This is a genomic window from Martinezella lusitana (genome assembly GCF_010668395.1).
GTDB lineage: Bacteria > Pseudomonadota > Alphaproteobacteria > Rhizobiales > Rhizobiaceae > Rhizobium > Rhizobium lusitanum_A.
Genome location: NZ_WUEY01000009.1, coordinates 173,015 through 229,463, shown reverse-complemented (window position 1 = coordinate 229,463; position 56,449 = coordinate 173,015). Strand labels below are relative to the sequence as shown.

Sequence of the window (56,449 nt, the reverse complement as noted above, 5' to 3'; positions counted from 1 at the left end):
GGTTATATCCCATGCGGCCGGTGATGCCGTGCATGATGATGCCGATCGGCCTTGTCGCCATGAGTTCTTCCTCCCGTAAATAACTATATAGTTACATAACTGACATGGCTGAGCAACGCTGTCAACGAGCAGGACGACACCCTGCATGCTGAATCCCGATCAACGTTTTTGAGATCTTTCTCATATAGCCGCACCTCACCCCTGCTTTCCTTATCACCACTACTCTCGGCTGCATAGGCACTGTCGCGCCATCCGGCCTCGCCGCGAACAGGACGGCTGTCACACTACTTGACAGCTCGACGAGCCCTATGCATTCTAGTAACCGATCGGTTACAAGATTTACGAGTTTTGGTGATGCAGTTTCGGAGGAAGCTGCAAGTGCTGATTTGTGCTTTGGAGGAAGCGCGGGATGGAGAGGACTGCCAATACAGGCGCGCAAGGACAGACAGGCTTTCCGTTGCGCCTGGATATGCGAGAGATTTCAAAGCGTTTTGGCGCCGTCACGGTCCTTGACGGCATCTCGATGACCTGCCGTGCGGGCGAAGTTCTGGCGATTTGCGGAGAGAACGGCGCAGGCAAGTCCACGCTCATGAAAGTTCTCGCAGGCTTCTATCGACCGGATGGAGGGGATATCCGCATCGACGGACGTCCCGTGCATTTCAAGCGTCCGCTCGACAGCCAGCGCGAAGGCGTTGCCATCATTCACCAGGAATTGAGCCTCCTGCCCCATCGCACCGTGGCGCAGAACATATTTCTGGGGCGCGAACCGACGCGGTTTGGCATTGTCGATCACAAGCAGATGCGCGGGGCGGCGGCGCGTGTGCTTGCGCGCCTCCAGTCGACCATAGACCCCGATGTCCACGCCGGCACGTTGCCTATCGCCGACCAGCAGATCGTGGAGATCGCCAAGGCGTTGACGCTGAACGCCAGCATCCTGGTTTTCGACGAGCCGACGGCGGCTCTCGACACTGCCGAGGCGGCGAAACTATTCCAATTGATCGAGGAGCTGCGGCGCGAAGGCACCGCCATCCTCTATATTTCGCACAGGATGGCGGAAGTCTTCGCGCTGGCCGATCGCATTTGCGTCATCAAGGACGGGCGGCTCGTCGGCGATCTATCGCGAGGCGAAACCGACTCCGATGCGATCGTCCGCCTGATGGTCGGTCGCGAGATCGGGACCCTCTTTCCTCCGCGTTCGGATCGAGCTTTCGGTGACGAGATTTTCACCGTCGCTGGCGGAAGAAACCGCTATCTTCATGACATAACGCTGACCTTGAAAGCGGGAGAAATCGTCGGCGTCGCCGGACTTGAAGGATCGGGCAAGACGGCACTTGCACGCGCGATCGTCGGCGACGAGCCCTTCGATGCCGGGACCGTTCGTTACTGGGATGGCAAGGGCGCAGTCTCGAGCCCGCGCGAGGGTACGCGCCGAAAAATCGCTTACGTCCCGGACGACCGGAAAACGGAAGGGCTAGGCCTTCGTCAATCGCTGCGTGAGAACGCAGCCTTGACCAGGCGGGCTTTGTCACCGGCCCTATCGCTTGCGTCGAACGGTGGCTGTGCCGCACCCGCGCTCGATGCGCTGTTGCGCCAGCTTGACGTTCGGGCCGCCAACCACGCGATGCCCGTGGGCAGCCTCTCGGGCGGAAATCAGCAGAAGGTCGTCGTCGCACGATGGCTTGCCGTCAACCCTCGGCTCTGGGTTTTGTGCGAGCCCACGCGAGGGGTCGATGTCGGCGCCAGATCGACCATCTACTCAATCCTGCGGGTCTTTGCAGACGCCGGCGGCAGCGTTCTGGTCGTCAGCTCCGATCTTGCCGAGGTGATCGGCCTCAGCGACCGCATCGTGGTGATGAGCGAAGGCCGCATCGCCGCGGAAAGCCCCGCCGGAGCCAGTGAGGAAGACATCATGAAACACGCGGTCCTATCGCACCGGTCAGTGCCGGGCCGATCGAGAGAGACGGCATGACGGATATTCCTATCGAAAGCACAAGAGCAAGAAGGCCCGCAGCGCCAGGCTCAGCCCTGCCCTTCGTTCTCGTCATCGGTTCAGCCCTTGCCTATGGCATCGTCGCGTCCATGACCGGCCAGATCGCGCAATTGAGCTGGGACGGGATCATGGGGCTGCTTCAGCGCATGGTCGCGCTCGGGGTCGTGTCGATAGGCCAGACCTTCGTCATCATAGTCGGCTCCATCGATCTTTCGCTGGCGCATCTGATCAGTCTTGGCGCCATCGTCGCCGCCTTCGTCATGCAAGGGGATCCGTCGCTGATCTGGCTAGGCATCCTTGCCGCTATTCTGGTCGGCATCGTTGTCGGCTGCGTAAACGGCCTGCTTGTGACGCTTCTGAAGGTCAATCCGCTGATCGCAACGCTCGGCACGGGCCTTATCCTTCAGGGCATTCTGACGACAAGCTACGGAACGATGCAGGCGACGGCGCCGACGGACTACCGGGCGCTGGCCTACGACTCGATCGGCGGCGTGCCCTACGCCCTGCTGTTGCTGGCGGCCATCGGCATCATCGCCGCCTTCATCCTTCGCCGCACGGTCGCCGGTGCCCGCATCTACAGCGTCGGTGGCAACCCCATCAGCGCGCGCCTCGCCGGCATTCGTACCGACCGGGTGGTTCTGGCCGCGCATATCGTATCGGGAGCGTGTGCCGCCGCCACCGGCCTATATCTCGCGAGCCGCCTTGGAACAGCCACGCCATGGGTCGGCGCCAATGGCGGCTACGGTCTCGATTCCATCGCAGTCGTCGTTATCGGCGGCACGCTGCTTGCCGGCGGCAAGGGCGGCGTCAGCGGAACGCTTGCCGGCGTTTTTCTTTTTGCCACCATCGATGCCGTCTTCAACATGCTGCAGATCGATCCGTTCCTCGGGCAGGTGCTGCGCGGCGCCGTCGTCGTCCTCGCCGTCGCCTATCACAGCGTCCGCCAGAAGGGGCATATCGCATGATGTCGTCCCTCTCTGCCAGGCTCAACATTCCACAGGGACGATATCCCATGCTGGCCTCCATACGGCGGGTCAATCCCGCCCTGATCATGCTTCTGGTGCTGCTCGTGGGCATCGCGATCCTCAGCCCGCTCTACCGCACGCCGGCAGGCATGATGAGCCTGCTGCAGCGCGCCGCGCCGCTTGTCATTCTCACCTGCGGCCAGGCTTTCGTGCTAATATCCGGCGGCTTCGACCTCGCACAGGGCTCCCTCGTGACGCTCGTCGTCATTGCCTGCGCGCTGATTACCGGTGGTGATTCTGCGCTGACGACTGAGGCCATCGGGATTGCCTTCGGTCTCGGCCTTCTTGTCGGAGCGGTCAACGGCTTTGTCGTATCCTATCTTAAGGTTCCGTCCATCATCGCGACGCTCGGAGCGCTGCTCTCCGTCAAAGGCGCGGCGATGATGTGGTCCGGTGGCGCGCCGCAGGGCTATCTGCCGGACAATCTGCGCATGTTCGGGCGTATGGTCATTCGCCCGGTGCCCATCATCGGCGGCCTTCCTGTCGCGGTCATTGTCCTGCTTGCCGTCGTCGCCCTGCTCGCATTCCTGTTGCATTCGACGCAATACGGCAAATTGCTGACGATGATCGGTGACAACCCGCGCGCCGCCGAACTGTCCGGCGCGCCGGTGCGCATGATCCGTTTCGCCGCTTTCGTGATCTCGTCGCTGGCGGCCGTCGTGGCCGGTATCCTGCTTGGCGGTTTCTCGGGCGTTTCCGTCGACGTCGGCACCGGTCTCGAGCTGCAAGGGACGTCGGCAGCGGTTATCGGCGGCATTGTTCTGCTCGGCGGGCGCGGCAGCATCTTCGGGGCGGCCTGCGGCGCCCTGTCGCTTTACGCCCTGTTTACATTCCTCAATCTCATCGGCTTTCCCGAGCCGATGCGAGTAGCGGTGCAAGGCATCATTCTGATCGTTGCCGCCGCGATAACATCACGCAGACAAATGACGAATTGAAAATTGCGCTCCTTGGGAGAGGACGCCGTACCGGCCCATGCCGGTCCAACATTGGGAGGGAAACATGAAAGCAATTCACGCAAGGCAGCCTTTATCCATAGCCGTCAGCCTTTGCCTTCTTTCGGCATCGGTCGCTCTTTTCGCGCCGCCGGCGATGGCAGACGACGCCTTTACCGCCGAACAGGCGCTGTTGAAGGTGACGCCGACCGGACCCGCCGACAAGCCATGGGAGCAATATATCGGCGGCGGTCTCGTCGATACGTCCAAGTACAAGAAGGCCGGCCCGCATAAGCTGTGCTTCTCCAACGCAAGCGTCAGCAACCCGTGGCGCGTCGTCGGCTGGAAGGTCATGCAGGCGGAGGCAGATGCCGAAAAGAGCTCCATCGCCTCCCTGCAATATTCGGACGCCAAGGACAGCGACGACAAGCAGATCTCCGACATCAAGGCCTTCATCAATGGCGGCCAGTGCGACGCGTTGATCGTTTCGCCCACCACATCGGATGCGCTGACGCCTGTCGTTGAAGAAGCCTGCAAGAGCATGCCGGTGGTGGTGTTCGACCGCAGCGTCAATACGACCTGCCCGGTTACGTCCATCAGCAGCATTGGCGGCAATGCCTGGGGCATCGCCGGTGCGCGCTATATCGCCGAAAACCTGCCGAAGGGGGGCAAGGTGCTCTTGCTGCGCACGGCACCCGGCGTCGATCTGTTCGAAACCCGCTCCGATGCCGCCATGCGCATCTTCAAGGAGGCTGGCATCACGCCGGTCGGCAGCGAATTTACCGGCGGCGACAATGCCAAGACCAAGGCGGTCGTTTCCGATTATCTGAGCCGCTTCGGGCAGATCGATGCGGTATGGGTCGATCTCGGCGCCATGTCCGTCGCCGTTGCGGAAGCCTTCGAGGATGCAGGGCAGCCCTACCCGATCATCACCGGCGAAGACCAGGAAGACTATCTGCAGAAATGGAAGAACACGGGCTTCAAGGGCGTCGCCCCGACCTACCCGGCCTACCAGTGGCGCACGGCGCTGCAGGCGGCGGTGAAGATCCTAGACGGCAAGCAGGTTCCCGGACCGAAGTGGGTGCTGCCGCAACCTGTCATCACCAATGAGAACCTCGACCAGTACGTGAATTTGAAAATGCCGCCGCTGCATTACGCGCTTTGCGGCTGCGAAGACCTGCCGGGTTATCCGGAACGCTTCGGCGGCAAGCGCTGACTGTTGAAATACCCAAACGACCATTCATGCCGATAATCATAGGACGCATTTCATGATCGATTATCTCATTCTCGGTGGCGGCAGCGCAGGCTGCGTTCTGGCCGCCCGCCTTTCCGAAAATCCCGGCGTGCAGGTCGTTCTCGTCGAAGCCGGTCGCAATATTGCGGCCGGCAACCTTCCCGACAATATCCGCAGCCGCTATCCCGGACGCGCCTATATCGACGAAGGCAATATATGGGCGGACTTGAAGGCCTATATCGGCGCTCCCAAGGGTGAGACTGCCGGCCGGAGCCCCCGCCGCTATGAACAGGGCCGCGTGCTTGGCGGCGGTTCCGCCGTCAACGCCATGGTTGCCAACCGCGGCGCACCGGGCGACTACGACGAGTGGGGAGCAGAAGGCGCCAAGGGATGGTCCTGGGAAACTGCCCTGCCCTATTTCCGCAAGCTGGAGCACGATTTCGATTTCAATGACGACTATCACGGCCAGGACGGCCCGATCCCGATCCGTCGCATCACGCCGGCCAAGATGTCGCCCTTCGTCAAGAGCGTCATCGACACCATGGCCGCCCGCGGTCATCAACGCCGGCCCGATCAGAACGGCGAGTGGAAGGACGGGATCTATGTCGGCGCAATCGCCGTCAGCGACAAGGGCGAACGCGTGCCGACCTCCGTCGCCTACCTCTCTCCCGAGGTCAGGAAGCGTCCCAATCTGCGCATCCTGACCGACCGGTTCGCCGACAAACTCCTGCTGGACGGAAAGCGTGTGACCGGCGCCGTCATTTCCGATGCAAGGGACCGCTCGAAGACCGAGATCTTTCTTGCCAACGAGACCATCGTCAGCTGCGGCGCCATCCATACGCCTGCATTGCTGATGCGCAGCGGCATCGGACCAGGCGAACAGTTGACCAAGCTCGGTATCGCCGTCGCCGTCGAAAAGGCGGGCATCGGCAGCAATCTCATGGAACACCCCTCGACCGCCGTTTCGACATACCTGCCGCCGCAATCGCGGCTGCGGGATCTCGATGAGCACCATGATCACGCCATCCTTCGCTTTTCTTCGGGCCTGAAGGGCACGCCGGAAGGAGATATGCACGCCGCCATCATCGCCCGCTCCGGCTGGCATAGCGTCGGCCAGCGCGTCGGGACGCTGTTCATCTGGGTCAACAAGGCCTATTCGCGCGGGCATGTGCAATTGAAAAGCACCGATGCCCGCGAGGAGCCGCTGGTCGACTTTCGCATGCTGTCCGACGAACGCGATCTCGAACGGCTGAAATCGGCCTTCCGCCTTGGCGCCGAAACGCTGCTCGACAGCCATATGGACGGCCACCGTGGTACGGTATTTCCAACCAGCTATTCGCCGCGCGTGGCAAAGCTTGCCGGTCCGGGCATGGCCAACCAGATCCAGCGCGGGCTGTTCGGCGCCATGCTCGATCATTCCTACGCGCTGCGTCCCTGGCTCATCCATTCCGTGGTGACGCTTGGCATCAAGATGAAGGACCTGCTTGCCGACGACAAGGCGCTGACGGCATTCGTGAGCGGCGCCGTCGGCGGCGTCTGGCATGCCTCTGGGACCTGCAAGATGGGTGCGGAGGGGGATCCGCTTGCCGTAACGAGCGGTAGCGGCGAAGTCTATGGTATCGCCGGCTTGCGCATCTGCGATGCGTCATTGATGCCGACGATCCCGCGCGCCAACACGAATACGCCCGTCATCATGATGGCCGAGAAGATCGCTGACGATATCAAGGCCGCTCGCCAGGCGGCCGTAACGCAGGCGCGTGCATCCTCTCCTTCCGTATGAGCACGATATAATCCCTGGTCGCAGCAGATGCCTTCGCCACCCGGCCGTTACGCCGGATGGCGGCTTTCCGTTGCCTGCTGCAGAGCGAAGAGAATGACCAGAGCCAGGCCGAGCGCGCCGCCCGCCACGGCCGAAGCGGTCCATCCGCCCCATTGATAGGTCACGGTCCCGAGAAGGGAACCGAGCGCGCCCCCGATGAAGGTCACGGTCATGTAGAGCGCGTTGATGCGCCCGCGATTTTCCTGCCCGGCCGCTGAGAAGATGATACGCTGGCTGACGACCTGATTGCCCTGCACGCCGGCATCGATGAGGAATGCGAGGATTGCCAGGCCGACCACGGTCGGGATCGCAGCAGCCCAGCCGGTCGCCAGAAAGCCGACACCGACCAGCAGCATCGAGCCGAGCGTTACCATTCTGGAATGCCCCCGATCGGCAAGGCGTCCGGCCAGCGGCGCCGAAAGCGCGCCGCCTGCCCCTGCAAGCGCGAAAAATCCGATGGCACGCTGGCTGAGGCCGAGCTGCTCGCCAAGCATCAGCGGCGCTGCGGTCCAGAACATATTGAAGGCGGCAAACATCAGAAATTGGAAGGCAGCGCGCCAACGCAAAGCCGGTATCGTCATCCAAAGTCCCGCCATGGAGCTGAGGATCTTGCCGTAATGCATGCTGCCTTTGGCCGGATGCTTCGGCATCACCCGCACGAGCGCGATGAGGATCAGCACCATGAGCACGGCCGAGCACCAGAAGACGGCACGCCATCCGAAGCTTGCGGCGATGAAGAGCGAGGCGGGCCGCGCCAGCATGATGCCGGTCAGAAGCCCGGCCATGATATTGCCGACGGTGCGGCCACGCCGCTCCGCCGGAACCAGATGCGACACGAAGGGGATCAGCACCTGCGCGCCGGTGGAACAGACCCCGACGACGAAGGACGCGATGAGGAAGGGAACAGCGACCGTGGAAACAGCCGCAGCGACCAGCGCCACGATGGTGAGCGACAGCGTCGTCAGCACCAGCCGCCTGTTTTCCACGATGTCGGCGAGTGAAACGAGCAGGAAAAGGCCAGCGCCGTAGCCTATCTGCGTGATGCCGGTGATCGAACCTGCGAGACGGTCACTGATGCCAAGCTCCGAACCGATGGAGGCGACCAGGGGCTGCGCATAATAGAGGTTTGCGACAAGGGCGCCTGTGGCAATCGCCACCAGGGTGACAAAGGCAGGGGTCGGCTCCTGATCTATATTGTCGGCCGCAAGCGTTGCTTCATTTTGCATGATGATCTCCAAAGCTGCGACGACATGAGCACGACCTCGAGAAAATGCGAAGCGCTTTTCGCGCTGCCGCCCAGGCAATCGGAAAGCCAAAAGGAGATGCGTTGCACGAATATGACACGGATCAGGACGCGGCTCCCAAACAGAGCCCACCGGCCACGAGCAAGGTTGTCCCCGCCATAACTGCGACGTGCTTTTTCCACGGCAACACCGCCTCGGCCGACATCCACACGGTCAGGAACGCCATCCAGCCGAGGTTCATCGCGCCACCGGCAAACTGCAGGCAGATCATGCCGGCGCAGCAGCCGAAGCGAGAGCGGCCGTGTCGCAAGCCTTTGACGATCGCAACCGGATCACCATCGTCCCTGCCCGCCAAAATCCCGCAAAGCGGCTTCGACGTGCGTCTGAGGGGAGACAATTGATGAAGTCCGGCAGCCACGAGCAGAAGGCCGCTCGGCAGCGGGTCGGCCATCGTCGTCCAGCCGATCACCGTACCGGTGGACTCAAGCGCCCATTGCGCCAGCGCGGCGAGAAGGCCGCCGGTGAGCACGATCAGGAGATAGCCGGCTGCGAAGCATGTGGCAGTCGCATAGACCTTTCGGTCGCCGCGATGCTCCCAGGCCGCCTGCATGATTGCGAAGGCCGCGCCGGGAAGCATCATGGCCGGCGTCATGATGCCCCACATGGCGAGCAAGCCGGATGCCCGGCCGACACTCCAGGCGGGTATGGTCGACGCGATTCCATTGCTGTCGCAGATGAGAGTGCCTTCCATCGGCATCGTCGTCGCAAGCAGCCCCCAGCAAAGCGCACTTGCAAGAGCGATCCCGAGGAGGATCGCCTGCATCCGCGCATCGCGAAACATGGTCGTCGTGTGCATCACAAGCATCGCCCGCAACTTGATGTCAGGCACATGGCGGCTTCGACGCGCGAAGCCGCCATGTGAGCTGCTGCCTTATTTGAGGAGATCAGCAGCAGCATCCTTTCGAGCCGTCCGCGGCAAGGACGCTCGCATTGTTGACAGTATCGGGCAGATTGTTCGACGGGTTCATGTCGAAAAAGCCCACAGGCGCCAGCGAGAAGCCGCAGGATATGCAAGGCTGCACCGGAAAATCCTCCGGCCGGACGACGTGATGCAGGCCGAACGAATGCCAGAGCACGATATCGGTGTTCTCGACCGGACGATCCTGCTTGACGATTTCGGCGAGACCACCCGAACCATCCGAATTCGCGACGAACTCGCCGGCCGGATACCTCTCGTTCTCGTCGAAGGGCGTGACCCAGATGTGATTGCGGATGAAATTCGAGCGCACGCCCGAAGCGCCGTCCTCCTGGATCATGGGAGTGACGCAATTGGGCGCGTGCAGCTTGTATCCCACCGGCTTGCCGACATGGTTGAGCTTGTTGGGATTGACAACCTTCCAACCGCGATGGGTGGAAAGGTCCGCCCTGCGGGCAGCGCCAAGCTCGGTCTTCAGCACGGTATCCTCGGCATGAAAGGCATTGCCGTAAGGGTTCGTATCGCTTGTCGGCTCCATGAACGAATTGGTCTCGACGACGCTGTTGCCCGAGCCGTCGACGGCCATGTCGAGGCGAGCGCAGAAGATATGCTGGTGGATCGGCGCGCCGAGCCCCGGCTGGATCTCCGTCGAATATTTGTCGGGCTGGCCGGGATGGCAGGCATTGGTGTTGACGATGCCGGTCGCCTTCATCTCGAATTCGATCTCGCCGGCCAGATCCAGATACCAATATTGCGCATATTCGTAGTTGCCGACGGTGCAGATCGAGGAAATCACCAGCTTGCGGCCGCGCTTGAGCACGGTGCGGCCGGTGCGGAAATCCCAGTGCTTCCAGAGAATGCCCGCATCCTCTTCATGGATGCACACGGCCTTTTCGATGGTGACGGCCTCTCCTTTGATACCGTTCACCTCGGCGTCGAGATAGTGAATGGTGCCGAGGCAGTCGCAGCCGAGCTTCAGGGAATTGGTGAGCTTGCCGAAACCATATTCGCCGACATCGAAAATGTTCTGGCGCGCATGCCCGTAAAGCGGCGAACCGTAGGGCACGACGAGTTCGGTGATCGCCGCCCGGCGGACGACCGAGCGGCCATCATAGCGGATATCGTGCAGCACCAGCCCTTCGCGGGGCGTGAAGCCGATGGCAAGCGTCCATTTGTCCCAGGAAATGGCATGACCGTCCATGGTGAAGCTCACACCCTCCGGCTGCACGACATTGAGCGTCTTCAGCGGGGCTGCCGGAGCGGGCAGGAATTCCGGATCGTAGTCATAGCGGGTCATCGGGATCGGCGGATGATCGGGATAGTCGTCAACGCGCAAAACTTCACCGGTCTTGACATCGATGACCGCATTCAGGCCCTCGATCGGATGCGCATAGTAGTTTCCGAATTCATGAACGCGCAGCCAGGAAAAGGTATGCGAGATCAGCCGCCCTTCCTCGTCCTTGTGACCGAAATTGCCGCCGGACCAGGAATCGACGATGACACCGGTCATGTCGTCGATCCCGCGCTTGCGGCAGGCTTCGATGAAGCGCGGATCATTCTTGACGTTAACTTCGACGCTCAGCATCTGCTCGACCATGAAGCCGGCGCGCGCCGTCGGGAAATGCTTGCGGCTGACGATCGCCTTATCGGCGAGCGAGACGATCAGCTGCCAGACACCGGGCCGATCCAAATGATTGACGTTGACGCGCGCCTGGCGCGGCAGGGTCTTGCCCTCGACATGGGCGCGATATTCCGCCGGCGTCGGCTCGCGAAGATCGATATTCTCGAAAAGCGCGTCCGGACCGAGTTCCGGATCTGCCTTGATCACACCGGCAACCACACGGATTTCATCCGCTGTCAGCGGCGAAAGAGCCTGGAGGTAGGTTGGCGGCGGCGGTGCAGCAACGCCGGCTTTCGCCGTGGCGGGGTGAACGGTCTGGTTCATGGTACTCTGTTCCCTGTTCTTGTGCGGCGGCGCCCGGCTGAACGGCCATCCGTCGCGGTTCGTGTTCATCGACAGGCCGCAAGACGCGGCCTGTCGATGGGCTGTAATTACTGACGCAAGTCCGTCCAGATCCGGTCGTAGGCGCGTGTCGCCTTTTCCGGGCAGGACGGTGCAAAGACGATCTTGAGATCAGCGGGAGGGTTGAATTCCGGCGAGTTGCCGACGTCCGGCGGCAGAAATTTATTCGATCCGGTAACCGCGCTCTGGTAGCCGGTCGACTTCTGCTGCAGCGCGATGTTTTCCGGATCCATCAGGAAGTTCAGAAACTTCTTGGCGTTTTCGAGATCGGGCGCTCCCTTGGGAACAGCGACGTTGTCCATCCAGCCGATCGCCCCTTCTTTGGGGAAGACATATTTGATGGTCGATTTCTGCTGGCGCGCGGCAAGCGCCTTGCCGGACCATTGCTCATGCATGACCGTCTCGCCGGAGACCTGGCGTTCGGTCGTCCCGTCCGAGTTATAGACCTTGACGAAGGGCTTCTGTGCCTGCAGCAACGCATCCAGCTGCTTCAAGTCGGCCGGATTGGTGTTACATTGCTCCTTGCCCATGTAGAGCAGCGCCAGCGACATGACCTCGCTCGGCGAGCCGAACATGCCGATCTTGCCCTTCAGATCGTCGGAAGGCTCGAAGAGTGCTTTCAGGCTGTCGGTCGGCCCTTTGTAGATGGCCGTGTCCACAGAATAGGATGTCGTTCCCCACACCCACGGGACCGAATATTTGGCATCGACATCCCACGGGCGCTTCTGCCACTTGGGCGCCAGATTCTTGAAATTCGGCATGGAGGCCACGCCGACATCCTGCAACAGTCCCTGATTGACGAAAATCGGCACGAAATCGTTGCTGATGATCATCACGTCGTAGCCGGAAGCCCCGGAACTGATCTTCGCAAGCGCGGTCTCGTTGGAATCATAGGTGTCGATCGTGACCTTGATGCCGGTTTCGGCCTCGAATTTCTTGATCATCTCGTCAGACGTGTAATCCGTCCAATTGTAGATATGCAGCACGCCCGCATCGGCGAAGGCCGCATGCGGCATGGCGCAGGTGAGACTTGCCAGCAGCCCGGTGCTCAAGAGCATTTTCTTCAATTTGGTCATGGTTCCCTCTCTGTTGTTTTATGGAGATTATTGTTCTGCCGTCTGGCTTCGTCGCCCGAGCAGCAGCGACGCCGTCACGAAAACCAGCGAGACGACGAGCAGAATGGTCGAGATGGCATTGACCTCCGGCGTCACGCCGAGCCGCATCATGCCGTAGACATAGACGGGCAGCGTCGTGGAGCCGGCTCCGGACACCATCAGGCTGATCAGGAAATCGTCCAGCGACACGACGAACGCCATCAAGGCGCCTGCCGAGATCGCCGGCATCAGCAAGGGCAGCGTCACACGCCGGAACAGCTGCCATTCGCTGGCATAGAGGTCGCGCGCGGCCTCCTCGAGCGTGGCTCCCATGTCGCGCAGGCGCGCCTGCACGGGAAGCAGCGCAAACGGAATGCAGAAAACCGTATGGGCGATGATGAGGTTGACGAGACCGTTATGCATTCCGAGCATCGAGAAGAAGATCAAAGTCATGATCGCCACGATGATCTCCGGCACGATCAAGGGTAGCGCGATCATCGCCGTTACCGTCGCCCGGCCATGCCTCAGCTTGCCGCGTTCGAGCGCCAGCGCCCCAGCCGTCGCAATCAGGGTCGAGGCGATGGTCGCGGCAATGGCAATCACGATACTGTTGACCGCGGCGCGGCGAATATCGGCATTGGCGGAGACATCGACGAACCAATGGACGCTGAAACCACTCCAGACCGTCACCAACTGGTTGGCATTGAAGGAGTAGACCACCAGGATCAGCAATGGCGCGTAGAAGAACAGCATGACGATCGCCGTGAAGGCGGACAGCCCGGGCGTATGACGCCAGTCGAAAGATCTTGCGGTTCTCATGAGCGGCCTTCCTCCGGTACCTTGCGTGAACGGGCGAGGAAAATCAGCAGGACACCGGCCGTCACGACGATCGACAGCGCCGCTCCGAAGGGCCAGTTGCGCGACGTGGTGAATTGCATCTGCACGAGGCTGCCGATCAGCAGCTTCTTGCCGCCCCCGAGCAGATCGGGCGCGAGGAACGAACCGAGGGCCGGCGCGAAGACGATACTTGCGCCGACCAGCGCGCCAGGCTTGGCCAGCGGCCAGATCACCCGACGGAAGACCGCATATCGGTTGGCGTAGAGATCATAGGCGACCTCGATGAGCCGGGGGTCGATGCGCTCCAGCGTCGAATAGACGGGCAAGATCATGAAGGGCAGGAAAGTATAGACCAGGCCCAGAAGGATGGAGCCGTCGTTGTAGAGCAGCGGCAGCGGATCCGTAATGACGCCAAGGGATTTCAGGAAATTGTTTGCAAGCCCTTCGTCGCGCAGGATCAGCACCCAGCAATAGGTGCGGATCAGCGTGTTGATCCAGAAAGGCAACGTCACGAGGAAGAGCAGGATTCGCCGCCGCTCCGGCGACTGGCAGACGATAAACCAGGCAACGGGCAAGCCAAACACCAGGCAGAGGATGGTCGTTGCCGCCGCCAGGTAGATCGAGCGGATGATGATGATCACATAGCTCCACGAGAACATCAGACTGTCGTCGAAGTCACGCCGGAAGAGGAATTGCACATAAGCGTCGAAGGTCAGCGGCATGCTGACACCGCCATAGGGATTGGCGGTCATGAAGGAATAGACGACGGCGATACAGAGCGGCAGCACCATGAAGGTGCCGATGACCAGGAAGGCCGGGGCGATCAGAGCCAAACTGCGGTTTTCGTTCATGCGCCCGCTCCCTCAGTCAACCAGGTGGCGTTCGACGCCACTCGGCCAATCGACAACGACGGATTGGCCTGCGGTCAGGGGCGGCTCGATATCGCGGCAGCGGCTGCGCACTTTGCTGCCTCCGTCCAGCGCAACCTCGTAGAGCGTATCGAGGCCGAGGAAGGTGACCGAGGCTACGGTTCCCCGGGCGCGCCCCTTGCCTGCACCGGCGGCGGGCGAAACGACAATCCGCTCCGGGCGCACGGCAACCATGATGGCCGGATCCCGGCCGAGAACAGCGCCGGGGATGACATTGGACTCGCCGATGAAGTCCGCCACGAAACGGCTTTGCGGATTGTCATATATGCCCCTCGGCTCCCCGACCTGCAGAACGCTGCCCGCCGACATGACGGCGATGCGATCGGACATTGCCAGGGCCTCTTCCTGATCGTGCGTGACCAGAACGAAGGTAATGCCGGTCTCCCGCTGCAGGCGCTTCAATTCCGATTGCATTTCCTTGCGCAGCTTCAGATCCAGAGCGGAGAGCGGCTCGTCGAGCAGCAGCACCTTGGGGCGCGGAGCAAGCGCCCTTGCCAGCGCGACACGTTGCTGTTGGCCGCCGGAAAGCTGGCGCGGGCTGCGCGAGGCGTAATTGTTGAGCCGGACCATGCTCAGCGCTTCACGCACCCGCTGATCGATCTCCGCCTTCGGCACCCGGCGCATTTCCAGACCGAAGGCCACGTTCTCAGCGATCGTCATATGCGGGAAGAGAGCATAGCTCTGAAACACCGTGTTGACCGGCCGCTTTTGCGGAGGCAGCGAGGCGGCGTCGATGTCGTCGATCCGGATCTTTCCCGTGGTCGGCGCTTCAAATCCCCCGATAAGGCGCAGCAACGTCGTCTTCCCGCAGCCGGATGGGCCGAGCAGCGTGAAAAACTCATTGTCGCGGATCGAAAGGTTGATCGTGTTCAACGCGGTCACGAGACCGACGGCCCTTGTCGAGAAGGACTTTGATACATCCTCGATGTCGATCATAGACCGCATGCTTCATGCCCCTCATATTTTTTATAAATAACTATTTGGTGAATAGCTAACAGCGACAAAATTCGTCTGTCAAGCGGCGTATGGCCTCCTGCTTTCAAAAATAGATCACTGGATTTTTCAGCCTGTGCTTCAGCGGCTCCCGGCCCAGCCGCAAGCTGTCGCGCGAGCGAAGATATGGATATAAATTATTGATTTAGCGCGCAATTTTTATAAGGAAAACAGGGCAACGCCTCCAGCTGCAGCATCTCTGGGGAGGCTGCGGGAGTTCATGGCAATAGCGTTTCAACGACGATCGCAGCTCGCCGTCAAGCGACGGTGAACGCAGGTGCCGCGATCTTTATATAACTATTTCGTTACTTAATTTTCGAAGACATTGAAGCCGTCAGGATAGATCCACTTCGTCCAGGATTCGCTGTTGCTTGTTTTCTGTGCCCGGCGACGGCGAGCACCGGTCGTTCGCTCACAATCGCCGTGCGCCGCCGCCTGCCCGCCATCATGCACAGGAATACCCGCACATCATTTCGAGCATCGCCGGATGCCGCCAGACGCTCCTCTTGCAGGCATCCGCATACGCATTAACACAACACTTTTTAATTAAACGCTTTTTGAATATCTTGCAACAAAAGCTTTGACGAAAGACCATGCATGCTCAATTCAATGGACCGTGACGGCGCAATGCCCGGCACCAATCTCACACAGACCCGGGCGCTGAACCGTCGCGCGGTTTTCGACGCCATACGCCGCAGCGGTCCCATCACCCGCATGGAGCTGGCGCAAACGATCGGCCTGACCGTTCAGGCCATTTCCAACATAGCCTCGGAGCTCGAAGTCGCCGGCCTGATCCGGCAACAGGGCAAGCGTGTGGGGCAACGCGGGCAGCCAGCCGTCGAACTATCCCTCGATCCGGCCGGCGGCTACACGATCGGCCTGTCCCTTGCCTATCGGCGGCTCTCCGGCATGCTGGTCGATCTGACCGGTGAGGTCGTCGCCGGCGAGGATTGCGATCTTGTCGAACGCGAGCCGCATTTGATCGCCGAGGCCCTGGGCTCATTGGCGAATCGGCTGCTGAAAACCTCAGGCGTCGGGCGAGATAAAATCTGGGGCATCGGCTGCAGCGTGCCGGGCACGGTGGAAAACGGCACCTTCTGGTACGACAAGGTGCAGGAAGCGGACGAATGGACCAAGTTCCCACTGGTGGCAAAGCTGGAAGAGCTGACCGGCGTCAAAACCTTTGTCGAAAACGATGCGACCGTTTCGGCCATTGGCGAGAGCCTTTATGGCATCGGCCGCATCGCGCGCAGCTTCTTCTACCTGCATTTCAACCTCGGGATCGGCAGCGGCCTGATCATGGATGGCCACCCGTATCGTGGCGCGTTCGGCGGCGCCGGCGAAATCGGCCACATGATCGTCAAGCCCGGCGGACGACTTTGCCCCTGCGGCAGCCGCGGCTGCCTGGAGCAATATGTGTCGTTTTACGCTGCCGCGGAGACCATTTGCGGGCCAACCCGCACGCCGGACGAGGTCCCGGCGGAAGAACTGGTCGCCTGCCACCGCTCCGGCGACGCGCGGCTGCTCGCCTGGCAGCAGGAAGCGGGCCAATATCTGCGCATCGCCATCCGCAACGTCGAAGCCATGTTCGACCCCGATACCATCGTCATCGGGAGCGGCCTGCCCGGCGAACTCCTGGAAGGCCTCATCGCCGCAGCAACGCCGCTGCTCCCCTCCATGACCCATCGGCACGCGAGCAGCCTGCCACGCCTGATGCCCGCCGAACATGCCGCCGAAATGCCGGCACTCGGCGCGGCGGCATTGCCGATCGCAGTTGCCATGCTGCCCGGCTCCTCCAGCGCCTCATGGCGGGCGACCACGACCGATACGCCGATGGCGGCCAATCCCGCACTCGCCGCCCTTGGCTTTGATTCCGCCTGGCAGTGAGCGATTCGATTCGCGCCAATTATCAAAGAGCGTTTCAATATTGCTCGCCGGGAGTTTCCAGCCATACGGGGTGAATCCGATCAAGGCCAATGCCGAATGCGGATGCCGCCGCCCCGAAAGCTCGGAAAGCTCTCACGCTGGACCGCATGCAGCCCGCGGCGGGAAAATCGGGGCCACTCAATGCGTCAGCGGGCGACCGCCGGCATCGAAGAGGTGATATCGATCCCCCTTCGGCGAAAAGGAAAGGCGCTCCCCGGCTCGATAGTCCGACTTGCCCTCCTGACGGATGATGATCGGCTTTGTGCCCCCCATGTCGATATAGATGTAGGAGTCGGACCCGAGGTTTTCCGAATGCATGACGGTACCCGACCACGCGCCTCCCGAGCTGTCGATGGTGAGATGCTCCGGGCGCACGCCGACGGTCTCGGCCCTGTAGCCCCTGGCATCCTCGCCGGTCATGAAGTTCATTTCGGGCGAGCCGATGAACTTGGCGACGAAGAGGTTCTGCGGGTTCTCGTAAAGCTCCAGCGGCGAGCCGACCTGCTGCACCACGCCATCCCGCAACACGACGATCTTGTCCGCCATGGTCATGGCCTCGACCTGATCGTGGGTGACGTAGATCATGGCCGTATCGGAGAGGTTCTTGTTGAGCTGGGCGATCTCGATGCGCATCTGCACGCGCAGCGAAGCATCGAGATTGGACAAAGGTTCGTCGAACAGGAAGACCTTCGGATTGCGCACGATGGCCCGGCCGATGGCAACGCGCTGGCGCTGGCCGCCCGAAAGAGCCTTGGGCAACCGCTTCAGGTAGGGCACGAGCTGCAGCTTCTCCGCAGCCGCCATGACCATCCTGTCGATCTGGTCCTTCGGCAGTTTTTGCAGTTGCAGCGAATAGGCCATGTTGTCGTAGACCGTCTTGTGCGGATAGAGCGCATAGGACTGGAAGACCATGGCGATACCGCGCTGCGAAGGGCCGATATCGTTGACCACGCGACCGCCGATCTCCAGGGTTCCGTCGCTAATCGGCTCCAGGCCGGAGATGCAGCGCAGCAAGGTCGACTTGCCACAGCCTGAGGGGCCGACGAAGGCGACGAACTCGCCCGATCTGATCTCGAGATTGATGTTCTTCAGGACTTCGACTGCGCCATAGCGCTTGTAGAGACTGCTGATTTTGACGTCGGCCATGGGGTGCTCCATTCCGGAATTTTGTGAGGATGACGATACGGGATGCTACTTGCCGACACCCTGGCTCAGGCCCTTGATGAACTGCCGGGAAAAGATCACGTACAGGACGATCAAAGGCACGGCGCCCAGCGTCAGCGCCGCAAGCAGTGCCGGATAGTCGCTCAGAAACTGGCCGACGAATTGCTGCACGCCGAGCGTGACCGTTTGATTGTTCTTGCTCGGCGCGAGGACGAGCGGAAACCACAGGTCGTTCCAGACCGGCAGCATCGTCAGCGTCGCAACGGCGGCAAGGCCCGGCTTGACGACGGGAAGTGCTATCAGAAAGGTGCGGAATTCACCGGCGCCGTCGATGCGCGCTGCTTCCTTCAGCTCGGTCGGGACCGTGCGGAAATAGGCGACCATCAGCGTAACGGCGATCGGGATGCTCATCGCGGTATAGACGAGGATCAATGCCGCCAATGTATCGATGAGGTTCCAGGAAATCATGATCTCGAGGATCGGCACGGTGCCGAGCCTTATCGGCAGCATGATGCCGACGATGAACAACCCGCCGAGCACGGGTGCTAGCCGCACCTTGTATTCGACAAGACCATAGGCGGCCAGCGTTGCGGTGACGATTGTCAGCGCGATGGTGACGACGGTGACGATCAGGCTGTTCTGATAGTTCAGCAGGAAGTTGCCCCGCGTGAAAACGCGCAGATATCCATCGATGCCGAAGGTCTTGATCGTCGGCGGATCGAAGGGGCCGCCGAAGATCGCCGGCGTCGTCTTGAACGAGTTCATGATGACGAGCAGGATCGGGCCGATGGCAAGCAGGACAAAGAAAATCAGCAGCGCGTGCACGACGATCCGGTCTGCGGTCCATGCGCGCGCATCCTTGCTTTTGCGTGCGGTGCGGGCGGCGTTCTCATCGGATAATGTTATGGTCATGCCTGATCCTCCTCAGATCTGATGCGGCTTCAGGCGGCGCTGGACGAGCCAGAAATAGACAGCCGTCACGACAAGAATGATCAGGAAGATGACCGTCGCTACCGTTGCACCGAGGTCGATATCGGCGACCTGCCCGCTCGATCCGAAGAAGGTGCGATAAAACAGGGTTCCGAGAATATCCGTGCTGTAGTTCGGGCCGGGTGCTGCGCCGTTCAGTGCGAAGACGAGGTCGAAGCCGTTGAAGGTCCAGATGTAGGTCAGGATGACGATCAGCCCGAACTGCGGCGCGATCAGCGGAAACTTGATGCCCCAGAAGATGCGCCAGTTACTGGCACCGTCGATGCGGGCTGCCTCGACGATATCCTCGGGGACGGCCAGCAGGGCACTGTAGAGAAAGATCATCGGAATGCCGACATATTGCCAGACCGACATCAGCGAGATCGTCGGCAATGCCGTCATTTCATTGCCGAGCAGCGGAAAGTGCACGAGCCCCCAGAGCGGATTGATGATCAGCCGCCAGATGAAGCCGACAATGACGACGGACAGCGTGGCCGGAATGAAGAGGAGCGTGCGATAGACGCCTTCCGAACGGCGCAAAAGGCCTGATGTCAGGAGTGCCGCCATCAGCAGGCCGATCGGCACCTCGACGACCAGATGGATGGCGAAATATTCGATATTGTTCAGGAGCGCATTCCAGAACCGGGCGCTCGTGACGGGGTGCGTGAACAGATAGTAGTAATTCTGCAATCCGACAAAAACACGCCCCGTTGAGCTTTTGGTATCGAAAAAGCTCATCAGGATGGAAAGAGCCAGCGGCAACACGGCAAAGGCGACATAGATCGCCAGCGCCGGCAAAACGAACAGCGCCAAGCTGATGCGCGCGGTAATTGGGCGTATCACTCGGAAGGCCTCCCATTCCTGTATGAACGTCTTAGATACGAAAAGGGCCCGCACGCCGTCCCGCGAAGGACGACACGCGGGCCCAAGAGACTTAGTTCTGCGGCTTGTACCAGGAGTCGAGACCCTTCTGCAGCTCGCTGGTGGCGGTATCGGGCGTCAGCTTGTCGCTGGTCATCATAACCTGCAGCACGCGCCAGATCTCATCGTCGAGCGGCGGGTTGCCGGCACTCAGGCGATCGAGAGCAAGACGCGGCGTAAGCTCGGCTCCCTTCTTCAGGTCGGCAAATTTTTGCGCCAACTCATTCTTGTAGGTGACCGGCTTCGAGCCCATGGCGAAGAAGCCGGGAGCTTCGTTGACATAGAGCTCCTGGAATTCGGGGCTGGCAAGCCAGGTCAGGAATACCTTGGCGGCATCCTTGTGCTTGCCGGCGGCATTGATGCCGATCGCCATGTCGGGCATTTCCTGCAGATAGCGCTTGCCATCGGCTGTCGCTGTCGGCGGGCCGAAGACGCCGACATTGAGGCCGGTTGCCGTCACCTGATTGATGTTCCATGACCCGTCGGGCAGGATAGCCGCGCGGCCGATCGTGAACAACTGCGTCATGTCGGCGTATTGAAGGCTGGCCTGACCGTCCGGCATGAACGGCCGCCAGGCGGCGAAGGCCTTGAAGGCGGCGACAAAATCCGGATCCGTCAGCTTCTTCGTGCCGTTGATCAGACCCTGGCGGCCCTCCTCGCCTTTCCAATAGGAAGGACCGATATTGTAAAGGCCGTTATAGGCCAGCTGCCAGGATTCGGCCGAGCCGTAGGCAAGCGGCGTGTACTTGCCATTGTCCTTGATCTTCTGAAGAACTGCGATGAATTCGTCCGCCGTCTTCGGCGGCTCGAGGCCCAGTTCCTTGAAGATATCGACATTGTAGTAGAAGCCGGCAAGCACGGCTGCAATCGGCAGGCAGAAGGGCTCGCCCTTGCCGTCGGCCCAGGCGGCCTTCGACGTATCGCTGAAATCCTTGATCGGAGCGAAGTCCTTGAGCGGCTCGAAATAGCCGCGACGGATCCATTCCCGGTTGACGTCGAAGGGGCGGCAGGTCATCAGATCCGGACCGGCGCCAGCGTCGATCTGCGACTGGATGGCCGCATTGTATTCATTGGTATTGATCGGGGCGAATTCGACCTTGATCTCCGGATGTTCCTTTTCGAACGCCGGCAGCAGCTTGTCCTGCCAGACGGCGATGTCTTCCGTACGCCAGCTTCCCAGCTTGATCGTCACCGCATCAGCGGCAAGCGCACTGCCCGCCATGAGCGCAACGGCCAGCGACGTCACCACGCCCTGGATACACGCATGCTTCGAACGCATCTGAAATTCTCCCCTCTTTTTAAGCTTGGATTGCGCGACCTTGTCCGGTCCGCAACGAACGGATGGAAGATACATCTCAATACAATATGTGACAAGATGTTTTTTCTCTTTCAATTTTTGTCATACGTGGTATTCAATCATCTCATATGGTATTTCATGAACCGCGGATGCTGGGGGGATGATTTGATGATTGGTGTTGGCCTGCTGGGGTCCGGCTTCATCGGCGATTGTTATGCGGATTCATTGCTCGACGTGCGCAACGGCGAACTGGTCGCCTGCTATTCGCGCAACAGCGAACGCGCGGATGAATTTGCGAGGAAATGGGGGCCTGGCGTTACGGCTTACCAGGACATGGATGCCCTGTGTGCCGACCCTGCCGTGCAGCTTGTCGTCATCGCCCTGCCGAATGAAATTCATCTTGAAGCCGTCAGAACCGTTGCGCGTCACGGCAAGGGCGTCGTCTGCACCAAGCCTCTTGCGCGCACCGAAAAGGAAGCCGCGGAAATGCTGAAGGTCGTGCTCGATGCCGGCGTCTGGCACGGCTATGCCGAAAGCTCGGTCTTCTCGCCCAATATCGCCAAGGCCTATCAGATGGTGCAGGCCGGCGGCATTGGCGACCTCCTGACCATGCGGGCCCGCGAGGCGCATTCCGGGCCGCATGCCCCGCATTTCTGGGATGCGGAAACGGCCGGCGGCGGCGCATTGCTCGACATGGGCTGCCATACGGTCGAATCGGCCCGGCATTTCTTCGGCAAGGACAATCCCGTCGTCGAAGTGATGGCCTGGGGGGCTACCCTTGCTCACGCCGACAAGACGACCGGAGAAGATACCGCGATCGCGCTTTTGAAATTCGCCGGCGGCCAGCTCGCCACCATCGAATCCTCCTGGATCGAGAAGGGCGGCATGCAACTGCGCCATGAACTGGTCGGCTCGGCCGGCCGCATCGTGACCGACAGCTCCGTCGGGCCCGTATGGGGTTTCATCGAGAAGCCGGTCGGCTATCTTGTGGAAAAGGCGAATGCCGATACCGGTTGGGTCTATCCGGTGCCGGAAGAGACGCGCGCCTACGGGTTTTCGCAGCAGATGCGCCATTTTGTCGATTGCTTTGCCGCCGGAACTCGGCCACTGGAAACCTTCGAGGACGGCGTGGTGGTAAACCGTATCCTGGATGCCTGCTACCGTTCGATGCGGACCAAGGTATGGGAAAAGGTGACGATAAGCTGATGGTCAAGATGGACGGCGCGGTCGCCCCGCTTCAATCGGATTCTCCCGAGCCGCTGTGGCTGCAGGCTGCCAAAGCCATTTCCCGCGAAATCTCGGCAGGAAAGCTGGCGCCCGGCAGCCGCCTGCCGCCGGAACGCGACCTGATCGACCGTTTGGCGATCAGTCGCGTGACGCTGCGGCGCGCATTGCAGAGCCTGGTCAGCAGCGGCGTTCTGGTGTCCTCCCATGGTCGGGGCTGGTATGTGGCGATGGAGGCGCATCAGGAGTTTCCGCAAACGCTGGAGTCCTTCAGCGAAACCGCGGCCCGTCTCGGCCTGAAGGCATCCTCGGATGTTCTGAGAGCCGAAGAAGCATCGGCAACGCTCGACCAGGCGGAAGAACTTTCGATCGCACCCGGTTCGAAACTCTTTCACCTGGTGCGCATCCGCAAGCTCGACGGCGTGCCCGTTGCCATAGACAGCTCCTATTTTCCTGCCCTGAGCGAGCTGAAGCTGTCCACGGCCGATTTCACCACGGCCTCGCTCTTTCGGATCATGAGCGATGCCGGGATCGAGCTCAGCCGGGCGGAATCGACCATCGAGGCGCAGGGAGCCGATACGACAACTGCAAAACACCTGGGAATAGAGGCCGGGATGCCGATCCTCACCATGTATCAACTCATCGAGGATATTGCGGGCAGACCCCTGATATCGTCGACCATACGATATGCCGGTGATCGGTATCGCCTGAGGACCTCCTTCAGCCGCCTTTCCAAAGCGGGCGTCTGAGGCCCGGACAAGCAAGAACAAACCGCGGCAGGCAAGCCCTGCCCCTACGACAATCGACGATGGATTGCCGCTGGCGCTCGCGTGCCCGCGCGAGCCCCCGTTTATCCGCAAGCAAGGAGAAACCAGTTGCCCAAAGGATATATCCCTCTCGCAGACGCCCGTGCAACGCAGGCCGATGCCCTTTCCCATGCTGTGGCGGCGCTCGCAGAGGACATTCGCGTCCTGCAAGGCCGCAACTTCCTTCAAGGGCCAGGCCCGATCTTCCTCGGCATAGGCGCGAGCTTCGCTGCCAGTGCTTCAGCCGTCTGGACCCTGAGGAGCCGCGGCATTCACAGCTGGCGCCTCAATGCCGGCGAGCACCCGCTCCCCTTTCCGGTGACACCGCATCCGCTTGTCGGCGTGTCGCAGAGCGGAAAAAGCTCGGAGACCCTGGCAGCCCTGCAAACCGTCGACCAGCGCTTGCGTCTTTCGGTCGTCAACGCCCATAACTCGCCGATCGAGACAATATCTGCCGCCCATCTGTCGCTTGGCAATATTCCGGACAGCTATGCGTCGACCATCGGCTATACAGCCACGGTCGCAGCGCTCGGCATGCTGGCTGAGGCCTGGGACGCTGGCGAAATCGACAGCACATGGCTTCAATTGTCCGACGCCTTCCGCGTGGTGGAAAAAACGCTCGCAAGCAGGATCGGCGCGCTGATCGCCCCGCTTCAGGATGCGCATTACGTCGATTGCGTCGGATCTGCGGCGTCCGCCGGTTCCGCCGAGGTCGGCGCGCTATTGCTGCGCGAGATCGCCCGTATCCCGTCAACCGGCATGGCCACCCGCCAATATCTGCATGGCGCGATGGAATCCGCTGGCCGTGGGGTGCACATCATCTTCGGCGAGGAACGCGAGGTGCAGCTTGCCCAGAAACTCGCCCGCGCAGGTCACGACGTCATTCTCGCAAGCCCGCTCGACATTTGCGAGGAAAACCATCTCGCCCATGTCGCGGTCCCTTCCCTCTCGCCGGCGCAGCGGCCTATTGTCGAGGCACTGGTCATGCAGACCTTAGCAGTCGAAACGGCAATCGCGCGCGGGCTCGACCCCGATGCCTTCGTCTTCGAAAACAACGATACCAAAGTCGCCTGACGGGAATGAAGCTATGATGGACTGCCTGCTTGCTCTGGATATCGGCGGCACGAAGACGCATCTCGTCATCGAAGACAGACGGGGACGGCGCCTGCTGGACACGATCCTGCACAGCCGCGAATGGGATGCCGAGCCCGCCGATCTCGCTGCGCAATGGATCGTGGAGCGCATCAGGCCGCATATCCCTGACGGCGCGCGCGTTGCCGCCATGGCCTTCGGCGCCCAAGGCATCAACCGGCCGGAAACGGCGCATGAGCTACAGACGGCGCTTGCCGCCCACGACCTCAGCCCAATCATCGTCAACGATGCGGCACTGATCGCATTGGCCGGCGGCTTTCCCGACGGGATCGGCATCATTGCCGGAACCGGCGCAATCGGGGTCGGAACCGATTCCGCCGGCGCCCATCTGGCAACCGGCGGCTGGGGTTCCGTCATCGGCGACGAAGGCGGCGCGGCGGCCCTCGTGCGCGAGGCGACGCGCGCAGCATTGCGTGCCCTCGACGAAGGCAAGCCGGACGACGGGCTGCTCAAGGCCCTGATCCGCGATTTCGGCGTGGCCGATGCCGAACGGCTGACACGCAAGGTCAACGACGAGCCCACCGCGGACAACTGGGCACCCCATTGCCCGGCGGTTTTCGCTGCCGCTGCCGCAGGATCGGCACTCGCAGCGCAAGTGATCGATGAAGGCGCACAGTATCTGGCCGCACTGGTCGATCAGTTGTTGACGCGCGGCGCAGTCGCAACCGACATCGTGGTCGCCGGCAGCGTCATCGTCAACCAGCCGCCGCTTCTCGATGCCTTCAGGCGCCACGTATCAGCACGGCATCCGAATCTGCGGATCCATAAACTGACCATCCCGCCCGTTGAGGGCGCAGTCTTCCTCGCTCGCCGCGCACTGGAAACCATCTCGTAGAAGCGTCTGGCGGCGATGCATGCGGGATTGACCGCGGTTTCAGCCAGCTCGCTTTTGAAACGCCGACGGCATGACCGTTGCTGCAGAAATGGCGGTGGGCGCGGACAGCTTTGCGCTCCCCCATGCCGACGCTCACGATCCTTGAGAATTGCTTGACCGGCAGGAGCCGCGCCCGCGAGGCTCTCCCGCCTGTCAAGCGCGGCTGGCGCAATTCCAGCAAAAGCGGATAGCGGGTTTCCGTCTGGAGTTGCGTGAAAACAAAAGGATGGAGCGTTTGCGCAATTCAAAGAGAAGCGGAACGCACATCTAGCGCTTGGCACCTCGCCCCTTTTTCGCAGCCCCGACGCCGGAATTCTGGCGCGCCTTTGGGATTTCCGTTCACGCGCACCGAGTTCCCTTGATCGCTTTCAGGGCAGCTGCGCCATCCGAATCCCCGATAGTATTATCTTGCGCGGCACGCATCATTATGCTCTCATACCATGTATTTTTCTAGTTTATGGGGATTAATATTGGCGCAATCGGTGAAAATTGGAAAAGTGAGTGAAGACGACATAGAGGAATTTGCAAAACTTGGAACAACGTATGCTATTCTCCAGCTCAAGGTCTCGGCGATACTGAGTAATTACCTCAGCGAACTAACGATACATGACGAAAAACAGATATACGAGATCACAATGGCACAGAATGAGCTTCATTCGCGCCGGATGGCACTTATCCGATATCAGGCCGACTGACCGCGTATCGGCACCTTCATGAGGGAAATGCAATGAATTCAAAAGCCAAATGCCCGAACTGCAACCAACATGTCCAACAGTTGCATTATGAGCCCATTGATGCGGCAACCCCGTATGGAACGCAGGGCATCATCAAGGCTGTCACTCTGCAATGCCCCCACTGCTCCACAATTCTCGGGGCGGCGCTAAATCCGGTCGTTCGATCTCCGTCTGTTTTGGAACGCCTACACAATTAGAACGAAACCCGACCAGCAATTATGCCGATCGGGCTGCAACGCCCCGAACAATATCAGGGTTTGAAATCGCACCCTTCGGCGTGCAAAGCCATCGTCGAGCCGTATCAGCCAAGCGTTGAATCAGGAAAGGTCGTTGCCCCGAAGCCAGCCTTCGACTAACTGGCGGCCGCTCTTTCAACATAACGCAAGAGTCTGATGACCGTGGATCGGCTGACGCCGACCTCCCTCGCTATATCGTCGATCGATCTTCCGTCGGCCTTCATCCGCAGCATGACTTCGGATTTGTGCCTCGTCGCGTCGACGGACGGATGGTGTATGGAAATCAACCCCAGGGAAACCAGAGGCTCCCCGCCCGGCGTATCGAAAAGCTCCCCATGGACAGGCACGGTGACATCCTCCTCTTGATCGTTGTCCGGAGATCAGAATGCCGCAGGCCTCAGCTTGGGTAAATTCGCATATTAGCGGTACAGAAGCTAATCCAACTGAGCGAGCGGCCGACCGTAAGGAGCATGAAGCAACGCGACGGGTAACTTCGCGGGCGGCGCCGATCATGCTTGACGCCTTATCTGTTGAATGATTGTCTATTGCTAGCAATAGACAATCATTCAACCATACGGAAATCTCCATGTCCGCCGTTTCCCCCGTCATCCTGCTCAACCCCATCGACGACGTCGCGGTCGCCCGGGCGATGATCCGCGCCGGCAATGCGACCGGCATCGACGGTTTGATCGCCGCCGACCAGATCCCGCGCGGACACAAGGTCGCAGTGCGCGACATTCAGGCCGGCCAGGAGATCCGAAAGTTCGGCCAGCCGATCGGCGTTGCGACGCAATTCATTCCGGCGGGCGGGCATGTCCATCTGCAGAATCTGGCGGTCATCGAATCCGACCATCCCTATCAGTTCAGCGTCGAGATCGAAGAAGCAGGCATGTTGCTGCCCGAGGACTGTCGGACCTTCATGGGCTTCGACCGCGGCGCTGGCGGCGTTGGCACGCGCAATTTCATCGGCATCATCACCACGGTCAATTGCTCGGCGACGGTGTCGAAATACATCGCCGAACATTTCAATCGCACCGGCGGCCTCGAGGGCTTCGACAATGTCGATGGCGTGGTGGCCCTCACCCATGGCGGCGGCTGCGCCATCAACACGCAATCGGAAGGCTATCGCTATCTGGCCCGTACTCTTCAGGGCTATGCCCGCCATCCGAATTTCGGCGGCATCCTGATGATCGGTCTTGGCTGTGAAACCAATCAGATCGCGCCTATTCTCGAGCACTACAAGCTGGAGGAGGGAAACCGGCTGCGCACCATGACCATTCAGGACCTTGGCGGCACACGCAAGACGATCGCCGCGGCATCCGAAATGATCAAAGACATGCTGCCGGACGTGAATTCCGCCAAGCGTACGGTCCAGCCGCTCTCGGGGATCAAGCTGGCTTTGGAATGTGGCGGCTCCGATGGCTATTCCGGCATTTCGGCCAATCCGGCGCTCGGCTATGCCTCCGATCTCCTCGTGCGCAATGGAGGCACCTCGGTTCTGGCGGAGACCCCGGAGATCTACGGCGCGGAACATCTGCTGACACGCCGCGCGGTCACTCCGGCGGTTGCCGAGAAGCTTCTCTCCAGGATCGACTGGTGGCGCGATTATACCCGCCGCAATGGCGCGGAACTCAACAACAATCCATCCTACGGCAACAAGCTCGGCGGATTGACGACCATCCTCGAAAAATCGCTGGGTGCGGTCGCCAAGGGCGGGTCCATGCCGCTGAAGGCCGTCTACGAATATTCGGAAATCGTCGACGAACCCGGCTTCGTTTTCATGGATACGCCCGGCTACGATCCTGTCGCCGTTACCGGTCAGGTCGCCGGCGGCTGCAACGTGATTTGCTTCACGACGGGGCGCGGTTCCGTCTCGGGCTTCAAGCCGGCACCCTGCGTCAAGATTGCCACCAACACCGAGATGTATAACCATATGCGCGAGGATATGGACATCAATTGCGGCGATATCGTCAGCGGCGATGATACGATCGAAGCGGCCGGCGAGCGAATCTTCGAGGAAATCATTGCGGTTGCCTCCGGCAAGAAAACATTGAGCGAGACCTTCGACTACGGCGACAACGAATTCGTTCCATGGCAGGTCGGTGCTATAACCTAACCTCTTCTTTCGTCAGACGATGAAGCTGTATTCGTCCGGCTGATAGCGTTCGCGGATGTAAGACGCACGCGCCTGAACATTGGGCTGCGAATTGCGGATGTGATCACGCATGGCTTTGCGCAATCCTTCCTCGTCGCGCTTCTGCACCATCTTGAATACGGCAATATGCTCGGCGAGAAACGGCTCGTATTCCGGCATCTTGATACGACTGCCGACAACGTGCTTGCTGAGTGTCAGAATGCACTGCGTTCGCTTGAGAATGCTCAGGAATTCCTTGTTCGGGCAGGCCTGGAGACTGCGCAGATGCAGGTCGAGTTCCAGCTCGTACATGGTCGAGGCCGAGACATCGGGATAATCCGCGGCCGCCTGCGACAAGCGCGCGAGCATTGCGCCGAGGTGCTCCTCCGACAGGCCACCCAGGGCGCTTGAAAGCGCTACAGGTTCGATCTGCTCGCGCACCTCGTAGAGGTCACGGATGCGCTGGCTGTCGAGCGGCACGATCGACCAGCGGAAATTGTCATCCTTTTCCGCAATGCCGAGCGTCTCAAGCCGCAGAAGCACGTCGCGCGCCACTCCTCGCCCGACACCGAAATGGCGTGCCAGCTCGTTTTCATTGATGCGATAGCGGCCGAAGAAGGAGCGATGAACGACAATGCGCTCGACATCTTCGTAGAGCGCCTGCCAGGCGAACATCGGCCTGCTGCCCTCTTCACCCAGTCGCTTTTCAAGGTAATCGCCGAGCTTGGCTCTTTTCGGCGGTGTTCCCGTTGCGCCGACAACAAAACCGCGACCGTCGAACCGGGCAATCAGCCCGTCCTCAAGGAGCAATTGCAACGCCTGGCGCACGGGTGCCCGGCTGCAGCCGACCAGATCAGCAAGAGCGGCCTCGGTCAGCACAAGCCCTTCCGGCAAGGCTCGCCCGCGGATTTCAGCCTGCAGCCGATCATAAAGCTCTTCATAGAGGCTGGTCTTGCGCGGACCATTGCTCTCCAATCGTGATACGCTCATGTCATCCCGTATTTTGCCGCGGAGACGAATGTCTTCGCCGATAGCATCGCATGGCTGTGGTCAGGACAACAAGAGGCGTACGAAGGTCAGACGGCAATCCCAACGGTGCAATCCGTGAAAGCCTCCCCCGTCTCCTGCCACTTCCGCAGCAATGCGAACAGCTCATCGCGGTCGTTTTCATCAAGGCGCGGCAGCCCCGGAACACGAACAGGCCCCACATTCAGACCGGAATAGGTAACCGCCTCCTTGACCACGGTGACGTTTGCGCCATTGCGGAACTTGGTGCGCATGCGCTCGAACGGTTCGAGCTTGTTGACGATGGCGCGGGCAGAGGCAAAGTCTCCCTTTGCCAGAGCCGCGTGAACGGCAAGCGACAGCCTTGGCGCCACGTTGACAAGACCGGAGGTGAAGCCCCGCGCACCGGCCGCCGTAAACGTCGGAGCCCAGCTTTCCGCAAGGCCACAGACGAACAATGCACCATGCGGATCGGACGCCGCGATCGCTCGCGAAAGCAGCATGAGATCCGTTGTGGCAAACTTGATACCCGCGATATTGCCATGGCCGGCCAGGCGAACCATGTCATCGACGCTGAAGCCGTCGGCGCGGACATAGGCAACAAGCGGCAAGGGCGAGGCCTCGGCCAGATCGCGGAAATAATCGATCTGCGATGCGGGTGCTGCGAAGGGATCCACCGGCTGATGTGACATGACCGCAGAGGCGCCGATCGAGGCGGCATCATTCGCCATGCGGATCGCCTCGCGCAACGACCGGCCGATTGCCGCCGTCACCGGCGCTTTACCATCGACACCAATGATCGCAGCTTCATGGACGCGACGGATTTCGTCGGGCGTGAGCGCATAGAACTCGCCGGTGTTGCCCGCCGCAACGATGTTGTGAATGCCGGCTGCGGCCACGCGATGGTAGACCTGAGCGGTCACCCGCGGCTCCACCTCGCCGTTTTCATCATAGGCCGTGACCGGAACGCCGGAGACGCCCGTCAGGGCCTGCCGCATGGTTTCAATGTTCATCAACTCCACTCCTATCATTCCTACGGGATGCGAACTGGATGGCTTCCGGAAGCCGATCGCCTCACCCGCCCATCCAATGTCTTAGACGCCCTCGAACATCCGGGCGCGTGCATTCAATATGTGTCGCTTCATGGCGTCATGCGCTTCAGACTCCCGTCGCGCAAAGATCGCCTCCACGATGATCGCGTGTTCATCCTGAACATTGCGAATCTGCTCGGCTGTCCGCTTGAGGCTGAGGCTGCGGGTCACGGAATGACCGATAGCGAAGTGCGGCCGGAATAGTTCGCGAGCCGTGATATGAAACTGATTGCCGGTGGCGATCGCAATCGCATCGTGCAATTCCTGGTCCTCTTCGGCGCCAAGACGGCCCTCGCGAAGACATTGTTCAATCCTCTGCAGCGCCGTCATGATCCGCTCCTTGTCGGCCGGCAGCCAGTTGCGCGCCGCAAGCTCCGCGGCTTCGGCCTCAAGCCCGGCGCGAAATTCGAAGAAGCGCTGGACATCGGCAAGCGACCCCACCGGCACCATCTTCAGGACCGAGGAATCCGGCCTTTGCCGGACATAGGAACCCGACCCCTTGCGTGAGACGATCAGGCCGTCGGCGGGCAGCCGTTCGTTCACCGGAAACGTTCCATCTGCAATCATGGCGACGATCCGCTCATAGATGATGTCACCAAGGCGTATCGTGCCCACGGCAGAATTGTTGGTGGCTGGGAGGTTCATCATCATCCTTTTGGATGTCGACCGGCGACGGGCAAACTCATTTCCAATATGGCATAGCCTCGAGAGGCTGTAAATATCTGTAAATATCTGTAAATATCTGTTATTATGTGAACAGTAACTAGAGAAGGCTGTTAATCTGCATTCGATGCGGCGAGGAATTCGAACTCGCCGTGTATCGCAAGCCGTCGCCGTATCGCAGTTGCGGTCGTCACTCTCAAAGCCGGGCGGCGAGTTGGCCGCCCTTTTCGTTCAAATGAGCTATCTTGCGACGGCAATCGCAATCATTTCAGATGGGCAGCATCGGCGTTCGCCAGACCGCCCCGTTGCGGCGCGCGGGGCACCATGCGCCCGATCACGAGAACCAGGAGCGCGGCGACGAGCAGGCAGGCGGCAAGGAAGAACATCGGTGCGATCGTGCTTCCGGTCGAGTCCTTGATCCAGGGAACGACGTTCTGGGCAATGAAGCCGCCGAGATTGCCGACAGAGTTGATCGCGGCAAGGCCTGCAGCAGCGCCTGCCCCCTGAAGAAAGCGCGAAGGCAGGCTCCAGAACACCGGCTGACCCGCAAAGATACCGGCAGCAGCAATGCACAGGAAGGTAAATTGGAGCGTGTGATCGGGAATGACAGCCGACAGGACCAGGCTGACCGCGCCGACCAGTGCGGGGATAACGATGTAGGGCGTCTTGGACTCTGCCTTGTCCGCCGCTGCAGGCACGGCATAGAGGGCAATGGCCACCAGTAGCCACGGTATGATGTTCAGAAAGCCGTTCGTCGTATTGCTGACACCGAAATTCTTCACGATCGTCGGCAGCCAGTAGCTGAGCCCGTAAGCGGCCAGCGGAAAGCCGATATAGCAGAGCGCCATCAGCAAGACGCGCGGATTGATCAGCGCCCTGAAACCGTCGGCGGCATTCTTCTCCATGTCCGAGTTTTCCGCCGCAAGTCGATCTTTCAGCCAGTTCTTCTCCGTATCATTGAGGAACGTCGCTTTCGCCGGCAGATCGGGCAGATAAAGCAGCGTAATAAAACCGGCAATGATGGCCGGGATGCCGGTCACGAGGAAGACCCATTGCCAGCCGGCAAGACCATAGAGCCCGTTGAGATCCAGCAGCACGCCGCCGAGGGGCGCGCCGATCGCGTTGGCAAAGGCGCTGAAGATCATGAAGAGGCCGACCATCGTGGCGCGATAGGCGGACGGATACCACAGGGTCAGCAGATAGAGCACGCCGGGAAAGAAGCCTGCCTCGCAGGCACCGAGCAGGAAGCGGAGGATATAGAACATGGTCGCATTCTGCGTATAGGCCAGTGCGACCGTGACCATGCCCCATGATATCAGAATACGGGCGAACCATTTGCTGGCTCCGAACCTGTCCAGAAGCAGGTTGCTCGGCACTTCGAAGATGAAATAGCCGACAAAGAACAGCGAGGCGCCGAGACCATAGGCATATTCGCTCATGCCGAGATCGCCGACCATTTCCAGCTTTGCAAAACTGACATTCTGGCGATCGATGTAAGCGATGAGATAAAGGATCCCCAGGAAGGGCATGAGCCGCCAGGTAATCTTGGAGATAAGCTGCTTTTCATCAACCACGTCTCTTCCTCCCAGAAAGATGATGTCGATTGATATAGATAGCGCAACTCAGCGTTTATCAATGTGCCGGTCGACAAGGCCCGACGCCGCCAACGAATTCTCAGGTGAAGGCAAAAGCGCCGACCGTCTCACCATCGAAACGATATCCCGGCGATGTACGCCTCAGGCGACCCGTTCGAATTGCGTACGGATATGCTCGATATAGTGTTGGCCGGGCGAAGGGGCCTTCACCATGGCAAGCGCAGCTTTCCGTGGAACGCCGGTAAACTGGCGCTCTTCGCCATTCCGGAAGCGGATATACAACTGTCCGTCCTCCGGACGAAAGAAGACGGATTTGATGATTTTCGACGAAACCTGAAACTCTTGCATGGGTCACCTCACCTTCACCCGGTTTTTCGCATAGAAAACCAAAAGATGGGTGAAGTGACCTAGTTAAAGAAAGGTAGAGTTGTATCGTCGGATTTTATCGATAGCTGCTCAATACCTTACCGATCGTTCAGCGCCGCCCCCGCAATCGATATCGGTGAGAATACACCACGCTATAAAACTGTCATTGCGCATATGATCGAGCGCATTGCAGATTAAATGCCGTGCATCGAGATAACCCGAGGAGCTTCCGTGTTCGACCTGATCATTCGCAATGCCAATTTGCCCGATGGCCGCAAAGGCATCGATATCGCGGTCAAGGATGGCAAGATCGCAGCAATCGAGGCCTCGATCCCAGTGGAAACAAAGGAAGAGATCGACGCAACCAATAGATTGGTAAGTCCCCCCTTCGTCGATCCGCATTTCCATATGGATGCCACGCTTTCCCTCGGCCTGCCGCGCATGAATGTTTCCGGCACGCTGCTGGAAGGCATCGCGCTTTGGGGAGAGCTGCGCCCGATCGTGACGAAGGAGGAACTCGTCGAGCGCGCGCTGCGTTACTGCGATCTTGCCGTGACGCAAGGGCTGCTGTTCATCCGCAGCCATGTCGACACCTCCGACCCCAGGCTGGTGACGGCAGAAGCGCTTCTGGAGGTGAAGGAAAGGGTCAAGCCCTATATCGACCTGCAACTCGTCGCCTTCCCGCAAGACGGCTATTACCGCGCCAGGGACGGCGTCGCTTCCCTTACACGCGCCCTCGACATGGGCGTCGACATCGTCGGCGGCATCCCGCATTTCGAACGCACTATGGATGAAGGCAGAGCTTCGGTCGAAGCGCTTTGCAGGATCGCGGCTGATCGCGGTCTTCCCGTCGACATGCATTGCGACGAGACCGACGATCCGCTGTCACGCCATATCGAGACGCTGGCGGCCGAAACCATCCGCTTCGGGCTGCAGGGTCGCGTTGCCGGCTCGCACCTGACCTCCATGCATTCGATGGACAACTATTATGTTTCCAAGCTCATCCCCCTGATGGCGGAAGCCCGGATCAACGTCATTCCCAACCCGCTGATCAACATCATGCTGCAAGGCCGGCACGATACCTATCCCAAGCGGCGCGGCATGACACGCGTGCGCGAGCTGATGGATGCCGGGCTCAACGTCTCCTTCGGCCATGATTGCGTGATGGATCCCTGGTACTCGATGGGCTCGGGTGATATGCTCGAAGTCGGCCACATGGCCATCCACGTCGCGCAGATGGCGGGCGTCGAAGACAAGAAAAAGATCTTCGACGCGCTCACGATCAACTCCGCCCGGACACTGGGCCTTGAGGGCTATGGCCTGGAGAAAGGCTGCAATGCCGATTTCGTGGTGCTGCAGGCCGTCGACACGCTGGAGGCGCTTCGTCTCAAGCCCAACCGTCTCGCCATCGTCAAACGCGGCAAGGTAATCGCCCGCTCCGCGCCACGCATCGGGGAACTCTTCCTGGATGGCAGACCGTCGCAGATCGACGGCGGGCTCGACTACGTGCCTATTCAAAGCTGACGCGCCGACGACCTGACAATCGGAACCGCTCTCCGGTAGCTTAACCGCGCTCTCGCTGCATCGCAGATGCCAAATATGCGTCCTCGGTAAAACTCAGTGCGAAAGCAGGCAGATCTGCTGTTCGTCGCAGCAAGCATTTCCCTCGTTGCGCCCTTTTCCTGTCGGTTAATCACGTATACGCGAGTGAAATAAACTCAACTTTACAACTAACATGTTAGCATGATACACGCTGATCTCATAAGATCGGGAGGATCGCATGAAAGAGAGTTTTGGCCTGTCGGCCGCACTGGCAACGCCTTTTGATGCCGATGGTGAGATTGCGATCCCGGGCGTGATCGAACAGGCGAAACATTGCCTTTCCAGCGGCTGCAAAAGCATCACACTCTTCGGCACAACGGGCGAAGGCGCCTCGATCGGAATGCAGGAACGCCGGCAGGTTTTCGCCGCCGTGTTGAACGCAGACATTACCCCCGCGCAGATCGTCATGGGCGTGCTCGTCGATGCCGCCGAAGACGCTGCAGCGCAGGCCGGACATGCGCTCGCCCAAGGCGCTCGCAACATCCTTCTTGCTCCGCCGTCCTACTTCAAGAACGTCAGCGACGATGGGCTCTTCAAATGGTTTGCCGCTGTTTTCACCATGCTGGGCACGCATGCTCGCGACGTGATCCTCTACAATATTCCCTCGGTCACCATGGTGCCGCTTAGCATCTCCCTGATCGGCCGCCTGCGCACGGCGTTTCCGGAGGTGGTCGTCGGGGTCAAGGATTCCTCAGGCGACTGGCCTTATACGGAGGAGTTGCTGAAGACGCATGGCGATCTCATCATCCTGATCGGCGACGAGCGACATCTGGCGCGTGGAGCGCGCCTCGGTGGCCAAGGCGCCATCTCCGGCATGGCCAACCTCCTTCCCCGCGAAGTCCAGGCAATGGCGGAGAAAGGCGTCGACAATGCCGATGTCGAGCGTTTCGTCGAGCAGTTGGTGACCTATCCCGTCATCCCCTCGATCAAGGCCATGCTCGCCAACCTGACCGAGAACGACAGCTGGCTTGCAGTGCGCCCGCCTCTCGTGCCAATGAACAGGCAAGATTCTGATACGCTCTTTGCTGCTTTCAGCGCGTCGTTCCGCGCCAAGGCGGCCTGAACGAATAGCGCGGAGCTGCCGATGGACGGACTTGGCGAACAGCCGACGTTGCGAGAAAAGGCCTATGAAAGCTTTACGCGCCATCTGCTGGCGCGCGACGTTCGGCCAGGGCAATTCATCTCGCAACGTCGGCTGGTCGAACTGACGGGACTGACGCTCGGCGCAATCCGGGAACTGATCCCGCGCCTGGAAGCCGAAGGGCTGATCAAGACGGTTCCGCAGCGTGGACTGCAGATCGCCCATATCGATCTCGACCTCATCCGCGAGGCTTTCCAGCTTCGTCTCTTCCTGGAGAAGGAAGCCGTCGCGCTGTTTACCTATTCGGCATCTGACGAGACGATTGCCAAACTTCTGAAAGATCATCGCGATATCGCCGACGCCATCCGCGCCGGCGACGGTTCGCAGGAACTGGAGCTTCACGCGCAATCGGTGGATTGGGGCATGCACGATGCCTTCATCGACGCGCTCGGCAATACCATCATCTCGAATGCCTACCGGGTCAATTCGATCAAGATGCGGCTGATCAGCCAGGACAGGTTTCGCATCAACGGCCATGTCGGGCCCGTGATGGAAGAGCATTTGAAAGTGCTGGAGGCCATCCAGCGGCGATCCGCCGATGAGGCCGTTGCCGCTCTCGTATCCCACATCAATGGAGCAAGGGACCGCGCACTGAAGATTTGAACAGCGTTGAATAACAAGGCCGCGAATGAGGAGATTTTCGGCCAAAGGAGGAGGAACAGCATGTCATCGTCATTTTTCAACCCGACACGTCGTGGCTTCATGGCCGGTACGGCGGCACTCGGAGCGGCAAGCCTTCTGGGCGTCCGCACGGCGTCGGCGGCCGTCGACTGGAAGCGCTTTTCCGGAACGACGCTCGAGGTCAACCTGATCAAGAGCCCGCGCAGCGAAACGATCCTCAAATATCTGAGCGAGTTCGAAGCCTTGACGGGCATCAAGGTCAACGCCGAGGCAACGCCCGAGCAGCAGCAGCGTCAGAAGACGACGATCGAGCTCAGTTCCGGCAAGCCGAGCTTCGACGTCGTGCATCTGAGCTATCACGTTCAGAAGCGCCAGTTCGAAAAGGGCGGCTGGCTCGCCGATATCAGCGGCTTCCTGAAGGACCCGTCGCTGACAGACTCGTCGCTGACGGAGAGCGACTTCGCCGAGGCCGGTCTGAAGTTCGCCAAGGATGGCGATGGCGTCATGCGTTCCCTGCCCTTCTCCGTCGATTATTGGATCATCTACTGGAACAAGGCCCTCTTCGAAAAGAAGGGCCTGGCCTATCCCCAAACGTTCGAGGAGTTGGCCAACGCTGCCGAAGCGCTGACCGACAAATCAACCAACACTTACGGTTTCGTCGCCCGCGGCCTGAAGAACGCCAACACACCGGTCTGGACGACCTTCATGCTTGGCCATGGCGCAACGCCGCTTTCGTCCGATGGCAAGCTGCAGACGGAATCGCAGGGCGCCGTGGACGCTGCAAAGCTCTATCAGCGCCTGATGACGAAATCGGCACCTCCCGGCGTTTCGGGCTTCAATTGGGCGGAAGCGCAATCGGCCTTCCTGCAGGGCAAGATCGGCATGTGGCTCGATGGCGTCGGCTTCGCACCGCCGATCGAAAATCCGGAAAAATCCCGTGTCGTCGGACAGGTCGGCTACGGCATCATGCCCAAAGGGCCGAATGCGCAAGCAGCTGCGACCACCGGTGACGGCATCGGCGTCACCGCCGCCAGCCAGAATAAGGAAGCCGCCTACCTCTTCTGCCAATGGGCAATCTCGCACGACATGGGCGCGCGCTTGCTGCAGGCCGGCGCCGGAGTTCCCTTCCGCCAGTCCATTCTGGAGGATCAGAAGGTGCGCGAAGGCGTCAAGATGCCGGGCGCCTGGCTGGATGCTGTCGCCGGCTCGGCCAAGGTCTCCCAGCTCGCGCTGCCCGTTATCATCCCGGTCACGGAGTTCCGCGACATCTATGGCGTCGCCTTGACGAACATGATCGGCGGCGCCGATCCGGCTGCCGAGCTGAAAACGGCAACTGCCCAGTTCGAGCCGGTACTGGCGCGAAGCGAGGGATAATGGCTTCTGTGAGCGTCGAAGAGACCGCAGTGACGGCGAAAACAAGGAGCAAGCCACAAAGGCTTGCTCCCAACTACTGGCCTTTCGTCGTTCCGGCATTGATCGTAATTGCTGCCGTCATCGTCTTTCCCTGGGTGTTTACCCTATGGATGAGCGTGAACCAATGGACGCTCGGCCAGTCTCAGAGCTTCGTCGGTTGGGACAACTACGTCCGCCTAGCGACCGATGCGCGTTTCTGGGAATCGCTCTGGCACACGGTCCTCTATACCGTGCTGTCCGTGGTGGGCCCGTTGATCTTCGGGACGCTGGCCGCACTGATCTTCGATGCAAACTTTCCGCTGCGTGGCTTCCTGCGCGGCGTCTTCGTCATGCCGATGATGGCAACGCCGGTCGCCGTGGCGCTCGTCTGGACGATGATGTTCCATCCACAGCTCGGCGTGCTCAACTACCTCTTGTCGCTCGTCGGGATCGGACCGCAAGAATGGATCTACAACCAGTCCAGCGTCATACCTTCGCTCGTTCTGGTCGAGGTCTGGCAATGGACACCGTTGGTCATGCTGATCGTGCTCGGTGGCCTCGCCTCCGTGCCGCGCGAGCCCTATGAGAGCGCCGAAATCGATGGCGCCAATGCCTGGCAGAAGTTCCGCTACCTGACCCTGCCGATGATCGCCCCCTTCCTAATGATCGCCGTCATCATTCGCGGCATCGACGCGATCAAGAGCTTCGATATCATCTATGCAATGACGCAGGGCGGTCCGGGAACGGCGTCCGAAACCATCAACATCTATCTCTACAACACCGCGTTTTCCTATTACGACATCGGCTATGGCTCGGCCATGGCGGTGGTGTTCTTCATTCTCATCGTCGCGCTTTCCTTCATCCTGCTGATGATGCGGCAGCGTACGCGATGGACCGACCCGGAGGGCCAATGACATGAAGCGCTCGACGCTCAACCGCATCGGCCTTTTGTTCGTGGCCCTGGTCATCGTCTCGCCGGTCGTCCTCTTCTTCCTCTGGATGATTTCCCTGTCGCTGAAATACGAGATCGACAACGGCGCCTATCCGCCGATCTTCATTCCGGATCGCATCGCCTGGACGAACTACGTCAATGTTTTCCAGGAAAACAATTTCTTCCTCTACTTCTGGAACTCCATTCTCGTAACGGGAGCGGCTACCCTGCTGGCGCTCATCATCGGCGTGCCGGCCGGCTACGGTATCGCGCGGCTCAAGGCCGAGAAATCGGCGATCGTCATCATGATCGCCCGCATGACGCCGGGCCTGTCCTTCCTCATCCCGCTGTTTCTGCTGTTCCAGTGGCTCAATCTGCTCGGAACGCTCTGGCCTCAGATCATCATCCATCTCGTCGTGACCGTCCCGATCGTCGTCTGGATCATGATCGGCTATTTCGAGACGACGCCGATGGAACTGGAAGAGGCCGCCAGTATCGACGGCGCGACGCCATGGCAGGTCTTCCGTCTGGTCGCCCTGCCGATGGCGCGGCCCGGCATCGTCGTTGCCTTCATCCTCTCGGTCATCTTCTCCTGGAACAACTTCGTCTTCGGCATCGTGCTTGCCAGCCGCGAGACCCGGACTCTGCCCGTCGCCGTCTACAACATGCTCTCTTTCGAGCAGGTGAGCTGGGGGCCGCTTGCGGCCGCGGCCCTGATCGTCACCCTGCCGGTCCTCGTGCTGACGATGTTCGCACAACGCCAGATCATCGCGGGCCTGACCGCCGGCGCCGTCAAGGGCGGTTGACGATGGCGCCCTTCCCTTTTTGACAGGAATACATTCATGGCACCCGTCAACATACAGAATATTCAGAAGCGCTATGGTCAGGTGAAGGTCATTCACGATATCAGCGTCGATATCGCAGACGGCGAGTTCGTGGTTCTCGTCGGCCCTTCCGGCTGTGGCAAGTCCACCTGTTGCGCATGATCGCCGGGCTGGAAGAAGTCAGCGATGGCGAGATCCGCATTGGCCGGCGCGAAGTCAGCAACCTGCCGGCACGCGACCGCGATATTGCCATGGTTTTCCAGAACTACGCGCTCTATCCGCACATGACCGTAGCGGAGAACATGGGCTTTGCGCTGAAGCTGAAAAAGGCAAATCCATCGGACATCGTCGCCAAGGTGCAGAAGGCGGCTGCAATCCTCGGCCTGGGGAGCCTGGTCGACCGCCTGCCGCGCCAGCTTTCCGGTGGCCAGCGCCAGCGTGTCGCCATGGGCCGTGCGCTTGTCCGCGACCCGCAGGTCTTCCTGTTCGACGAGCCTCTGTCCAATCTCGACGCAAAACTACGCGTGCAGATGCGCGGCGAGATCAAGTCCCTGCATCAGCGCGTCGGCACGACGACCATCTACGTGACACATGACCAGGTCGAGGCAATGACCATGGCAGACAAGATCGTCGTGCTGCACGGCGGTCTCATCGAGCAGGTCGGCGCACCACTCGACCTCTACGACCGCCCTGCCAACCTGTTCGTGGCCGGTTTCGTCGGTTCTCCTTCGATGAACTTCATCGAAGGCAGGATTGAGGAAGGCGTCTTCCGCAGCGACAAAGGTCTCATGCTGCCCTTGCCGGAAGGCTTTCCGATCGCGCGGCATGGCGGCCGCCCGCTCGTCTACGGCATCCGGCCCGAACATATTCGGGCGACAGCCGGCGGCCTGCCAGCCCGCGTCGGCATGGTCGAAGGCACAGGCGCGGAAATCTACGCAAGCCTCGATTGCGGCGGCGAGGAAATTTCCTGCTTGTTCCGCGAGCGGTTGAATATCCGCTTTGGCGACAAGATCGAAGTCGCCATCGATCCGTCATGCGTCCACCTTTTCGACAAGGCGAGTGGAAAGCGGCTTTGAGTTCATCGTCCACCTTCGATCCGCCGCCCGGCCCGCCCAAGCACGTACTGTGTGTCGGCGCCGCCGTCATGGACACGATCTTTCGCGTCCGCACGCTTCCCCAAGGCCAGGGAAAGGTTCTGCCCTATGATATGCTGCAGATCGCCGAAGGCATGGCCTCCAGTGCGGCTTACGCCATTGTTCGACTCGGCGGCAACGCGAGCTTATGGGGCGCCGTCGGAGACGACGAAACGGGCGAGCGGATCGTTCGCGAGTTGGGCGAAACCGGTATCAATGTAGACGGCATTCTGCGCGTGGAAGGCGCCCGCTCCGCCGTCTCGACGATCCTGGTGGACGACGACGGCGAAAGGCTGATCGTTCCTTTCTACGACCCGAAGCTTCACCATACTGTGAAAGAATTTACGGCAAACGATATCGCCGCTTTCGACGCCGTGCTCGTCGACGTCCGCTGGCCGGCGCTGGCACTGCACGTTCTTCGAACAGCGAAAGCATTGGGCAAGCCTGCCATCCTCGACGGCGACGTGGCCCCGGATGGCATTGTCGAGTTGCTGGCACCGGAAGCCACCCATATCGTCTTCTCCGAACCGGCCGCGCAACGCCTGACGGGTATCGATCGGCCTTCAGAAATGGTCCGCGATCTTAAGCAAAAGTTCGCCCAAGCCTTCGTCTGCGTGACCGCTGGTGCGGCCGGCAGCTACTGGTTTGATGAGCAAAACAACCAGATTACGCATTGTCCAACCTTGGCCATCAAGGCCGCCGATACCTTGGCCGCTGGAGACATTTTCCACGGCGGCTTCGCTCTCGCCATTGCCGAAGGAATGATGCCGCACCATGCTATCCGCTTCTCCTCCATTGCCGCTGCGATTAAATGCGAGGTGTTTGGAGGTCGATCGGGCGCTCCAATACGCCATGAAGTAATCCACCACGAGGCAGTCATAAAAAACGTGAGCGCTACGAACGCCCCACCTTTCCTTTTGTGATTCCCGTCCCGTCGCGAGAGGGCTCTTTCGGTGACAGGAGCTAGCCGCGGTAATTGGAGATGAGCTGATGCCATGCTTAGAGTCACGGACGAAGGCGGGCATGAAGCGAAGCATGATGGGAAGTGCCGTCGCCCCGGGGATGATCAGCGGTCGGCACCAGTGGCGGAATTGGACTGACACGGAGACGTCACAGATTCCTGCGGAGAGCGCGGAGCCCGACGTGGATATCTCGCCGTGGCTAAGCGTTGGGCGTCGACCGCGATTTGCTAAACTTGTGGCGCTTGGACGATTGGCAAAGGCCCGCCCGCCGTCAGCACTGTTCCTGCCGGTAACGGTGACTGGAAGCGGCGTGCGGAACGAAGCTCGCTGTCGAATGCCGGGGAGGTTCTTGCTGGTTGAATTGAGGCCGAGATTAGGGACCGCGCATAACGGTCATAGGCCCAGTGGCGCCTGAATTGGCAACGGTGATGGCGTTGCGAGATGATCTAAAGCGTAAGCGCCGTTCCGCTCCCACATTGTCCTCGCCGCCATGATCTGTGATCGACTTTTCCGTGAACGAGCAACGGGAGATTCTCGGCGACGCTGGACAACGGAACGCAAACTGCAGATCATCGAGGAAAGCTATGCCTCCGGGGGGAGACCGTTTCCTCTGCGGCGCGGCGACATGGAGTTGCGCCAAACCTCTTGTATCGCTGGCGTAAGCTCCTGAGCGAGGGAGGTGCGGTGGCCGTGGATTCTGGCGAGCCAGTTATCGGCAGTTCCGAGGTGAAGAAGCTGGAAGATCGCGTGCGCGAGCTTGGGCGCAAGACGTCGGAGAACGAGATTCTCCGCGAAGCCCTTTCCAAAGCCCAGTCAAAAAAACCGATATCGATGACGCCGATCTTGCGAGATCAGCCCGAACCCGCCCCGAAAGCGCTACGGCACCACTGTGACAAAGTGCTTGCTGGCTGATACCTCAGCCAACACCACGCAAGTTCAACGGTGAGCGCGACGACCACCCCACCTTCCATTGATGTGCAAACTCAGGGCAGAACCATCTGGGTTTGATGGTGATCGGTGGGCGGGAGGCTTTGGGATGGCGCTGCTAATATCATACAATGCATCATGCCATGCATGATGACAGCGAGTATCAGCGCCTGGAGCTCATCACCGGGCGCCGCAAGCGACGGAATTGGTCAGACGAGGAGAAGATTGAGATCCTTGCAGCCAGCAACGAGACCGGCGCCAACATTTCTGAGGTTGCCAGACGGTTCGGTGTCAGCCGTGGCCTTATGGGGATTTGGCGGAAGAATGCCGGATTGACGGTTGCTGGATCGCTGCCACGATCGACAGGCAATGCCTTCGTCCCGATCGTGGTCGAGCAAGGCAGCACCTTGCCGGGCAGCGAAGCTCGAGGATCCGGTGGGCGTATCGAGATCACTGTCGATGGTGCGTGCGCCATCATCGACGGATCGGTCCCGCCATCTCTGGCAAGCGCGGTCATCTTCGCTCTGCGAGGCAGGCGTTGATCGCCTTTTCATCCATACCGCGGATCATGGTCGCGACCCAGCCTGTCGATTTTCGGAAGGGTATGAACGGTCTCGTCGCATTGGTGGCGTCTACCCTGGCGTCCGACCCCTATTGCGGAGATATCTTCGTGTTTCGCGCCAAGCGGGGCGACCGTCTCCGGTGCCTATACTGGGATGGATCGGGAATGATCCTCGCGACCAAGTGGCTGGAAGATGGACGCTTCGCTTTTCCGCCGATCAAGGAGGGGGCGATGACGATGTCGCCCGAGCAGTTCGGCCTCCTGATCGCCGGCCTTGATTGGACACGGATCGGTACGAAGCAGCCAGCCTCGATCTGAGCGATCTCGCAGATATCCCGACTGCCGCAAACGATGACCGCCTGCCAAGCCATCCTTCAGCGCCACGTCGATCTGCCGGCCATAATATCGGCGCTCTTCCCAAGCATCTGCCTCGCTATGATGTTGTCATAGAGCCAGAGAGCAAGACATGCTCGTGCTGCGCGGGAGAAGTGCACCGCGTTGGAGAAACAACCACCGAAGCGCTCGATATCGTTCCTGCCATCCTCCGGGTAAAGCGGACCATTCGTCCCCGCTATGCCTGCCGGGCTTGCACGACCGGGATCACCCAGGCGCCAGCTCCGGCACGCTTCATGGATGGCGGGATGGCGACGACTGTGCTCGCAGCCCATGTCGTGACCTCAAAGTTCGCATGGCATCTTCCGCTCTACCGGCAGACCCAGATCTTTGCAGGACACGGGATTGTGCTGGATCGCGGAACACTCGGGTCTTGGGTCGCACATGTAGCATGGTGGCTGGAACCCCGCTACGACAGGCTTCTTGCCTTCATTCGATCTGAAGTGCCCCCGCTAAATTAGGCCACTTGGAACTGGAATTTTCCACTTATGATCCCTGATGGGAAGAAGAGGAGAATTCGATGAAGGCCTCGAAGTTTTCGGAAGCACAGATCGCATTCGTGTTGAAGCAGGCAGAGGATGGCACGCCGATCGGCGAGGTGTGCCGCAAGGCCGGGATTTCCGATGCGACCTTCTACAACTGGCGAAAAAATATGCGGGGCTGATGCCTTCGGAGATGAAGCGTCTGCGGCAGCTCGAAGAAGAGAATGCCAAGCTGAAGCGGATCGTCGCCGACCTATCGCTGGATAAGGCGATGCTGCAGGACGTGCTGTCAAAAAAGCTCTGAGGCCTGCTCGCAGGCGCAAGCTTGTCGACACAGTCAAGGCCGACTGGAAGGTCTCGATCCGGCGCGCATGCTCGGTGCTGAAGATCGATCGGTCGCTCTATGTCTACAAGTCTCGGCGCGGCGAGCAGGCCGAACTGAAGCTGAAGATCAAAGACATCTGCCAGACGCGGGTGCGTTATGGCTATCGGCGCGTTCATGTGCTGGTCAGGCGTGACGGATGGATGGTCAATCCAAAGCGAATCTATCGCCTTTACAAGGAGATGGGCCTGCAGCTACGCAACAAGGTTCCCAAGCGTCGCGTGAAGGCGAAGCTGCGCGCCGACCGCACGGAGCCGACGCATTCCAACCATGTCTGGGCTATGGACTTCGTTCACGACCAGCTGGCCACGGGCCGGAAAATCAGGGTTCTGACGGTTGTCGACACCTTCTCGCGCTTCTCGCCGACGGTCGATGCACGCTTCAATTACAAGGGCGAGGACGTGGTCCAAACGCTCGAACGGGTATGCCGGGAGGTCGGTTACCCTGCCACCATTCGTGTGGACAATGGCAGCGAATTCATCTCCCGAGACCTTGATCTGTGGGCCTATCATAAGGGCGTCGTGCTCGACTTCTCGCGACCAGGCAAGCCGACCGACAACAGCTACATCGAGAGTTTCAATGGCAAGTTCCGCGCCGAGTGCCTGAACGCTCACTGGTTCATGAGCCTTGACGACGCACGGGCAAAGATGGAGGATTGGCGTAGAGACTATAACGAGTTCCGGCCACATAGCGCGATCGGCAATAAGGTGCCGATTTCGCTCATGAACGGCTCATCGGCACCCCCGCCGCCTGAGCCCTAACCCCGGAAAATTCCAGCTCTCGCTGGCCCAAAATCGGGGTGCACTTCAAAAACCGCCGGAGCGAACTCAAAGCTGGATAAAACTTGGGGGCAAGGTCACCTCCATAGCATCGACAACGAAATCCATCCTCACTCAGCGCTGAAGATGGCCTCCCAAAGGGAGTTTATCAAAGCATTGTCTCAATAGCTGACCCGTCCGGTAAAATGGCGGCACTCCACACCGCAAACGACCAATTGTTACTTTTCAAGAAACTATACCTTTTATTTTCAACCGTAATCACTAACGTAAAGGGAAGCGTTCTCGTTGATACGAAATACGGGGAGAAGCTGATTCAACTTGGCTTTAGCGTTTCAGACTTCCGTAAGTCACCAGCTATTGCCACGGCTGGAATTCATCTCATAGAAGGCAATTTTTCGGACGGCCAAGAATGCAAAGCGAGATTATCATCGGAGGAAACTCTCATGTATCAGTGTTTGGGGTGCCTTTAGCACTTCCCGACAAGCAAAACAGGTTAGTCGAAGTGCACTATAACTCAGCTCGAATTAGGGTTCTTACAGGAGAGTGGCCACGTCGGGAAAGTTATTGGTCAGATTTAGTAGAAGTTAGCGAGGAAAAAAAAGTCGCATTACTCTGGAATGGAAATCAACATATGGCAAGATTTCTCTTCCAATCTGGCGATCCATTTGATTTCATAACAAAAAATGATCAATCTATAGATATAGAAAACTCAATTTTGATCCCGCAGACGGTAATCCGTGAAATCCTACATAAAAACTTCAATGAGTTGGACATTCTCTTAAAAAAATTAAAGTATGTAGGAAGCGACATTGTAGTTTGCGCTCCTCCGCCGCCAAAAGAAGATGACGGCTTCATAAGGAAAGTCCTCAAGAAAGAGAAATATTTCAGTGACTACGCTACCGCACGCCAACTCCCTCTTGATAGCATACCACTAACTCAACCACGCGTTCGGCTCAAGCTATGGAGCGTACTCTGCGATCTATATGCTGAAACATCGGCGCGCAACTCAGTTGCCTTCCTTCCGCCCCCATCCGATGCTATTGACAGCGCCGGATTTCTGAAACCAAGTTGCTACGCATACGATGTGACCCACGCGAATACCGAATACGGACGGCAAATTTGCGATCTCCTGATCGACCATTTTAGTCGATCTCATATTGAGAATTAGCGAACGACCATGCCACATCCATACAAACAGTACCCGCCGCGCCAATTTTGGTCTAAAGTTATCGATGGTCAACTTTCTATTGATGACCTCGTAGCCGCAGACAGAAACAAACCACTTCTTTTATTGGAAGACAAGATAGCGTCCGCCGGCAGCTGCTTTGCATCAAACATGATCCCATACATCGAGAGAAATGGATTTACGTATCTGAGGACAGAATACACTCATCCCGTATTCTCAGATATACCTGCAGAAAATATGGGCTATGCAAAGTTTAGCGCGGGATATGGGAATATCTATTCAGCCAGGCAATTTAAGCAACTCATCCTCAGAGCTATCGGGGAGTTTATTCCGCAGGAGGATCGTTGGTATTCTGACAGCAGGATTATCGATCCGTTCCGACCAGGCTTAAGATATCCGGCGATCTCCGATTATGAATTTGATGCTTTGACTACTCGACATTTAGCTGCAACCCGAGAGGCTTTTAGTAAATGCACGGTAATGATATACACATTGGGCCTAACTGAGGCATGGCGATCAAAAATTGACGGTGCCGTCTATCCAGCTTGCCCAGGAACGATCGCCGGCAAATTCGACCCAACACGCCATGAGTTTATAAATTTTTCTGTAGACGAAATTTGTGGTGACCTGGAGGAGGGAATCTCTCTCTTGAGAAAATTCAATCCAGCGTTAAGAATAATCCTCACAGTGTCTCCAGTTCCACTTGTCGCAACGGCTACAGACAAACACGTCTTACTTGCGACAACTCTGAGCAAGTCCGTATTGAGAGTTGCTGCAGAGCAGGTCACTAAAAATGTGTCCGACGTATTCTATTTTCCCGCCTACGAAATAATTACTGGCCCACAAGCACCAAGCAACTACTTTGCGACAGATAGGCGGAACGTCTCCGAGGAAGGAATAAACGCAGTGATGTCCATATTTCTTAGGTCTTGTGGTACTCATCAGGACAAAAAACACAAGCTGCTCGAAAAGCCATCCAATACAGAAACGCATCAATCGAATAGAATTATTGATATTGAGTGTGAAGAAGCGGCCCAAGACATAAGATTTAAGTATTATAACTGAATCTTAGCCCGGCCATAGCAAGAATATTTTGAAAGGCTCACAATATGCAATGTAGCGAAAGTTATTTCCAATGAGCCCGCAGCCAAATCAAAGTATGCGTGCTACATCTTTGGTCGCATGTAAAAACATGGCGAACGTAATGTTTGCAGTCATGCTTCGTGATATGCGAACCCGCTTTTTTAACCACGGGCTGGGCTTCATGATGGTACCACTATGGCCATTTGCACATATGGGTATCATTCTAGCCATCCACACCGCCGGCCACCGAGGCCCCCCTCCATATGGTGATAGTGCAGCTGTATTTTATATGACAGGAGTGCTTCCCTATCTAGCTTTTTCTTATGTGTCGCGATCAATGGCATTCTCGTTATTGACAAATAAGGCAATGCTGGCTTTCCCAATCGTTAACGTGGCGAATATCGTATTGGGGCGAGCATTTCTTGAAATACTTGCAGCTTTCGTAACTGTATTTCTAGTTACAATGTCTCTATCTGCAATCGGAGAGAATCCATTTCCAATCGACTGGGAACAAGCAACAGAAGCATACTTAGTAACCTTATTCTTAGCAATTGGGTGTGGATTTTTTGTATCCGTTATATCACTTATGGTACCATTTTTCCTTACAGTATACCAGTTACTAATTATTGCTCTCTATGTGTCATCCGGTGTTTTCTTTGTAGCATCTGACCTCCCTCCATCCATATCGTACATTTTATCATTTAACCCCCTCCTTGTATGTGTTGATTGGTTAAGGACGGCTTTTTTTGAAAGCTATAGCGACAAGTTAGTTGATAAGATGTTCGTTGTAAGCTTCGCTGCCTTTGCCTTACTTTTCGGTCTTCTTACTGATCGCCTGCTTAGGAGGCGAATGCTGGAGAATTAGCTCCATATAGCCATGGGATCGTAAAATGCCCTCAGTTATTACTGACAACAGCCGCCTCTCCAGAGCTGCGCAACAACTTTTAGTTTTTACATTTTTAATCGGCGCATTTCTGTTTCTCCCTGCCAAAGCGGATGCCGCCGCCTGTGGCTCAGAGATATACGCTGCCTTGCGTTCGCCCGACATCAAAACAGTCCAGCCTATTCAGATCCATTGTGACATCGCGCTATCAAAGAGTGATGTAGTTCGACAGAGATTATACTTCAATGGAAGTCAGTCTTCGGGCGTAACATTTGACTGCGGCGGGGCCACAATTGATGGAACTTTGCGCGACGCGCTAACAATTGCGATAGTATCACAACAGAGGCCAGATCACTCTTGGGACGCGCCTAAGGGAGTCACAATCAAAAATTGCACGATTAAAGGAGATCTGCGCGTTCAGGGATTAACTGCCAATGCACAGGGAGATTGGCTCCGACAATCATCAGTCCAGAAGGGCCATACAGAAAGGGCACAAGCTGATGCGCCTTCTGATATTACTCTGTCGAATATAGATTTTATATCAACCGGCCGAATTCCATTATACGTTGGAATTGGAACTACCGGCTTAACTCTGCTAAATTCTCACTTTTATGGGAAGCTTGCTGGAACCGCCATCTATATGGAAGCTGAGTCAGGCATGAATAAAATATTAGATAATACATTTGACATACAGTCAAACAGAGAAGATATAGCAGTAGATGGGTCTGCCAAAAATATTATTGCAAATAATACATTTATCAACGCGCGGAACGGTGGAATTTTTCTTTATAGAAATTGCGGGGAAAATGGTATTATACGCCACCAGCCTCCACAAGGCAACCTTATATTTGACAACACCTTCAAATATGCCCAAGGGACACGACCTGAACCTTCAATATGGCTTAATAGCAGGAACGGCAACAGTCCTGTATGCTCTAAAGATCCTAAATATCCGTTTGGCAGTAGCCTAAGCAACTTGGATTTTGCAAAGTTTAATATAGTTTCTGGAAATAGATTAATTGGCAACGTTGACATTAAGTCGATGATTAAAAATGATGATTCTTCGAACAATGTTCACGATAACATCGTATCTCCGCATTGATTGATTGTAACCGCCCGGTTGTCACCGCGGAAATTTTGCTTTGATGCGAGCAACAAGCTCTTTGTCGTCGACAAAGCCGTCGAGGAAGTCGCTCCATTCGTCGGGTGAGCGGCGGGCGTGTTTGAGCATCTGCTCCAGTTCGTCCATACCGTCGTCCGTCAGTGCGGTCACGGATTCGTCGTCTCCGGTGTACACGGAGATGATGCTGCCATAGCTCAGATTATCATCGTTAGAGACGATTGCCTGAAGCAGCTCCGGGTCCTCTTGGAGAATTTCGGCAACAAATTTGATTGTACGAACGTAGGTGACTGTCGCCATCAGGCTGCCTCGGCGGATGTTGTGACGAGCGGCGACCAGTTCCACGGAAGCAATTCATCTAACCGGTTGATCTTGTGATCGTGGATGCGATCGAGCACGTCAGCCAGATATGCCTGCGGGTCAAGGCCATTCATCTTGGCTGTCTCGATGATGGTCATGGCGCGTGCCAAGGTCTCCGCTCCCGTATCGGCTCCCGCGAAGAGCCAATTCCGTCTTCCGACGCCGATTGGGCGGAGTGCCCGCTCGGCAGCATTGTTGTCGATCGCAACGCGGCCGTCTTCGAGGAACAGGCAAAGCGAGGACCATCGGCTCAACCCGTAGCGGAACGCCGCAGCCAGATCGCTTTTTCCAGGAATGCGGGTCAATTGCGCTTCCGCCCAAAGCCGCAATGCTTCGACCTTTGCCTTGCTCTGGCTTTGACGCGCAGTAAGTCGGACTTCAGGCGGCTGGCCGTTGATGCCTCGCTCGATGTCGTAAAGCGCTCCGATACGATCGAGAGCCTCTCGCGCGATCTCGGACTTGTTCGATGTCCAGATATCGTGGAAGTCGCGTCGCCAGTGGGCCCAACAGGCCGCTTCCTTGAAGCGAGATTCTCCCTTTTCTCCAGGCGAATATAGTTTGCCATATCCTTTGTAGCCATCAGCCTGAAGGACGCCGCTTGATTGCTTGAGGTGGCGGTGGACGTGCTCTTCTTTCCAGTCGGGAGCAAAATAGTAGACTGCACCAGGCGGTGAGCTTCCTGCCCATGGACGCTGATCGCGGACATACGTCCAGAGCCTGCCCTTCTTCACGCCTTTGCCCAACCCCTTGTCTCGTAGCGAGCGATCCAGCACCCGGATTGGCGTGTCGTCGGCATGAAGGAGATCACTTGCCATGATCGCCGTTTCGATCCGTTCGATGAGAGGCTGGAGCACCTGCATCGCACGACCACACCAATCGACCATCGTGCTGTCGGGAATGTCGGCGCCCATGCGTGCAAAGATTTCGTTCAGCCGATACAGTGGTAAATGGTCGTCGAACTTCGAGACCAGAATGTACGCCAGGAGGCCGGCCCCCGCCATGCTGCCCGGTATCGGACGGCTGGGCGCAGGTACCTGCACCATCTTCTCGCAGCAGCGGCAGGACTTCTTCAATCGAGCAACCTCGATGACTTTCATCTGCGCGGCAATCATGTCGAGGATTTCGCTGACGTCCTCGCCGACGAGACGCAATTCACCGCCGCATTCCGGGCAGCAGGAACCAGGATCGAGCTCCCGGCGTTCGCGAACTGCCTTGTCCGAGACGCGTGGCCGGCGGCGCATGATCTTTTCAGACGGATCCGACGGGAGCGCAACGGACGACGCACCATCAGCTTCATCGATCGGCGCCGAATTGCCTTCAGAAGCGGCGATCAGAAGATCCTCAAGCGCCAGTTCCAGCTGCTCGATTTCACGCTCGATCTTTTCAGAGGACTTCCCGAAGACCTGTTTCTTCAGCTTGGCGATGCGCAGCCGCAGTGTTTGGATTAACTGGTCGTGCGCTTGCAACGTCGCCGACATCTTCGCATTATCCGCCAGCAAAGCGGCAATCATTGCCTTGAGAAAGGCTGGATCGTCCGGAAGATCTGTCGGAGTGTTTGACATGATCCTGACTACCATATGTCAGGAGAAATTTCCATAAAAACGAGTTGTTTCAGTGGGATAAAATCACCCGACACGGGCCGGTGGCGCACCCCAGTCAGGTCGTCGCCAATCAATCCCTTCCCACAACATCGCCAGTTGAGCCGACGTCAGCCGCGCCGTCCCATCTGACGCCGAAGGCCAAGGGAAACGACCTTTCTGCATGATCTTGTAATACAGGCAGAAGCCTTGGCCATCAAAATACAGCAGCTTCAAACGATCGCCTCGTTTGCCCCGAAAGGCAAAGACCGCGCCGCCCGTCGGCTTTTGACGCAAGACATCCTGCGCAAGTGCAGCCAAGCCCTCTATTCCTTTGCGCATGTCCGTGATCCCGCACGCAAGATAGACCCGAACGCCGGTCCCAGGCCCGATCATGCCGCTTCCACCGCCCGGATGAGCTGCGTCAGGGCGGCCGTATCGACCGCGATGCCGAAGTGAAGGGTGCGGCCGCAGCTCAATCGCAGTTCGATCATCCCAGCGCGGCTCTCCCTCCCGTCCTGAACATCCGTCTGCACGGCATTCACGTCGATGGGAATGAACAATGCATGGGAAGACACCGAGAGAAGCCCCTTCTTCTTCAGCTCGCTGCGCCAGGCGTAAATCTGCTGGCGCGTGATGTCGTGCCGATGGGCAACCTCTGTGATTGTCGCTCCACCATCCCCAACTGACATGATAATGGCGAGCTTCTCATCGTCGCGCCATCGACGCCGACGTTCCTGCCCAAGAATCTCAACGCGCATCGCCATCCCCGCATAAGACACGTCGCTAACGACGTCGTTAAATACGTGTCTTAGGTCATCGATGCGTTAGACGGCAGGCGGGGCCAATCGGACGGTTACGATTGATTTAACAGCATGTGAGTCTTCCACGACTCAAGTCGTGTGAACTACACCCCATTTCGACCGGACAGTCGGCATAAGCAGAAATGCTCAAGTACAGGCTTATGTCTAGGGAGTATCGTTGAACTGCTGACGGGGATGTTTCGCCGCAGGCGTTGAACATCCGAGCACAAGCTGACCATCATTGAGCACGGTTTTGAACCAGGCGAGACGCTATCTTCATCTTCCACCACTTCGTCTCGAAGAGCTGGCTTGGTTTGCTCTGAGCCCGAAGATTGGACCGCCGGAAGCTGAAGTTTTGGCTCTGATTGCTCTGAGACCAAAGTTTGGACCGCCGGAAGCTGGAGTTTTCCGGTAACTGCTCTGAGACCAAACCTTGGATCGCCGGGAACTGGAGTTTTCCGGCTCTGATCACGATGGCTGGCTGGTTGAGCCACCGGGATTATGCAGGTCAATCGGGACGTTATATCCGATCGCCGAGTGAGGACGTTCCTCGTTGTAGTATCGACGCCAAGTCTCCAACTTTTCGCGCGAATCCGCAAGGGTCAGGAACCAATGGGCGTTCAAGCACTCCGCTCGGAGCTTACTATTGAAGGCCTCGATGAAGCCATTGTCCGTTGGTTTTCCGGGTCGTGAGAAGTCCAGGGTGACATCGTTGGCATAGGCCCACAGGTCGAGATCACGGGAGATGAATTCGCTGCCGTTGTCCACCCTGATCGTCTTCGGATAGCCGGTGTTCCGGCAGATGCCTTCCAGCGTCTGGACGACATCCTCGCCGCGGTAGGTGAAGCGTGCATCGGCTGCAGGGCAGTAGCGCGAGTGCGTGTCGACCACGGTGAGTATCCGTAGCTTCTTGCCGGTTGCAAGCTGGTCGTGAACGAAGTCCATCGCCCAGACATCGTTCGGCCCAACGGCCTCCTGACGATCGTCTCTGAGCTTTGCCTTCACTCTTCGCTTTGGATGCTTGTTCCGCAGCTGAAGGCCTAACTCGCTGTAAATCCTGCGTGTCTTCTTCATGTTGATCTTCCAGCCATCTCGACGCAGGTGCACATGGACACGCCGGTAGCCATACCGTACGCGTGTCTCGCAAATCTCCTTGATGCGTCGTTCGAGTGGGGCCTGTCCGGTGCGGCGGGATTTGTAATGGTAGGTCGACGTGTCGAACCTCAGGACCTTGCAGGCCCGTCGGATTGAGATGCCCCAGTCCATCAGCATCCCGTCGATCAGCTTGCGCTGCCGGACAGGCCTCAGAGCTTTCGGCGGATGACGTCCTGCAGCATCTCGCGGTCCAGCGTCAAATCAGCGACGATCTTCCTTAGCCGAGAATTCTCATCTTCCAGTGCCTTCAATCGACGCATCTCGTCGGGCAGCAGGCCCGCATACTTCTTGCGCCAATTGAAATAGGTCGCCTGGCTGATCCCGGCCTTGCGGCAAATCTCTGCCACAGGCACGCCGTCGTCGCCCTGCTTCAGAATGAACGCCTTCTGGGCGTCCGAAAACTTCGATGCCTTCATCGCTTCCGCTCCTGTTCCCAACCGGGAAGTTATCGCGGAAAACTCCAGTTATAAACGATCCAGTTTTTGGGGATCAGAGCATGATCACGATGACGGGTATCAGAGCAAGGCTCAGCGCAAAGACCAAATCAAACTAACCGACTCATCCGGCGAAAAGGGGAGCACTCCAGCGAGGTAACGCAGCTCCATTGCTACATTTGTTCATCAGGGCTTTTTTCCAATAACTCGATACACCGCTTCACATCGCTAAATGGTAATTTTCGGACAAATTCGAATTCTCTTTCCCACCAAGCAGTTCTCAACAGACCGGCAATTACATCATCTTCGAAGCGCATTTTAATCAGCCTTGCGGGAGAACCTCCTACAATAGCGTACGGTGGCACGTCTTTAGTCACCGTTGAGTTAGCGGCCACTATTGCTCCCGTCCCAATTGTCACTCCGGCTAGGATGATGGCTTGTCCACCGATCCACACATCATGACCAATCGTCGTCTTAGGGTGAGCTACGTGACTTACTAGCGCTCCGGTCCCATAGTACTTTGTTCTCGGAAACCAACCATTACCAAGAACGAACCCATGTGTTGACAGAGCCTGCGTCGGGTGTTGCGCAACACCAATCTCCACCTGTCTTCCAGCACTAAAATACCGGCCGATTACGGTATTGCTGTATACGATAGTACCTATGTTGAGGAAGCCGAAGCGACCAATCGACGAGCCTTTGTGCAGCTCAGCTCGAGGTCTGAAGTGTACCGGGTACTCGACGTCTCCAAGACAAACACTTTCCTTCGAAAAAGTCGACTCTGGGTCGCTCATGAATCCCCCTATTTTTTTGCGCTGGCAAACGCTTTATCGATTCCCGCCGTTATGTCGCGACCATCTTGTTATAATAAAAAATGAATCCAGGAGTAAGCCGATATATTTACTTGCGCATCGTCTTTCTTATATATTCATAAATCATGTAAACTCCCTTAGCTTGCGCCATTCCTGATCCGATAGAATCTTCTCCCCGATCATGTCTTTCGTTCAACGATGTGGGCTGAGCGACGGCTTTTGGCTCCGATTTTTTTTCAGCTGTATCTACCTTCTTAAGCGCCTTCTTTATGCCACCTAGTTGCACTTTGCACCAAAATAAGTCAGGTCCAGCGACAAAACCCAATTTAAAATCTTCTGGTTTTACGTCATTTGTCAAACGGGTTGTAATGTGAAAGCCGCAACGCACTGGAAGGCTAGGGTGAACCTTCTTAACGTCTGGCCGATCGAACAAATCGGTAGGGTTACCTAATTCGTCTCCTATAAGCGCAACAAAATCGACCGCCGGCCTTCTTTCACGACGCCCCACCCAGCCGCGAACAGTCAGTTCTCGTTCACTACCATTCATTTCAACTGAAACTTTGTCGATGTGTCCCAAGATCGAATTGTCTACCTCGTTCATATTTTCCGAAAGAACCTTAAGCTTGCGATAACGAGTCGCCCTTTCAGTCTCCGCGTCCAACATTCTAGCCCCATGGGAAACGTTGGAAACTAAGATCGAAAGAAACTGGCGGGACGTCATTTCGGGCTTATAGGCAGACAAAAGAACCGTCAGCACCTCACCAGCCACTTTCGGTCGATAAGGATGGAAATAGTGACGCAATAGCATGCTAGACAGTCTGTCAGGGTTAAGTTCTTCCAGCGAAACTCTTCCTGTTTTCAGGAAATTGAGTCCCGCCGCTTTCAAATTTCTTCCGACATCGTATGCCGCATCTCCATATACAAGTCCCGGTACACCCAACAAAAGAGCCTCGAAACAAACTGAGCTATTTATTGAACAAACTGCAGAAGCCTTAGATATTAGGCGAATAAACTGCTCGCTACCGAGAGCTCTATCCAATATCTCCACGTTATCGAATTTTCTTGCGTAATCTAATGCCTCAATTTCAAAAACTAAATTTATCGGACGACCGATTGAACCGGGATGACCCTTTACAAAGACCTTGTATCCTTGACCTAAGATTGGCGGGAGAATTTCCTCAAGAAACGCTTTTGGACTACTAAACTTGGAATGGTCAACTGTATTAAGGTCATCCCGCAACTGCAGAGCAATTACCACAAACGGGTCTTCGGGAATTGGAAAATTATCTTCCTTCCAATCGAGAGTGTGCTCCATAATTAGTGCTGCTGGAGGTACCTCCAATAAAGCAGAGGACGACCACGTCTCTTTTGGAACTATGCCTTTTTTTGGGTAATCGTTTAAATTGTATGTGATCGCGGTTGAGTTGCCATTAGTGCCATTACAATCTATGTAGAAAGTTTCGGGAAATGGTGATCGCGTTGGCCCGAGCTCAAAATGAAAGACGGCCAGACCGTTCGCTTTCGCGAAACTTCGTACTGCACCATTTTCAGACCAAATTAACACCGCGTCGAACTCAAATAGTGTGCGCAAACGCTTTAGGATTCCTAAATAGAAATCCGAGAGGTCCCCTTTGCCAGTAGTGAGCCCCGAT

Annotated in this window: 49 protein-coding genes and 4 pseudogenes (1 of these 53 only partly in view); 29 read left to right on the top strand and 24 right to left on the bottom strand. The window is 58.2% G+C overall.

Annotated features, from left to right (window positions below; translation table 11 throughout):
• The first annotated feature begins 409 nt into the window (after positions 1-409).
• The 5 genes from GR212_RS20710 (at position 410) to GR212_RS20690 (ending at position 6,961) form a co-directional block, all read left to right on the top strand.
• Positions 410-1,969: a sugar ABC transporter ATP-binding protein gene (locus GR212_RS20710; protein ID WP_163988870.1), complete on the top strand. Its 1,560-nt coding sequence runs from the start codon at positions 410-412 to the stop codon at positions 1,967-1,969.
• A complete protein-coding gene (locus GR212_RS20705) occupies positions 1,966-2,955 on the top strand; it encodes an ABC transporter permease (RefSeq protein WP_163988868.1) in 990 nt (329 codons plus the stop codon). Before GR212_RS20710 ends, GR212_RS20705 begins: the two co-directional genes overlap by 4 nt.
• Positions 2,952-3,950 carry an ABC transporter permease gene (locus tag GR212_RS20700; protein ID WP_246725834.1) on the top strand — a complete coding sequence of 333 codons (999 nt, stop codon included), beginning with the start codon at positions 2,952-2,954 and terminating at the stop codon, positions 3,948-3,950. Before GR212_RS20705 ends, GR212_RS20700 begins: the two co-directional genes overlap by 4 nt.
• 64 nt (positions 3,951-4,014) lie before the next feature.
• Positions 4,015-5,163: an ABC transporter substrate-binding protein gene (locus tag GR212_RS20695; protein ID WP_246725833.1), complete on the top strand. Its 1,149-nt coding sequence runs from the start codon at positions 4,015-4,017 to the stop codon at positions 5,161-5,163.
• Positions 5,164-5,215: 52 nt separating this feature from the next.
• Positions 5,216-6,961 (top strand): GMC family oxidoreductase, encoded by a 1,746-nt coding sequence (locus GR212_RS20690; RefSeq protein WP_163988866.1) that lies wholly within the window; start codon positions 5,216-5,218, stop codon positions 6,959-6,961.
• Positions 6,962-7,008: 47 nt separating this feature from the next.
• Here the strand turns inward: GR212_RS20690 and GR212_RS20685 are convergent, their stop codons facing one another.
• The 7 genes from GR212_RS20685 to GR212_RS20655 form a co-directional block, all read right to left on the bottom strand.
• A complete protein-coding gene (locus tag GR212_RS20685; RefSeq protein WP_163988865.1) occupies positions 7,009-8,226 on the bottom strand; it encodes an MFS transporter in 1,218 nt (405 codons plus the stop codon).
• 121 nt (positions 8,227-8,347) lie between these two features.
• Positions 8,348-9,133: a DUF2182 domain-containing protein gene (locus GR212_RS37160; RefSeq protein ID WP_163988863.1), complete on the bottom strand. Its 786-nt coding sequence runs from the start codon at positions 9,131-9,133 to the stop codon at positions 8,348-8,350.
• Positions 9,134-9,188: 55 nt separating this feature from the next.
• Positions 9,189-11,165 carry a primary-amine oxidase gene (locus GR212_RS20675; RefSeq protein ID WP_163988861.1) on the bottom strand — a complete coding sequence of 659 codons (1,977 nt, stop codon included), beginning with the start codon at positions 11,163-11,165 and terminating at the stop codon, positions 9,189-9,191.
• 107 nt (positions 11,166-11,272) lie between these two features.
• Complete coding sequence (locus GR212_RS20670) at positions 11,273-12,319, bottom strand: extracellular solute-binding protein (protein WP_163988859.1); 1,047 nt, start codon at positions 12,317-12,319, stop codon at positions 11,273-11,275.
• 27 nt (positions 12,320-12,346) lie between these two features.
• Positions 12,347-13,156, bottom strand: a complete 810-nt coding sequence (locus GR212_RS20665; RefSeq protein ID WP_163988857.1) for an ABC transporter permease — start codon at positions 13,154-13,156, stop codon at positions 12,347-12,349.
• Positions 13,153-14,025 (bottom strand): ABC transporter permease, encoded by an 873-nt coding sequence (locus tag GR212_RS20660; RefSeq protein WP_163988855.1) that lies wholly within the window; start codon positions 14,023-14,025, stop codon positions 13,153-13,155. Before GR212_RS20660 ends, GR212_RS20665 begins: the two co-directional genes overlap by 4 nt.
• Positions 14,026-14,037: 12 nt before the next feature.
• On the bottom strand, positions 14,038-15,048 hold the full coding sequence (locus GR212_RS20655; RefSeq protein ID WP_163988853.1) for an ABC transporter ATP-binding protein: 1,011 nt from the start codon (positions 15,046-15,048) through the stop codon (positions 14,038-14,040).
• A gap of 419 nt (positions 15,049-15,467) precedes the next feature.
• Between GR212_RS20655 and GR212_RS20650 the strand changes: the two genes are divergently transcribed.
• Together GR212_RS20650 and GR212_RS20645 are read left to right on the top strand one after the other, a co-directional pair.
• Entirely contained in the window at positions 15,468-15,680 is a 213-nt protein-coding gene (locus GR212_RS20650) for a hypothetical protein (RefSeq protein ID WP_163988851.1), read from the top strand.
• A 13-nt stretch (positions 15,681-15,693) separates the two neighbouring features.
• Complete coding sequence (locus GR212_RS20645) at positions 15,694-16,983, top strand: ROK family transcriptional regulator (protein ID WP_163988849.1); 1,290 nt, start codon at positions 15,694-15,696, stop codon at positions 16,981-16,983.
• Between the two features lie 177 nt (positions 16,984-17,160).
• Here GR212_RS20645 and GR212_RS20640 read toward each other — a convergent pair whose 3' ends face one another.
• The 4 genes from GR212_RS20640 to GR212_RS20625 form a co-directional block, all read right to left on the bottom strand.
• Positions 17,161-18,168, bottom strand: a complete 1,008-nt coding sequence (locus GR212_RS20640; protein WP_163988847.1) for an ABC transporter ATP-binding protein — start codon at positions 18,166-18,168, stop codon at positions 17,161-17,163.
• A 45-nt stretch (positions 18,169-18,213) separates the two neighbouring features.
• On the bottom strand, positions 18,214-19,098 hold the full coding sequence (locus GR212_RS20635; RefSeq protein WP_163988845.1) for a carbohydrate ABC transporter permease: 885 nt from the start codon (positions 19,096-19,098) through the stop codon (positions 18,214-18,216).
• Between the two features lie 12 nt (positions 19,099-19,110).
• Positions 19,111-19,998, bottom strand: a complete 888-nt coding sequence (locus GR212_RS20630) for an ABC transporter permease subunit (RefSeq protein ID WP_163988843.1) — start codon at positions 19,996-19,998, stop codon at positions 19,111-19,113.
• A 91-nt stretch (positions 19,999-20,089) separates the two neighbouring features.
• Positions 20,090-21,355, bottom strand: coding sequence for an ABC transporter substrate-binding protein (locus tag GR212_RS20625; protein ID WP_163988841.1), 1,266 nt, complete (start codon positions 21,353-21,355; stop codon positions 20,090-20,092).
• Between the two features lie 186 nt (positions 21,356-21,541).
• Between GR212_RS20625 and GR212_RS20620 the strand changes: the two genes are divergently transcribed.
• The 4 genes from GR212_RS20620 to GR212_RS20605 all read left to right on the top strand — a co-directional run bounded on the left by GR212_RS20620 (position 21,542) and on the right by GR212_RS20605 (position 25,390).
• Complete coding sequence (locus GR212_RS20620) at positions 21,542-22,579, top strand: Gfo/Idh/MocA family protein (protein WP_163988839.1); 1,038 nt, start codon at positions 21,542-21,544, stop codon at positions 22,577-22,579.
• On the top strand, positions 22,579-23,346 hold the full coding sequence (locus tag GR212_RS20615) for a GntR family transcriptional regulator (protein ID WP_163988837.1): 768 nt from the start codon (positions 22,579-22,581) through the stop codon (positions 23,344-23,346). Before GR212_RS20620 ends, GR212_RS20615 begins: the two co-directional genes overlap by 1 nt.
• Positions 23,347-23,472: 126 nt before the next feature.
• The gene (locus tag GR212_RS20610) at positions 23,473-24,477 is read left to right on the top strand and encodes an SIS domain-containing protein (protein ID WP_163988835.1); all 1,005 of its coding nucleotides are present in this window, start codon (positions 23,473-23,475) and stop codon (positions 24,475-24,477) included.
• 13 nt (positions 24,478-24,490) lie between these two features.
• Positions 24,491-25,390: an N-acetylglucosamine kinase gene (locus GR212_RS20605; RefSeq protein ID WP_163988833.1), complete on the top strand. Its 900-nt coding sequence runs from the start codon at positions 24,491-24,493 to the stop codon at positions 25,388-25,390.
• Between the two features lie 1,125 nt (positions 25,391-26,515).
• Here the strand turns inward: GR212_RS20605 and GR212_RS37755 are convergent.
• Entirely contained in the window at positions 26,516-26,746 is a 231-nt protein-coding gene (locus GR212_RS37755; RefSeq protein ID WP_163988831.1) for a helix-turn-helix domain-containing protein, read from the bottom strand.
• 239 nt (positions 26,747-26,985) lie between these two features.
• Here GR212_RS37755 and GR212_RS20595 point away from each other — a divergent pair, with 239 nt between their 5' ends.
• Positions 26,986-28,515, top strand: coding sequence for a UxaA family hydrolase (locus tag GR212_RS20595; protein ID WP_163988829.1), 1,530 nt, complete (start codon positions 26,986-26,988; stop codon positions 28,513-28,515).
• Between the two features lie 12 nt (positions 28,516-28,527).
• Here the strand turns inward: GR212_RS20595 and GR212_RS20590 are convergent, their stop codons facing one another.
• The 5 genes from GR212_RS20590 to GR212_RS20570 form a co-directional block, all read right to left on the bottom strand.
• Positions 28,528-29,523 carry a GntR family transcriptional regulator gene (locus tag GR212_RS20590; RefSeq protein ID WP_163988828.1) on the bottom strand — a complete coding sequence of 332 codons (996 nt, stop codon included), beginning with the start codon at positions 29,521-29,523 and terminating at the stop codon, positions 28,528-28,530.
• 86 nt (positions 29,524-29,609) lie between these two features.
• Positions 29,610-30,551 (bottom strand): dihydrodipicolinate synthase family protein, encoded by a 942-nt coding sequence (locus GR212_RS20585; protein WP_163988826.1) that lies wholly within the window; start codon positions 30,549-30,551, stop codon positions 29,610-29,612.
• Between the two features lie 81 nt (positions 30,552-30,632).
• Entirely contained in the window at positions 30,633-31,274 is a 642-nt protein-coding gene (locus GR212_RS20580; protein WP_432444387.1) for a FadR/GntR family transcriptional regulator, read from the bottom strand.
• A 281-nt stretch (positions 31,275-31,555) separates the two neighbouring features.
• On the bottom strand, positions 31,556-32,866 hold the full coding sequence (locus GR212_RS20575; RefSeq protein ID WP_163988822.1) for an MFS transporter: 1,311 nt from the start codon (positions 32,864-32,866) through the stop codon (positions 31,556-31,558).
• Between the two features lie 162 nt (positions 32,867-33,028).
• Positions 33,029-33,235, bottom strand: coding sequence for a KTSC domain-containing protein (locus GR212_RS20570; protein WP_163988820.1), 207 nt, complete (start codon positions 33,233-33,235; stop codon positions 33,029-33,031).
• 249 nt (positions 33,236-33,484) lie between these two features.
• Here GR212_RS20570 and GR212_RS20565 point away from each other — a divergent pair, with 249 nt between their 5' ends.
• From GR212_RS20565 to GR212_RS20485, 17 genes and pseudogenes are all read left to right on the top strand, one after another.
• Positions 33,485-34,777 carry a cytosine deaminase gene (locus GR212_RS20565; RefSeq protein ID WP_163988818.1) on the top strand — a complete coding sequence of 431 codons (1,293 nt, stop codon included), beginning with the start codon at positions 33,485-33,487 and terminating at the stop codon, positions 34,775-34,777.
• Positions 34,778-35,033: 256 nt separating this feature from the next.
• Complete coding sequence (locus GR212_RS20560; RefSeq protein ID WP_163988817.1) at positions 35,034-35,918, top strand: dihydrodipicolinate synthase family protein; 885 nt, start codon at positions 35,034-35,036, stop codon at positions 35,916-35,918.
• Between the two features lie 21 nt (positions 35,919-35,939).
• A complete protein-coding gene (locus GR212_RS20555; protein WP_163988815.1) occupies positions 35,940-36,599 on the top strand; it encodes a GntR family transcriptional regulator in 660 nt (219 codons plus the stop codon).
• Between the two features lie 60 nt (positions 36,600-36,659).
• Positions 36,660-37,991, top strand: coding sequence for an ABC transporter substrate-binding protein (locus tag GR212_RS20550; protein WP_163988813.1), 1,332 nt, complete (start codon positions 36,660-36,662; stop codon positions 37,989-37,991).
• Positions 37,991-38,923: a carbohydrate ABC transporter permease gene (locus GR212_RS20545; protein WP_163988811.1), complete on the top strand. Its 933-nt coding sequence runs from the start codon at positions 37,991-37,993 to the stop codon at positions 38,921-38,923. The genes GR212_RS20550 and GR212_RS20545 overlap by 1 nt, the downstream gene beginning before the upstream one ends.
• A gap of 1 nt (position 38,924) precedes the next feature.
• A complete protein-coding gene (locus GR212_RS20540) occupies positions 38,925-39,746 on the top strand; it encodes a carbohydrate ABC transporter permease (RefSeq protein WP_163988809.1) in 822 nt (273 codons plus the stop codon).
• Positions 39,747-39,782: 36 nt separating this feature from the next.
• Positions 39,783-40,840 (top strand): annotated as a pseudogene (locus GR212_RS20535) (ABC transporter ATP-binding protein).
• A complete protein-coding gene (locus GR212_RS20530) occupies positions 40,837-41,820 on the top strand; it encodes a sugar kinase (protein WP_163988807.1) in 984 nt (327 codons plus the stop codon). Before GR212_RS20535 ends, GR212_RS20530 begins: the two are co-directional and overlap by 4 nt.
• 529 nt (positions 41,821-42,349) lie before the next feature.
• Positions 42,350-42,681: pseudogene (locus GR212_RS20525) on the top strand (transposase); the annotation flags it as partial.
• 248 nt (positions 42,682-42,929) lie between these two features.
• Positions 42,930-43,328 carry a transposase gene (locus GR212_RS20520; RefSeq protein WP_246725832.1) on the top strand — a complete coding sequence of 133 codons (399 nt, stop codon included), beginning with the start codon at positions 42,930-42,932 and terminating at the stop codon, positions 43,326-43,328.
• A gap of 26 nt (positions 43,329-43,354) precedes the next feature.
• Entirely contained in the window at positions 43,355-43,666 is a 312-nt protein-coding gene (tnpB, locus tag GR212_RS20515) for an IS66 family insertion sequence element accessory protein TnpB (protein WP_163988904.1), read from the top strand.
• Positions 43,651-44,184: pseudogene (locus GR212_RS20510) on the top strand (IS66 family transposase); the annotation flags it as partial. The gene tnpB (GR212_RS20515) and the pseudogene GR212_RS20510, both read left to right, overlap by 16 nt.
• 77 nt (positions 44,185-44,261) lie before the next feature.
• Positions 44,262-45,366, top strand: a pseudogene (locus tag GR212_RS20505) (IS3 family transposase).
• Between the two features lie 427 nt (positions 45,367-45,793).
• On the top strand, positions 45,794-46,552 hold the full coding sequence (locus GR212_RS20500; protein ID WP_163988803.1) for a hypothetical protein: 759 nt from the start codon (positions 45,794-45,796) through the stop codon (positions 46,550-46,552).
• Positions 46,553-46,561: 9 nt separating this feature from the next.
• Positions 46,562-47,635, top strand: coding sequence for a GSCFA domain-containing protein (locus tag GR212_RS20495; RefSeq protein ID WP_163988801.1), 1,074 nt, complete (start codon positions 46,562-46,564; stop codon positions 47,633-47,635).
• Positions 47,636-47,705: 70 nt separating this feature from the next.
• The gene (locus GR212_RS20490) at positions 47,706-48,518 is read left to right on the top strand and encodes an ABC transporter permease (RefSeq protein WP_163988799.1); all 813 of its coding nucleotides are present in this window, start codon (positions 47,706-47,708) and stop codon (positions 48,516-48,518) included.
• Positions 48,519-48,543: 25 nt separating this feature from the next.
• The gene (locus GR212_RS20485; protein WP_163988797.1) at positions 48,544-49,638 is read left to right on the top strand and encodes a right-handed parallel beta-helix repeat-containing protein; all 1,095 of its coding nucleotides are present in this window, start codon (positions 48,544-48,546) and stop codon (positions 49,636-49,638) included.
• Positions 49,639-49,659: 21 nt separating this feature from the next.
• Here the strand turns inward: GR212_RS20485 and GR212_RS20480 are convergent, their stop codons facing one another.
• The 7 genes from GR212_RS20480 to GR212_RS20450 all read right to left on the bottom strand — a co-directional run.
• A complete protein-coding gene (locus tag GR212_RS20480) occupies positions 49,660-49,956 on the bottom strand; it encodes a hypothetical protein (protein WP_163988795.1) in 297 nt (98 codons plus the stop codon).
• Positions 49,956-51,578, bottom strand: a complete 1,623-nt coding sequence (gene tnpC / locus GR212_RS20475; RefSeq protein ID WP_163988902.1) for an IS66 family transposase — start codon at positions 51,576-51,578, stop codon at positions 49,956-49,958. The genes GR212_RS20480 and tnpC overlap by 1 nt, the downstream gene beginning before the upstream one ends.
• Before the next feature lie 63 nt (positions 51,579-51,641).
• Complete coding sequence (gene tnpB / locus GR212_RS20470; protein ID WP_163988794.1) at positions 51,642-51,989, bottom strand: IS66 family insertion sequence element accessory protein TnpB; 348 nt, start codon at positions 51,987-51,989, stop codon at positions 51,642-51,644.
• Positions 51,986-52,354, bottom strand: coding sequence for an IS66-like element accessory protein TnpA (gene tnpA / locus GR212_RS20465; protein WP_163988792.1), 369 nt, complete (start codon positions 52,352-52,354; stop codon positions 51,986-51,988). Before tnpA ends, tnpB (GR212_RS20470) begins: the two co-directional genes overlap by 4 nt.
• 510 nt (positions 52,355-52,864) lie before the next feature.
• Positions 52,865-53,967 (bottom strand): IS3 family transposase gene (locus tag GR212_RS20460; RefSeq protein ID WP_163988791.1). Its coding sequence is split into 2 segments (ribosomal slippage): positions 52,865-53,706 and positions 53,706-53,967, totalling 1,104 coding nucleotides; the frame shifts between segments, so codons are not numbered across the junction.
• Positions 53,968-54,158: 191 nt separating this feature from the next.
• Positions 54,159-54,779: a CatB-related O-acetyltransferase gene (locus tag GR212_RS37545; protein WP_163988790.1), complete on the bottom strand. Its 621-nt coding sequence runs from the start codon at positions 54,777-54,779 to the stop codon at positions 54,159-54,161.
• Between the two features lie 106 nt (positions 54,780-54,885).
• Positions 54,886-56,449 carry the 3' portion of a GT99 family glycosyltransferase N-terminal domain-containing protein gene (locus GR212_RS20450; RefSeq protein ID WP_163988789.1) on the bottom strand. 266 nt of this gene lie beyond the right edge of the window, so 1,564 of the gene's 1,830 nt are visible here — the last part of the coding sequence; its start codon lies off the right edge, out of view — the gene reads right to left on this strand; its stop codon occupies positions 54,886-54,888.

What these genes read in the sequence shown, in the direction of transcription:
- GR212_RS20670 (WP_163988859.1), bottom strand. Translation starts at nt 12,319, where the DNA reads ATGACCAAATTGAAGAAAATGCTCTTGAGCACCGGGCTGCTGGCAAGT.
- GR212_RS20570 (WP_163988820.1), bottom strand. Translation starts at nt 33,235, where the DNA reads ATGCAAGAGTTTCAGGTTTCGTCGAAAATCATCAAATCCGTCTTCTTT.
- GR212_RS20675 (WP_163988861.1), bottom strand. Translation starts at nt 11,165, where the DNA reads ATGAACCAGACCGTTCACCCCGCCACGGCGAAAGCCGGCGTTGCTGCA.
- GR212_RS20645 (WP_163988849.1), top strand. Translation starts at nt 15,694, where the DNA reads ATGCTCAATTCAATGGACCGTGACGGCGCAATGCCCGGCACCAATCTC.
- GR212_RS20490 (WP_163988799.1), top strand. Translation starts at nt 47,706, where the DNA reads ATGAGCCCGCAGCCAAATCAAAGTATGCGTGCTACATCTTTGGTCGCA.
- GR212_RS20550 (WP_163988813.1), top strand. Translation starts at nt 36,660, where the DNA reads ATGTCATCGTCATTTTTCAACCCGACACGTCGTGGCTTCATGGCCGGT.
- GR212_RS20705 (WP_163988868.1), top strand. Translation starts at nt 1,966, where the DNA reads ATGACGGATATTCCTATCGAAAGCACAAGAGCAAGAAGGCCCGCAGCG.
- GR212_RS20555 (WP_163988815.1), top strand. Translation starts at nt 35,940, where the DNA reads ATGGACGGACTTGGCGAACAGCCGACGTTGCGAGAAAAGGCCTATGAA.
- GR212_RS20685 (WP_163988865.1), bottom strand. Translation starts at nt 8,226, where the DNA reads ATGCAAAATGAAGCAACGCTTGCGGCCGACAATATAGATCAGGAGCCG.
- GR212_RS20495 (WP_163988801.1), top strand. Translation starts at nt 46,562, where the DNA reads ATGCCACATCCATACAAACAGTACCCGCCGCGCCAATTTTGGTCTAAA.
- GR212_RS20660 (WP_163988855.1), bottom strand. Translation starts at nt 14,025, where the DNA reads ATGAACGAAAACCGCAGTTTGGCTCTGATCGCCCCGGCCTTCCTGGTC.
- GR212_RS20700 (WP_246725834.1), top strand. Translation starts at nt 2,952, where the DNA reads ATGATGTCGTCCCTCTCTGCCAGGCTCAACATTCCACAGGGACGATAT.
- GR212_RS20595 (WP_163988829.1), top strand. Translation starts at nt 26,986, where the DNA reads ATGTCCGCCGTTTCCCCCGTCATCCTGCTCAACCCCATCGACGACGTC.
- tnpC (WP_163988902.1), bottom strand. Translation starts at nt 51,578, where the DNA reads ATGTCAAACACTCCGACAGATCTTCCGGACGATCCAGCCTTTCTCAAG.
- GR212_RS20665 (WP_163988857.1), bottom strand. Translation starts at nt 13,156, where the DNA reads ATGAGAACCGCAAGATCTTTCGACTGGCGTCATACGCCCGGGCTGTCC.
- GR212_RS20710 (WP_163988870.1), top strand. Translation starts at nt 410, where the DNA reads ATGGAGAGGACTGCCAATACAGGCGCGCAAGGACAGACAGGCTTTCCG.
- GR212_RS20615 (WP_163988837.1), top strand. Translation starts at nt 22,579, where the DNA reads ATGGTCAAGATGGACGGCGCGGTCGCCCCGCTTCAATCGGATTCTCCC.
- GR212_RS20545 (WP_163988811.1), top strand. Translation starts at nt 37,991, where the DNA reads ATGGCTTCTGTGAGCGTCGAAGAGACCGCAGTGACGGCGAAAACAAGG.
- tnpB (WP_163988794.1), bottom strand. Translation starts at nt 51,989, where the DNA reads ATGATCGGGCCTGGGACCGGCGTTCGGGTCTATCTTGCGTGCGGGATC.
- GR212_RS37545 (WP_163988790.1), bottom strand. Translation starts at nt 54,779, where the DNA reads ATGAGCGACCCAGAGTCGACTTTTTCGAAGGAAAGTGTTTGTCTTGGA.
- GR212_RS20635 (WP_163988845.1), bottom strand. Translation starts at nt 19,098, where the DNA reads ATGACCATAACATTATCCGATGAGAACGCCGCCCGCACCGCACGCAAA.
- GR212_RS20580 (WP_432444387.1), bottom strand. Translation starts at nt 31,274, where the DNA reads ATGAACCTCCCAGCCACCAACAATTCTGCCGTGGGCACGATACGCCTT.
- GR212_RS20655 (WP_163988853.1), bottom strand. Translation starts at nt 15,048, where the DNA reads ATGCGGTCTATGATCGACATCGAGGATGTATCAAAGTCCTTCTCGACA.
- GR212_RS20690 (WP_163988866.1), top strand. Translation starts at nt 5,216, where the DNA reads ATGATCGATTATCTCATTCTCGGTGGCGGCAGCGCAGGCTGCGTTCTG.
- GR212_RS20500 (WP_163988803.1), top strand. Translation starts at nt 45,794, where the DNA reads ATGCAAAGCGAGATTATCATCGGAGGAAACTCTCATGTATCAGTGTTT.
- GR212_RS20590 (WP_163988828.1), bottom strand. Translation starts at nt 29,523, where the DNA reads ATGAGCGTATCACGATTGGAGAGCAATGGTCCGCGCAAGACCAGCCTC.
- tnpA (WP_163988792.1), bottom strand. Translation starts at nt 52,354, where the DNA reads ATGCGCGTTGAGATTCTTGGGCAGGAACGTCGGCGTCGATGGCGCGAC.
- GR212_RS20560 (WP_163988817.1), top strand. Translation starts at nt 35,034, where the DNA reads ATGAAAGAGAGTTTTGGCCTGTCGGCCGCACTGGCAACGCCTTTTGAT.
- GR212_RS20585 (WP_163988826.1), bottom strand. Translation starts at nt 30,551, where the DNA reads ATGAACATTGAAACCATGCGGCAGGCCCTGACGGGCGTCTCCGGCGTT.
- GR212_RS20480 (WP_163988795.1), bottom strand. Translation starts at nt 49,956, where the DNA reads ATGGCGACAGTCACCTACGTTCGTACAATCAAATTTGTTGCCGAAATT.
- GR212_RS20520 (WP_246725832.1), top strand. Translation starts at nt 42,930, where the DNA reads ATGCATGATGACAGCGAGTATCAGCGCCTGGAGCTCATCACCGGGCGC.
- GR212_RS20620 (WP_163988839.1), top strand. Translation starts at nt 21,542, where the DNA reads ATGATTGGTGTTGGCCTGCTGGGGTCCGGCTTCATCGGCGATTGTTAT.
- tnpB (WP_163988904.1), top strand. Translation starts at nt 43,355, where the DNA reads ATGGTCGCGACCCAGCCTGTCGATTTTCGGAAGGGTATGAACGGTCTC.
- GR212_RS20540 (WP_163988809.1), top strand. Translation starts at nt 38,925, where the DNA reads ATGAAGCGCTCGACGCTCAACCGCATCGGCCTTTTGTTCGTGGCCCTG.
- GR212_RS20485 (WP_163988797.1), top strand. Translation starts at nt 48,544, where the DNA reads ATGCCCTCAGTTATTACTGACAACAGCCGCCTCTCCAGAGCTGCGCAA.
- GR212_RS20625 (WP_163988841.1), bottom strand. Translation starts at nt 21,355, where the DNA reads ATGCGTTCGAAGCATGCGTGTATCCAGGGCGTGGTGACGTCGCTGGCC.
- GR212_RS20605 (WP_163988833.1), top strand. Translation starts at nt 24,491, where the DNA reads ATGATGGACTGCCTGCTTGCTCTGGATATCGGCGGCACGAAGACGCAT.
- GR212_RS20640 (WP_163988847.1), bottom strand. Translation starts at nt 18,168, where the DNA reads ATGGCCGACGTCAAAATCAGCAGTCTCTACAAGCGCTATGGCGCAGTC.
- GR212_RS20695 (WP_246725833.1), top strand. Translation starts at nt 4,015, where the DNA reads ATGAAAGCAATTCACGCAAGGCAGCCTTTATCCATAGCCGTCAGCCTT.